Here is a 57,671-nt window from a genome sequence, read left to right as displayed (position 1 = left end):
TTTCTGCTTCGCGCAACACAGATGGATGTTTAGTGCTTTATGCCCCACCCACGAATATAACCAGTGGCGCCCTATTTCAGGGCATAAAACAGGCACCTTTAGATGCGAAAGACTGTCGCCTCCAAAGATGCCTGATAAACCCTCTCCCCCGCTTCTGCGGCCACGAGGCTATTGGTTGTACTCAATAAACTTACGGGTATAAGTACGCAGGGCACGTTCCGCATCCAGCCCATTCTGCCGCGCGCGGCACACAAGCGAAAAAAGCAGCTCACCGAATTCTTCCTCACTATAGGTAAAAGGAAGATCATCGTCTAAGGAGGTAGGCTCCGGCGGCAGCACAATGTCGGCCTTGCGAGCCTTAGCAATTGTCTTCTCCGCTAGAGCCAGCGCAGGAAGATGAGGGGGAATGCCGTCAAGTGGACCTCGATCGGATTTTTCCGTCTTCTTAAGCTCATCCCAGAAAACCTGCTGTTCAGCGGCGGTCATCCGAGACTCGTCCGAAGAATCACTGAAAACATTCGGGTGCCGATCGTGAAGTTTCGCGTCCAGACCCTCGATCACCTGCTCGATCGTAAAGCCGCCCGATTCTGCCGCCGCAATATCGGCATGGAAGAGAACCTGAAGCAGAACATCGCCCAACTCTTCGCGTAGAAGCTGCAGGTTTGTACCCTCAGGTGCCTCGACAGCCTCCACGACCTCATAGGATTCCTCAATGAGGTATCGAATGAGGGACTGATGAGTCTGTTCGGCATCCCAGGGGCACCCGCCGGGGGCGCGCAGGGTTGCCATCGTCTGCACCAGACGCTCGAAGGCTTTCCCTGCGCGTGCGGCAACCTCAGCTACCGTTTTCTCAGAAGCTCTATCTTCATTCACGGGCGGGCTTCTCCTACATGCTCCAGTGAGTCAGAGCATTCGCCATATGCGCCGGAATCTTAGCCCCCAGACGCGGGAACATGCGCAATTCCTCTACGTAGCGATCGGCCTCAAGCTGGCGGGGGTACCGTACGAAAGCCTGCTCATTCGAGTAATCGAATGCAGACTGCACGGGCACGCCCGGGGTGAAGGTCAGGCTCATGGCGAGTGGCGACCCTTCACCTTCGCTGTAGGAATCGGCCTTGAGCGTGGGAATACCCAAATCTTCTTCCGAAACTAACTCGAAGGTTCGTACTTGCTCCCAGAATCCGTTGCGGCGCACGTGGGTGAGCACATCGTAGTAAGAGCCCACCGAGCGCACCCGGATCAACACGGTCGTTGCATCCTTGGCGCTGCCATTCTCGCCGAAAAGAGCTTCGGTCACCGGTGCCAGATGCTCGATCACCTTAGCATCGGTAAGTACTAGGTTACCCTCGGCAAGCGCATCGCCAGCGAGCACGGAGGAATGTGCCTGATGCGCGGGGGTATCCGGCTCGGCTTCTGCAGGAGGCAGATCTGCGGATTCATGCTGCGCGGTCTTACCGTTTACAGTTGATTCTCCGGACTGAGCAGCAACAGCGTATGCGGTCTGCGCGGCAGGCACATCCTGCTTATTCGACGCCGATTCCTGAGGCTTCGTATCGGTCGAGCCTGTCAGCGAGTCCTTCTCGACTTCGGGGACGAGAGCGAGGTCATCCACATGCTTGGGCAGTGCAGAGGAGCTGTCGGTACTGGTGGTGCCAGCCTGGGATTCCTTCACCGCAGCCTGAGTTACATTCGCGCTCTGATTCTCCGAGGTGTAACCCGCAGCAGTCTTGGCATCACTCTCAGCCTTGACGGTGCTTTCGGAATCAGCCGCCTTCTGTGAGTCCTCGCTCGTCTTATCAGCAGCGGACTTCAAGTCGGTGCCCGAGGTCTTCACCGCAGCGGAAGTATCCGCAGCGTCTTCCTTCGCGTTCGATGCAGTCTTCTTTGCTTCGGAGGATGCCACGATAGTCGCCAAAGCCGCCTGCATGCTGTTGAGTTCTTCCTCGTCTTCAGAAGATTTCTCAACCTTGGTTTTCTCTACCTCAGCTTCGGGGGTGGAGAAGTCGGAAGAGTCCTTGGCTGCAGATGCGCCAGAAACCGCCGATTTCTCGGATTTCTCGGAGACAGCACCAGCTTTAGCGCTGTCAATCTCGGTCTTGCTCTGCTCAGCAGCTTGAGCATCGTGACGACCGGTGACATTCTGCGGATCCGCATCATAATCGTATTCGTAGCGCGAATCCTCGCGGTCGCTCTTCGACGATGCCGCGATCCCGGCGGCTGTCACGCCTGCGGCGCCAAGGGTACCTGCAGCGAGCGCACTTGAACTGCTCTTGGTCGATTCTGCTGTAGCAGAATCAGACTTTGCAGTATCTGCCTGAGCCTTCGCCGAAACTTCCTGCTCCTTTTCGTGAGCGCCAGAGAGCTTCTTCTCGGAATCTACGGTATGTTCGGATTTCTCAGACTTCTGTGAATCTTGAGTATTGGCTTTGTCGGCATCAGCAGACTTGACGTTCTGGGTGTGGTTGTCAAGATCTTTCGCCTTCTGAGACTCAGCGGTCTTAGCTTGTTCATCGCTCTTATCCTGAGCGAGCTTTGCCTCAGATTCCTTCTGCGAAGAGGTATCATCGGCGGAATCAGCCAACGCTGAGGTCTTCGCGGTCGACGTTTTCTGAGCTGCAGCATCGGTGGATGCGGTGCTCTGGTCGGCGGAGGATTTTGCCGATTCGGCGCTTTTCGCTGATGAGTCTTTCTGTGAAGCCGAGTCTTTCTCGCTCGTTTCGAGAACGTAATCCGTGGTGTAGCTCGATGCATCGGCGGTGTTCGTGTACGAAGCCTGTACCGCTACTAGTCCGTTCTCGCTGGGGTTTGCTACCACGAGGGCACGGTTCCACACCCTGCCTGCGTCCTGGGCTCGCACGTAGAGCGAGGCAATCGACGAGAACCACGCATCGGTCGGAACCACAACACCCTGTTCGACTTCGCTGCCGCGATGGAAAATCCGGTAGTGCATATCGTCGCCCAGCTGGCGCAGTTCGTAGGACACCTTCCCGGAGCCGTATCCGCGCATCGCAGTTACGAGGTCGTGCAGCGGATTCTCGGGGGTGAGAACCTCCGCCTTTTCGTTCCCTTCAACGGATGCTGCCGCCGCATGCGATGATGCGGCTGCGGCGCCGTTCTGAGAGGCTTTTTCATCGCGCGTAGTTTTTTCGACGTCCTGCTTCTTGGAGTCTTTATCTGTGGAAGAGTGGGCTGAGACCTCATCGGCCACGGTCTTCTCGTGCTGTACAGCCACCTTTTCGGCAGAGGTCTTCTCAGCCGAAGTTTCGACGCTGCGATTCTTCTTGGGAGCCAAGGTTTCAGGGTCGTTACGGTCATCAAGATGTTTGGCGGAGCCCGTTGCCCCCGAGCCGACAAATTCGATCTTGTCGGACTTCTTCGAGGCTGACGGGGTGCCCGAAGACTCCAACCTGCTCGTCGCCTGAGCCTCAGGGCTAGGTGACTTTTTCTCGTGTGCAGAGGATTTTACATCCGAAGCAGATTCGGATTCTTGGGGTGTGGACTCAAGTGTAGACTTCGAGTCGGCATTCGCGGTCTTCTTATCGTTTGAATTCTTAGACTCAACACCGGGCGCGGGAACGAAAGCAGGCTTCTCTTCGGTGTCGGTTGGCACGACTCCTGCGGCAAGCTTCTCTCGCTCACGATCCTCAACGTTCGGAGTCTTGATATCCGCAGATTCTTTCTCTGCAGAAGAAGACGGGGTGGCAGCCGCATCGGCGTGTGAGGATATTGAGGAGGTATTCCCCTCGTGCTCGGTGCCGTATTTCGTCTCGTTAAATTCTTTAAGTGCGTCCTGCACGTTTTGTTTCTGGGAACCTGCTTCGGTCTGTACCGACGCAGTACCCGAAACCGATGCTGCGTTCGATGAGGGAACCGCAGTGGCGGAAGAGTTAGTCTCAAATGCATCCGCAGGCATACTCGTTGCACGGTACTCAGAAATCTGAGGTGCACGTTTCGGGGCGGAAGTATCGGGTGTCTGAGCTGATTCTTGTGTGAAAGAACCCTTCTGGGCGGCATCTGCGTTCGCAGCCTGTGAGGAAGCGCCCACGGTTTTCTTGCCTTCTGCTGAACCGGAAGTCCTAGCTTCGCCTGCTGTGGATGCCGAAGGCTCAGCAGAAGAGCCGCTGTGCTGCGCGGACTGTTTTAAAGCATCGACGTTAAGGTCAGAAGTATCTTTGCTCTTCTGCTCTTCCTGTTGCATGCGAGTGCTCTCAGCCTGCACAAACCGACGCAGAGAATTCTCCCAACGCTGCTGTTCATTCACACGTTCCGCGAGGGTACGATCCGATGCCTCTGCATCGGAGTTAGGGAGGGCGGATTTTACGTCGTCAGCCTGCGCTTCTGCCTCAGCCTGGGCGGCTTTCGCCTGCTCTTCCCACTTCTTCTTACCGATTCCAAAGAATCCCACAGAGTTCTCCCACTCGTCAGCTGTTCGGCGCCCCGCAATGATGCGGCGCGGTTCGGTCATCCCCTATAGTTTATCCTGCAAATGTTGTTCATGAGTGGGTATGACGCAGGTTTTGACGTTCATGCGCGGTTTAACACCGTTTTTTCTAGGGTAGACATCACTATTTTGGTTTTTCAGGCGCAATCCCACTCCCCCGGCAGATGCCCGCTATTTCGGCGATGCACCCGCACTTGACGTATTCCTCCTGCGACGAACCCCGTTCTTTCATAAAGTTTTCGTAAAGATTTGGCGGAGAGCCCCATAAATATTTCTCGGTGCTGCGTGCTTCGGCGCCAGTGCCCGGCATATCCTCTATTACAGGTTGTCCGTAATATTAACGCGCCTCATCCCGCACCGGGTTCGCGGCCTTCGCAGCCTTCGCGAGCTCAAAACGCACGGCACGCAACGCGGTCGCCGCCATCACGCGCACACCCACGCCAATCGCCTGCTCATTAGGAGCGTAGTCCCCCTGATGTAAGTCGTAGACAGGATCTTCCGGGGCGCGAGTTCCTAGGCGGAACATCGAGCCTGGAACCTCCTGCAGAATCCACGCGAAGTCTTCTCCGCCCATTGATTGCTCAACCAGCACGATGGACTCTTCCCCTAATTCGGCGCGCGCCGCGTTTTCCAACATGGTGGTTTCCGCGTCGGTATTGACGACCGGGGGCACGCCACGAATATGCTCAACCCTTGCCTGTACGCCGAAGGGAACCGCGACCTGCTCAATTACCTCGTCCAGCAGATTACCCGCCTGACGCCACACCTCAACATCCAGACATCTCATGGTGCCCGCCAAATAGCCTTCAGCGGGAATAGCGTTCGGGGCAACCCCGGCGCTCACCTGCCCCCACGCAACCAGCACGCCGGAACGCACATCGGTACGGCGCGTGAGCACGGAAGGAACCTGCACAGCAATCTGACTCATCGCGTAGATAAGATCCTCGGTCAGATGCGGCCGAGAGGTATGACCACCATGACCACTCAGGTGAATCTTAATCGTGTCTGAAGCACTCGTAATCGCCCCGATGCGCGTGCCAATTTTCCCCAGTTCGACCTTCGGATCGCAATGCAGAGCAAAAGCACGCGGGATATTGCGTAAAAGACCTTGCTCAATCATCTGCACAGCCCCGCCCGGCAACTGTTCCTCGGCGGGCTGGAACAGGATACGCACGCTGCGCCCCAGCGGAGTCTTTTCGTTCAGCTCGTGAAGCGCCAGAGCAACCCCGAGCATGACGGTCTGGTGAATATCGTGCCCGCAGGCGTGCATCACCCCGGGTATGGTCGATGAATAAGGCAGATCCGTCTGTTCGACGATGGGAAGCGCATCAATATCGGCGCGAAGAGCTAAAGCAAACGGTCCGTTTCCGATATCAACGTAGCAGCCGGTGCCTTCGCAGGCGATAGGGTTCAGCCCTGCCTCACGCAGCGTCGTCATAATGCGTTCAGTCGTTTTCACCTCGCGGAATGAGAGCTCCGGGGTGCGGTGCACCTCGCGGCGGAATTCCACAAGGGTAGGCATCATGCGAGCCACCCAGTCGTCGAAGACAGGGGTCGAAAGATCGTAACGTGAGTTTGCAAAAACCATAGTTCGAGAATAGCGCGAATCCGCAGCCAGTACACACCTTCCGGCTGCCCTCTTACGTTCGTTGAAGTTTTTGTACGCGACGTGACGAATCATCGCGTTGTGTGGCGGGTTTATGACATTGTGACGGATTGTGACGAGACTAAAACCGCCGCCTGCAGACGCGGAAATTATCTAGCGAGCATCAGTTCGTCCTAATATCGCAAACAAAAATGCGGTGTGGGCACACCAACCTTGCGCCCACACCGCATATCTTGTGTTTCTACGAGTTCTCCAACCGCTAGGCTTAGAGGGCTCGCGCCAAAATAGCCTGCTTGACCTCGGCAATAGCCTTAGTGATCTGAATGCCACGCGGGCAAGCCTCGGTGCAGTTGAAGGTTGTGCGACAGCGCCACACACCTTCTTTATCGTTGAGGATCTCCAAGCGCAGATCCCCAGCGTCATCACGTGAATCGAAGATAAAACGATGCGCATTCACAATGGCAGAAGGACCGAAGTACTGACCGTCCGTCCAGAAAACAGGGCAAGAGGAGGTACAAGCCGCGCACAGAATGCACTTTGTGGTGTCGTCGAATCGGGCACGTTCTTCCGCAGACTGCAGACGCTCACGTTCCGGTTCATTCGAGTCATTGATGAAGAAGGGCATGATCTCGCGGTACGCCTGGAAGAAAGGCTCCATATCGACAATCAGGTCCTTCTCACAAGGAAGACCCTTAATCGGCTCAACGATAATGGGCTTGGTAATGTCCAAATCCTTGAGCAGGGTCTTGCACGCTAGGCGGTTACGTCCGTTGATGCGCATCGCATCCGACCCGCAGATACCGTGCGCGCAGGAACGACGGAACGAGACCGACCCGTCGAGCTCCCACTTGATCTTATGCAAGGCATCCAGCACACGGTCGGTGCGGTACATAGTCAGATTGAAGTCATCCCAGTATGCTTTATCCGATACTTCGGGGTTGTAACGGCGCACGCGAATCGTCACGTCATAGGTGGGGATGTTCCCGGAGTCTGAACCGGACATACCTTCAAAGAGCTTGACCGATTCCGGTTCGGGAGTTTCGTGTTCAGCCATTTTAGTACTTACGCTCCTTGGGTTCGTAACGAGTGTAGACAACGGGCTTAGTATCAAAACGCAGACCCTGCACACCCTCAAACTCAGACTCGGGATCTAGATAAACCATCGAGTGCTTCATGAAGTTCACGTCGTCGCGCTTCGGGAAGTCCTCACGGTAGTGACCGCCTCGGGATTCCTGGCGGTGCAGCGCGCCCACCGACATCACCTTGGCAAGCTGTAGCAGGAAGCCAAGCTCAACGGCCTCCAACAGGTCAAGATTAAAGCGCTTGCCTTTATCCTGAATCGAGATATTTGCGTAGCGCTTTTCGAGCTCGTCAATGGCGGCGAGAGCCTTGCGAATGGTTTCTTCGGTACGGAACACCTGCATATCGGCTTCCATCACACGCTGCAGCTCGGTGCGGATAGCGCCAACCTTTTCGGTGCCCTGCCCGTCACGAATACCGTTGAGCATCGCGAGAGTGCGATCGGCAGCATCGTCCGGAACGGGCACAAACTCTGCGGAGGCTGCGTACTCTGCCGCGCGGCGGCCAGCACGCTTACCGAACACGTTAATATCCAGCAGCGAGTTGGTTCCCAAACGGTTTGCACCGTGCACCGACACGCAGGCAACCTCACCGGCTGCATATAGTCCTGGAATAGTCTCTTCGCTGTTGCGGTACACCTCAGTATCGTTGTTCGTGGGAATACCGCCCATCGCATAGTGCGCAGTGGGGAACACCGGAATAGGCTGGTGGTGCGGCTCAACTGCCAGATAGGTACGCGCGAATTCAGTAATATCCGGCAGTTTCTCGTCGATATGCGCGGGTTCAAGGTGAGTGAGATCTAGAAGCACATAGTCTTTATGCGGTCCACAGCCGCGACCTTCACGCACCTCGTTCGCCATTGCACGAGCCACGATATCGCGGGGAGCTAGATCCTTAATGGTCGGTGCGTAACGTTCCATGAAACGCTCACCCTCGGAGTTACGCAGAATACCGCCTTCACCACGGGCACCCTCGGTCACGAGAATACCCAGGCCCGCAAGGCCAGTCGGGTGGAACTGTACGAATTCCATATCCTCTAGGGGAAGACCTGCGCGCAGGGCGATTGCCATGCCGTCGCCGGTGAGGGTGTGCGCGTTTGAGGTGGTCTTGAAGATCTTGCCGCATCCGCCAGATGCGAAAATCACGGATTTCGATTGGAAAACGTGTACTTCGCCGGTTGCCAGGTCGTAGGAGACAACACCTGCAGGTCGGGGGTTTCCATTTTCGTCTTCTGACATAATGAGGTCGAGCACGTAGAACTCGTTGTAGAACTCGACATTGTGACGCACGCAGTTCTGGTAGAGGGTCTGCAGAATCATATGACCCGTGCGGTCGGCAGCGTAGCATGCGCGACGCACGGCGGCTTTACCGTGATCGCGGGTATGCCCGCCAAAACGACGCTGGTCGATGCGCCCCTCGGGGGTACGGTTGAAGGGAAGACCCATTTTTTCAAGGTCGAGCACGGCGTCAATGGCTTCTTTCGCCATAATCTCTGCCGCATCCTGATCGACAAGGTAGTCGCCGCCCTTGACGGTGTCAAAGGTATGCCATTCCCAGTTGTCTTCCTCAACGTTGGCTAAAGCGGCGCACATACCGCCCTGTGCCGCACCGGTGTGCGAGCGGGTGGGGTATAGCTTCGTCAGCACCGCGGTTCGTACGCGCTGCCCCGCCTCAATAGCGGCACGCATACCTGCGCCGCCAGCGCCAACAATCACTACATCGTACTTATGTACCTGCATGATGCTCTCTCTCGTATGTCAAAAATCTTTAGTGTTTTACCCTTAGTGGGCCGGGCAGAAGCTAGGCAGCAGATTAGCCGCCGCGCCCGAGGGGCAGGGATCAAAAGCAAAGATCGTGAGGGTTCCAACCAGCAGCACAAAAGTGGATGCTGCGAAGAGAATAATCTTCAGCCACACACGCACACGATCCTTTTCGGCGTAATCGTCAATGACCACGCGGATGCCGTTGGTGCCGTGGAGCATAGCCAGCCACAGCAGCAGCAGATCCCAGATTTGCCAGAAGGGGTTTGCCCATTTACCGCCCACGAAACCGAAGTCGATCGCGTGAATGCCGTCCCCCACCATGAGGTTCACGAAGAGGTGCCCGAAAATCAGGACAACCAACACGACGCCGGAGAGGCGCATCCCCAGCCAGGCGAACATTTCAAAGTTGTTGCGTTTGCTGGAAGAGCGGTTGTATTTCACACCATCAATCTTGTTATCGCGCAGGCGAGGAACCGAAACGCGTGATTTGAGTGGAGTAGACATAGCTTAGTGACCTCCAAGGTGTGAGAAGACGATCGGCAGGTGGCGAGCCGCGAATCCTGCAACGGTAATTGCCCACAGGAACAGAACAACCCACAGAATCTTAATGTGCGGGTAGGTAGCCTTTTGATTGATCTCGGGGGAACCGTCTTTGCCTTTGCTCATCACATGCTCGACTTTGGCGTTAGTAGCTGTTCCCCAAAAGTCGATAAGAATAATGCGAATACCGTTGAAGGCATGGTACACGATGGCTGCCACAAGCGCAGTCTCTCCCAGACCCATCACGGGGTTTTTGTAGAGACCGAGAACGCTATTGTATGCCTCGGGAGAGATACGGACAACGGCGGTATCAAGTACGTGAACCAGTAGGAAGAAGAATATAGCGATACCTGTCACACGATGAGCGACCCAAGACCACATGCCCCATCGGCCGCGGTACAGGGTCCCCTTTGAACTATTCAGCACTGAATAACCTCCTGTCGCCGCTGAGACGACGTCGGGGTCTGTGTGTTTAACCTCGGCGGGAAGCGCGCTCAGCAACTCCTGTGATTTCATATTGTTAGTTTCAAGATACCAGGTAATTCACAGGCTTATTGACACCTCGTCTCCTTATTTCACAAGAAACTACAAGGTTAATTACGAAATAGTTATTTTGCGATACCCCTCCGTGAGCTGAGTTCATGCGGAACTAATCTTTACCTAATGTGATGCATCTCTTGATATTTTTTATCTGAGACTTTCCTGGAAATCACTCTAAGAATTCGGCATATTACAAAAGCCCCCGGTATTCTGGAACTGATGAATACTGCATTAACCCGTTTCCGCCCGCTTATTCCAGCTGGCGGTGTTGGTTCGCGTTTGTGGCCGCTTTCACGTGCTCAGGCGCCGAAGTTCCTTCTCGACCTCACGGATTCAGGTAAATCACTCTTGCGTGATACTTACGACCGTCTCATTGATTTGAGCAACGGCTCCGTCATGGTCGTCACTGGCACTTCTCATGCCAACGCTGTAACCCAGCAGATTCCCGAATTACGAGCCTCCGACCTCGTCTTGGAGCCCTCCCCGAAGGATTCTGCAGCCGCTATTGGTTTAGCGTGCGCTATTATTCACGAGCGTGAACCGGATGCGATTATTGGTTCCTTCGCCGCTGATCACGTCATCAACCCCGTTGATGAATTTCAACGCGTGGTGACCGAGGCGGTTATCACGGCAGCTTCAGGAAAGATTGTCACTATCGGCATTACCCCCACCGAGCCGTCGAGCGCGTTCGGATATATCAGAGCGTGCACCCCACTGGGGCTTGCTCACGCACCGAACGCCCTTGCGGTCGAGTCTTTTGTTGAAAAACCCGATAGCGAAACCGCTCAAAAATACCTAGACTCCGGGGACTACACCTGGAACGCCGGCATGTTTGTGGCACCCGTATCCCTGATGCTGCAGCATCTCGAAAAGAACGAGCCCGAGCTTTACGCCGGGGTTATGAAGATCGCCAAGGCTTGGGATACTCCCGAGCGTGAGAGCATTATGGAACAGACTTGGGGCACTCTCCCCAAGACCGCAATCGACTACGCCGTTGCTGAGCCTGCCGCTGCTGCTGGCGATGTTGCGATGGTCCCCGGCTCCTTCAGCTGGGACGACGTGGGAGACTTTGATGCCGTTGCCCGTCTTAACCAAGAGAAGCATGGTGAAGGTCTCACAATTCTCGGTGACGAAGACAATGTGATCAATCAAGGCTGCAGCGGCATTGTTGTCGCGAACAGCAACCGCAAAATCTCGGTGATTGGTCTTGAAGATATCGTGGTGGTTGATACCCCCGATGCGCTCCTCGTCGCACCGCGTGAGCAGGCTCAGGCCGTGAAAGACACAGTTGCCGAGCTCAAAGATCGCGGCTTGGCTGATCTTCTCTAAAAGCGGCCATCGCTTAAATAACCACGCCGTATGGCGTTTATAACATTCTCAACACTCACTCATCGGGTGGATCGGCATGATATTCGCGCTGATCCACCCATTATTTATATCCCGGCTCTTACTTATTCAATAATGATTCTCATGTGTGATAGTCTCTGTGTATGTCCAACACACGAAAATCATTTTTGACGTCACTAAGTTCACTCGGTCTCGTATCCTCCCTGCTCCTTGCAGGATGCGCGGGCGGCACATCCTCTGCAGGCTCCTCAGAGCCTTCCGCAGGAGCGTCCTCAGGGGATTCAAACGCAAGCGCCTCGCAGTCTCCCATCGTTGAAGGCAAAGGCGCGTCAACCCGCCTAGCCATCACTTATGACGGCGGCGTGATGGTGTACGACGGTAAAGATATGAAGCTTCTGCAGGATATTCACAAAGATGGTTTCCTGCGCCTGAACGATGCGGGTGATAACCGCCATCTGATCGTAGCCGATGGATCCAGCTACACCTTCCTCGACACCGGCGTATGGTCGGTAGCACATGGTGACCACTCACACTACTACACCACCGCTCCCAGCCTCTCGACACTGTCGCTTCAGGCCGACCACACCGGGCATGTTATTGCCGATAACGGTAAGGTTGCGGCATTCGCAGACGGTACCGGTACCTTCGACGTATACGACCCCGCAAACCTGGTATCCAATAAACGCACAGCAACTAACCTTGAAACCAAGCAGGTTAAGCTCCCCAATCCTCACCACGGATTCGCTATTCCCCTACCTAATGAGCAGTACCTCGTAGCAGTCGGAGATTCCAAAACCCGCACGGGCGCAGCCGTGGTAGACGCTAACGGTAAGACCATAACGGAGAACAAGGAATGCCCCGGTGTACACGGCGAAGCTATCGCGCGGGATAATACCTTCACGATCGGATGCACCGACGGCGTACTCATCTACCGGGACGGCACTTTCACGAAGGTGACAAACCCTCAAGATCCCTATTCACGCTCAGGCAACCAGGCAGGAACGGCAGACTCCCCTTACGTTCTAGCGGATTATAAGACGGATAAGGACGCCAAACTTGAGCGCCCTGAGAAGTTTGCCATCATTGATACGGTCGCCCACACGCGAGAGGTATACTCACTCCCCAAAGGAGTCAGCTACACCTTCCGTTCCATGGGCCGCGGACCTAACGGCGAGGCTCTGCTGCTCACCACGGACGGTAAGCTGCGTATCTACGACCCAGCAAACGGCACCGAGCTTGGGTCTGTACAGATAATGAATACGTGGAGTGAGTCAGAAACTTGGCAGGATCCTCGCCCGGCATTGTGGGTAGACGGTAAAACCGCCTACGTGACCGACCCTGAGACGAAGAAGCTTCACGCGGTATCACTCTCGGATGCTTCTCATCCAAAGACCCTCATGAGCATTGATCTGCCGCAGGTTCCTAATGAACTCAGCGGTGTCTCTTCAGCGAATGCGGCACCCGTACCTGCGGACTCCCACTAGGAAGAAGTTAGAGAGCCCAAGCCCCGATACCTGAACCGGTATCGGGGCTTGCGCTGTAGGTACATATATCAAGATTGTGGGGCGCAGTTATGGCTTAAGAGATAGTGCTCCCAGAGGCTCCCAATCCGCGCCATCATAGGCATATACGTGCAGAGTATCTACCGTGAACGAGCGTTCTTGTTCTGGTAAATCGTCGAAAATCCGATGCGCTTGCCGCACCTGATCCGGCGTCAAAGAACGCCCCAAGGTAATATGCGGAACGTAAGGAAAAGGCGATGCCCACTGCCCTAACTCCTGCACGCACGCGCCATGAAGTTCGGCAAAAGTATCGGCGCCTAAGATAATGTCCAGATACTCCACCTCAGAGTTTGGGCGGAAGGTGCACACTCCCCCAGCGCACGCCTGCACCGCGCCAATTATGGCGAGTGAATGCGCCAGCGCATCCGAACGCCAGTCGTTCTCATTCTGCTCGGTCAGCTCACTAACATACACGGTCACATGATTACTCAAATCAGTGGGAAGAGTCATGCCGGTTCTCTTCTTCCAGTCAACAAGACGCTGCCCCAACGGTCCGTTCACGTGGGCGATCAGACTCAAATAACGCTGCCCGGGGTGAAGAGTGGGCGATTCCTCAGTGTGTGATAGATTCTCGCAGGTGTTCTTAACAGTCACAGCGTACCTCCTTCGGTCTAGCCGCGCTGTGCGGGCAAAAAACCCACTTTATCGTAGACATTCTCGATAGTAACAGTCGCTATTTCACGAGCTTTCCGAGCGCCCAATGCCAGCAAGCGGTCAAGCTCGGCGGGGTCCGCCATAAGCTCTAGGGTACGCTCACGCAGGGGCGAAAGTTTCTCGACCACAACATCCGCCAAATCAACCTTGAGATGACCGTACATCTTACCCTCATAACGTTTGACGAGAGAGTCGATACTCTCGCCGGTCATCGCGGAATAGATCGAGAGCAGATTAGAGACGCCAGGTTTCGCCTCACGATCATAAGCAATAACGGAGCCGTCGTCGGTCACGGCAGACTTAATCTTCTTCACAGTCGCCTTCGGCTCATCCAAAAGTTTGATAAGACCCTTATCGGAGGCGGCAGATTTCGACATCTTCGAGGTCGGCTCCTGCAAATCATAAATCTTGGCGGTTTCCTTCAAAATAATGGGTTCGGGCACCACGAAGGTTTCGCCAAAGCGCGAGTTAAACCGCTGCGCCAGGTTGCGGGTAAGTTCTAGGTGCTGGCGTTGATCCTCGCCCACTGGTACGCCATCGACCTGGTACAGCAGAATATCAGCCGCCATCAGCACCGGGTAGGTGAATAACCCCACCGAGGCGTTATCAGCACCCTGCTTCTGCGATTTGTCCTTGAACTGGGTCATGCGTGATGCCTCACCAAAACCCGTGAAGCAATTCAGTACCCAAGCAAGCTGCGCGTGCTCGGGCACCTGCGACTGCACGAAGAACGGGGAACGCGCAGGGTCAATACCGGCAGCAATATACTGGGCGGCGGTCAGGCGGGTGCGTTCGCGCAGGGACTGTGGGTCTTGGGGCACGGTAATAGCGTGCATATCGGGGATAAAGAACAGGCACTCGTTGGCGGGGTCCTCCTGCAGGGCAACCCAGTTGTTCACCGCGCCAATATAGTTGCCCAAATGCATCGAATCTGCGGAAGGCTGCGCACCGGAGTAGACACGCACACGATCCAAAGACGCATTGGGAATGAGTGATTTATCCTGTTTCTTTTCGTCAGACATGATAGATACTTTCTTCAAGGGGCGCACGATGCGGACGGCCGGTTAGCCAGCGCATCCGGCATCTTATCGGCGGGTGAATTCTAGAACTGATAATCGACGACGAGCGGCGCGTGATCGCTGAACCGTTCATCATAGGAGGCGGCACGATCGACCGTTGCTTCCACGGCTTTCGCGGCGAGCGCTGGGGTAGCCATATGGTAGTCGATGCGCCACCCGGCGTCGTTATCGAAGGCTTTGCCGCGGTAGGACCACCAGGTATAGGGCCCGGGCACCTCACCTGCGAGTTTGCGCGCCACGTCTTCATAGCCAATTTCGCCAAAGAATTTATCGAAGTATGCGCGTTCTTCGGGCAGGAAACCGGCGCGTTTCTGGTTTGCCTTCCAGTTTTTAATGTCGAGTTCGGTGTGTCCCACGTTGAGGTCTCCCACAATGAGCACGTGATCCGAGTGCTGAGCGAGTTCGGGCAGGCGCACGAGCATACGGTCGAGAAAGCGGTATTTGTCATCCTGGCGGGGCGTTCCAACCTCGCCGGAGTGCACGTAAGCGCTTACGACGGTCAGGGTTTCGCCGGTGGGCAGGGTGTAGTCCGCCTCAACCCAGCGGCCAGCGTCCGCGAAATAGTCTTCGCCGATCGTGGAGCGGGTAGCGACAGGCTGGTTTTTCAGAAGCTCACCGTTCGCATTGGGGTGCTTGCGGGTTGCCACCAGTACCCCGGCGCGTCCTTTGGCGGCGGCTTCGGCGTGCAGAATATTCCAGTCGTCTTCGTTGAGAAGTTCGCGCACGATCTTATCGGGGGCACGAACCTCCTGCAGGCAGAGAATATCAACGTCGCGGCCAGCGAGCCACGTGGCCATATCTTTCCTGTAGGCGGCACGAATACCGTTGACGTTCACGCTGGCGACGCGCAGAGTTTTAGCGGCGCGGCTCATTCTTCACCCCTCATTTCATCGTTGACCATTCCCATCCCATTGGACGCTGTGGTGTTAATAGTATCTAAAGCCCGCTCGATCATGGCGCGAGATTCTTCGCTGTCGTCCGTGAGGTAGTTGGCGATTTCGCGGGACTGCACAAGCACGATCTGAAAGCTGTGGGCAAGTTTATCGGCAAGCATCGCATCCGATTCTTCACGGTGGATGCGGCTAAATTCGGCACGATCCTGTTTGATGGATACCAGCACGATACGCACTAAGTAGACGGCGAGCGCCAGCCATCCAAGAATAAGCCCGGCCAGGATCCAACCGAGCACGCTGTTGGCGTTGAAAATTGCCAGAACGAGAAGAAGTACTAGGAGCCCAACGCCGATGCAGGACCCAATAATGGCTTTACGCACGGAGGCGTTATCGGAGTCGGCGGTGGTCACAGAATTTTGCTCGCGTGTGTGCATAACATCAATTATGCCAGGATAAATGCCTCGACATACACGTAGTGCAACGCTTTTAGGGCCGGATAGGCGTAAACTATCTGTGATGACTCATTCACTCAACTTTTCAGGTTCTGTCTCTAACTCGGGTTCCCACGAGGCACCCGAGGCTTCTGCACGTGGTTCTATGATGGAGAACGCTGAGGAACTTCACGACGATCCCACCATGCTACCGCCGGTTCCTGGCCCTAAATATGAGCAGGTTATTCGCTACCTAGAACAAAAATATGTAATCCCGGGTTCTCCCGGAGATAAACTCCCGACTGAACGCGCTATTCAGGAGAAGTTCAAGGTAAGCCGCCAGACGGTGCGCAATGCTATCAAGGCTCTACTGGAGCGCGGTCTTATCTATAACGTTCAGGGTTCTGGAACATACGTTGCCGATCGTTCTCAGGGAAGCTACATTCCGCGAGTATGCTCGTTCGCCGAAGATATGGAGCGGCGCGGGCTGCAGGCTTCAACCAGAATGCTTTCAACCCAGTGGGTTGAGGTGACAGAAGAAATTTCACGTTATTTGAGTGTCACCATAGATTCTTCGGTGCTTTTGGTTAAGCGTTTGCGCTTGGCTGAGGGTGAGCCTATCGGTTTTGAGCTCGCCTATTTGACACCTGAGGTTGCAACATGCCTGCTTGAAACGATGGCCTCTGGCGGTTCACGCAAAGATCCTCACGACCATTGCGAGTACACAATCGAACACGGCATGATGCGCATGGAAGCAACCCTGATGACCGAGGCGGATGCGGAAGCCTTCAATCATCTGCCAACCGTGGGTGCCGCTGCTTTCAAGGTGACCACCACCAGCTATACCTCGCAGGGTTCACCCGTTGAGCACAGCGTGACGCTCTATAAAGGGGATGCCTATTTTTACGAGATGCTGCTGTAAAAAACTCCACAGCAGGCATAAGACGTGCGATAACAGTGCCCGAGTGCGACAACAATATGCACCCGGGCATTGTCGTACCTAGCGTGTTTCACAATGGCGCGCGGTTATCCTCAGAGCCCTCTCGCGTGCTGCGGCATGGAACGTTGAGCTGACGGCCAGGCTAGTTCTTCGCTGCCTGACGTTCTGCGGTCTCTACGACATTCACCAGTAGCTCTGCGCGGGTCATGGGACCCACACCGCCGGGGTTCGGGGACACCCAAGATGCCTTCGCGGCCGCCTCGGGGGAAACGTCGCCGAAGAGTTTCTTCTTACCGGTTTCGGGGTCTTCGGCACGGGAGACTCCCACATCCAGCAGAATTGCGCCGTCCTTCACCTGATCCGCTTTGAGCACATGCGGCACACCCACGGCGGCGACAATCACATCCGCCTGGCGCAGAACCTCGTCAAGGTTCTGGGTACCGGTATGCGCCAAGGTCGCGGTTGCATTGATCTCACGGCGGGTCAGCAGCAGCCCTAGAGGACGACCCACGGTAATACCGCGACCGAGCACAACCACATTCTTACCGTTCCAGTCGATACCGTGGCGTTTCACCAGCTCAATCACACCGTTCGGGGTGCACGGCAGGGGTGAATCCAACGGCTCCGAAACGTTCAGCACCAGCTTGCCAAGGTTAGTGGGGTGCAAACCGTCCGCGTCCTTCTCAGGCGCGATCTTCTCCAAAATACGGTTAGTATCCAGGTGCTTGGGCAAGGGAAGCTGCACAATATAGCTCGTGCAGGCAGGGTCGTGATTGAGCTTATCAATCTCGGCTTCAAGCTCTTCCTGAGTAATATCGGCAGGCAGATCCACACGGATCGAGTTAATGCCGATCTCCGCGCAGTCGCGGTGTTTAGCGCCCACATAGGAGTGTGAGGCGGGATCATCCCCCACGAGTACCGTTCCCAAACCGGGGGTAATGCCCCGTGCTTTGAGCGCCTCAACGCGCTCAGTCAGCTCGGATTTAATGGCGGCTGCGGTTGCCTTACCATCAAGAATCTGCGGCATAGCAGTTTTCCTTTCTCTTCACGTCACGGATTCATCCGTGAAAGATGTACATAGGCAAAAGACCCCGCAGACGCTTTACGAAGCGTACAACGGGGTCTTCATAAGTTTTACCAGCTCTCACTTCCCACATAGAGCGGGTACTTATCGCAGAGCTTATTCACGCGCTCGCGCAGGGCGGCGATATCGTGCTGCGGCAACAGCACCGAAGCGATAATATCGGCGACCTCGGTAAAGCCTTCGGCGTCGAAACCGCGGGTTGCCAGGGCCGAGGTACCGATGCGCAGCCCGGAGGTCACCATCGGTGGGCGGGGGTCATTCGGCACCGCGTTGCGGTTAACAGTAATACCCGCATCGTGCAGCAGGTCTTCAGCCTCTTTACCGGTGAGCTCGTGGTGGCGCAGATCGACCAGTACCAGGTGAACGTCGGTGCCGTCGGTGGCGATGGAAACTCCCGCATCGCGCATATCCTGGTGGGTCAGGCGCTCTGCCAGGATGCGCGCCCCCTCGATTGTGCGCTTCTGACGGTCTTTGAACTCTTCGGTTGCGGCAACTTTGAACGCGGTCGCTTTTGCAGCAATCACGTGCATGAGCGGTCCGCCCTGCTGCCCGGGGAATACAGCCGAATCGATCTTTTTCTTGAGCTCTTCGGTGCACAGGATAAACCCGGAGCGGGGTCCGCCTAAGGTCTTGTGCACGGTCGAGGAAACCACGTGGGCGTGCGGTACCGGGTTAGGATGCAGACCCGCCGCTACCAGACCGGCAAAATGGGCCATATCAACCCACAGGTAGGCACCAACTTCATCGGCAATCTCACGGAATTTCGCGAAATCCAGCTGACGGGGGTATGCCGACCACCCGGCAATAATAACCTTGGGACGTTCCGCGAGTGCGAGCTGCCGAACCTGTTCCATATCGATCCGACCGTCTTCGCCTACCTCGTAGGCAACAACCTCGTAGAGCTTACCCGAGACGTTCAGCTTCATACCGTGCGAGAGGTGCCCACCGTGAGCCAACGAAAGACCCATGATCTTCTCACCGGGGGTCAGCAGGGCATGCATGACGGCGTTATTCGCCTGGGCACCGGAGTGAGGCTGTACGTTGGCGTGTTCGGCGCCAAAGAGTTCCTTAACCCGTTTAATAGCCAGGTCTTCGACGATATCGACGAATTCGCAGCCACCATAATAGCGACGGCCCGGGTAGCCTTCCGCATATTTATTGGTCAGCACTGACCCCTGCCCCTGGAGTACGGCACGCGGCACGAAGTTTTCGGAAGCGATCATTTCCAGGGTGTTTTGCTGGCGCTTACGTTCCAGATCGAGTGCTTCGGCGACCTCGGGATCAAGCTCCGCGAGGGGAGCCTCAAGCACGGTTCGAGTCTGCTCGGTCATACCACTCCTCAAAGTGTGAATCTGCATAAAATGTGATGAGAGCTTATGATGTGACTCTCATCTTACCGTATAGGTTAGCGCCTGCACAGATATGACGCCCACCGTATGAGATGGCCATACCAAGGGCTCTTTGACATGTTCGCGGCGATCCTTGCAGCGAGTTTTCCATGCCGAACCGTGAGTATTGTCCCGAAAGATGCAGACACGCGCAGGCGGCGCATCTACACCGGGTTATTCCTGGGTCAAAATAGCGGTTGCATATGCGAAATAGGCTTCACGGTTTTCTTTTCCGAGAAGCTGGGTCTGCACCACATACCCGCTAAGCACCGAAAGCACCGCCGCACCCATGACATTAAGCCACTGCTCAAGCTCTTCAGCGGTTACGTCGAGTTCACGTTCGCCCCAGGCACGGTAACGTTCCATTGCCATGGCGCGCAGTTGATGCATTTGCTCCCCCACTACGGCGTTGATAGCGGGCATTGAGACAGCCTCGCCCCAGGTAGCGAGCAGAAAACGACGGGTTTTCGCCGTATCAAGAATCTTCAAGAACCCCAGAACATAATCCCATGGAGAATCCGCACGCACTTTCTCGAAGGGAGCCATGTCAAGGCGTGCGGCCTCTACCATGATCTCTTCTTTCGAGGAAAAGTGGTTGTAGATAGCTCCTGCGGAGAGCCCGGTGGCGGCAATAATCTCGTTCATCGAGGTCTTTTGATACCCGCCTTTAATAAAGCATTCACGGGCGACATCGATAATCTGTATACGCCTGTTCTTTTTGTATTCTTCACTGACTTTAGGCACGTCTTAATCCTATCGAATATTTACCCCGTATGCGTGCCAACCCAACCCGTGCACACCATAAGTTTTGCAGTCGGATTGGGTTGGCAATATTCACCGTTCACCAGCCTACCTAGCTGGCGCATTCGGTTGTTGAGACAATGCCGGATTTTAGTGGAAGAAGTGGCGGGTTCCGGTCAGGTACATGGTGACGCCCGCATCCTTCGCGGCCTGAATAACTTCGTCATCACGGATCGAGCCGCCGGGGTGCACGACCGCGCGGATACCGGCGTCGAGAAGAACCTGCAGGCCGTCCGCGAAGGGGAAGAAAGCATCGGATGCAGCAACCGCACCGCAGGCACGCTCATGACCTTCTCCGCCGAGTGTATTGGCACGCTCAACCGAGAGTTTGCACGAATCTACACGGTTAACCTGCCCCATACCGATACCCACGGCGGCACCGTTATCGGCGAGCATAATCGCATTCGATTTGGGGGCACGCAGGGCACGCCACGCGAATTCAAGGTCACGCAGAGTGGCTTCGTCGGCAGGTTCACCGGCGACCAGCTGCCAATTCTGCGGGTTATCACCCTCGGCGTTAAGGCGGTCGGCTTCCTGGAAGAGCGCACCGCCGGAAATCGAGCGGTACTCGATAGTCTCACGCCCAAATCCCTCGGGAAGCACCAGCAGGCGGAGGTTTTTCTTGGTTTCCAGGATTTCGAGGGCTTCCGGCTCGTATCCGGGCGCCACCATAACCTCGGTGAAAATATCTTTAACGGCCTGCGCCATATCCTTGGTGACCGGGCGGTTCGCGGCAATCACGCCACCATAGGCGGACAGCGGATCGCAAGCATGAGCCTTAACGTACGCATCGGCAATCGGGTCTGCGGCGTTAGGGCTTGCAATTGCAATACCGCAGGGGTTGTTGTGCTTGATGACGGCGACCGCAGGATCATCAAAATCGTAGGCTGCGCGCAGGGCGGCATCGGCGTCCACATAGTTGTTGTAGCTCATTGCCTTGCCGTGAATCTGCTCAGCCTGGGCGATACCGGGGACTGCTGCGGGGTCTACATACAGAGCCGCGCGCTGATGCGGGTTCTCGCCGTAGCGCAGGGTCTCGCTGCGTTCAAAGCCCAAACCAGCGTATGGAGGCCAGAAGTTAGCGTCTTCATCCTGCTGGAACTGCGCGGCGGTCCAGGTAGCGACGGCGGTATCGTAAGCGGCGGTATGGGCGAAGGCACCGGCGGCCAGACGGCGGCGTTCCTCCAGAGAGAACCCACCATCCCGAGCGGCGGTCACGGTACGTTCATAGTCTTTGGGGTCTACCACGACGGCAACCGCATCGTGATTCTTCGCGGCGGCACGCACCATTGAGGGACCGCCGATATCGATTTTTTCGATAATAGCGTCTTGGTCGGCGCCGGATGCCACGGTCTCTGCGAAGGGGTACAGGTTCACGACAACCAGGTCGAAGGGCTCAACGTCGAGTTCGTTAAGGGTGTCGATATGCTCCTGCTTGCGGCGGTCGGCCAAAATACCGGCGTGGATGCGCGGGTGCAGGGTCTTCACGCGGCCCTCCAGGCACTCGGGGAACTCGGTAACCTCGGTAACTTCGGTGACGGGCACACCGGCGGCGGCGATCGTGGATGCGGTCGAACCGGTAGACACCAACTTCACGCCTGCCTCGTGCAGACCGCGGGCGAACTCCACCAGATTAGTCTTGTCGTACACGGAAATGAGGGCGCGGCGCAGGGGCAGACGATCGAGCTTCTTCATAGACACTAATTACTCCGTTGCTTCTTGCTCGGTGAATGGGTGGTACCCCGTGGCGGGGTATTGATACTGCCCGCATGCACCGGGATGCGGCGCCGTGCGGGCAGGAAGTTCTAGGGATTTTGAGTTTTGGGGAGGGCAGCGAATTCTGCAAGGGTCCGTACCAAGAGCTGACGTTCTTGCACCTTGATGCGCTCATGCAGGCTTTCTTCGGTGTCACCGTCCTCGACGGGTACCGCGGCCTGGGCGATAATCGTGCCGGTATCGACCCCGGAATCCACGAAATGAACCGTCAGCCCGGTGATTTTAACGCCGTGGGCGAGCGCATCCCGCACACCGTGTGCCCCGGGGAATGAGGGCAGCAACGCGGGGTGAGTGTTGATAATCCGGTTCTCGAAGCGGGCGACCAGCTGCGCATCCACAATGCGCATGAACCCGGCGAATACAACGTAATCGGGAGTGTAGGAGGCGATTTTCTCTTCGAGAGCACGGTTCCATTGCTTACGATCCGCATAGTCTGCCGGTTCGATCAGGAAGGTTTCAACCCCGGCTGCGGCAGCTCGGTCAAGGCCGGTGCAGGGCTTATCAGCGCCTACGGCGACGATCTCTGCTTTCAGCTCGTCAGCCTTTACGGAGTCGAGAATAGCTTGCAGGTTAGTACCGGACCCGGAGACCATTATCACAATTCGCACAGCAATAGTTTAGCGCATCACATAGCGGCTGGGTAGCACCTATGCCACGGGCACCGCACCATAAATTCTGTAGTTAAGCCAATTCCGAAACGATAAGCTGGCGGCCCTCCCCCAGTCCAGATTTTCAGGGTTTCACGGTGATTCTCGTGACCGCAGACCGCCGCAGGGAGGTACCCTTAACCTATGTCAAATATGCCCCCGTCGTACCCCCAAGTGCCGCCGCAGCAACCGATGCCGCCTGCGCCGAAGCGTCCGCAGCTCACTCCCGAAGAGCGCCGCCGCAAGCTGATGCGCAGTTTATGGCTATTGCTTGCGGGTTCTATGCTGACCCTATCGGGAACCCCCTTCTTGTTGAGCCCCTTCCCCCTGTTTCTTCTGCTTTTTGTCTTGGTATTTCTGGGGATTGGGCTGACCATTATGGCGATAGTGCGTAATGCCCAAGGGCGGGGGCCGTGGATTCTCTACGTTGCCGCGGGGCTAAGCCTTCTTTTTGCGGGGTGGACGCTTCTTTCGGGGCTTGTCATGGCGTTGAACCCGGATGCGCAAAACTATCGGCAGTGTTACTCCCACGCGCTGACGGATACCGATATGAAGCAATGTCAAGAATCCTTCGACCATGCAGTGCGCGCCAATACTTCTGTTTCGATCGGTCAGCCTGCTCCATAAGCCCTTCTTGGGGGAGATTTTCAAATAATTGTGCCGAGTGAATCTTAAGGATTCACTCGGCACAATTGCTATATTCCGCTATACTTCTAGCCCTCTAGGTGTTCCCTATATATCGCCATATCGGGCGCGAAAGTTATTTTTTCCTCTTCTTCTGCGAGGATTTCTGACCCGTGGCGGGTTCTTCCTCCGAAGATTCATCCTCGGTCGACTCAGGGGTTCCGAAGATAACAGCCATCGCCTGAGTAGGCGTGAGCTGACGCTTCTCCTGAACGGTAGTCTCGTGCGACTGCTCCGAACCTTCCGTGCTCTCCTGATCGGATGCGGGTGATGCGGCAACCGGGCGCGGCACGGCAAAACGCTTATACCCGGGCTCGTGGAACTCCGCTGACGAGGAGGCCTTCTGCGGCCCAGACTCCCCTGTACGAACGCTCTGCTCCCGTGTCTCCCGATCGCCCTTAGTATCACCGCCATTACCGGAGGTTTCGGGGCGCGGAACACGGTTAAAGACCGGCTTCCCAGGGGCTTTCTCACGCTTGCCGGGCTTGACCGTGCGCGGCGCGTCCTCGGTACCCCCACCGGATTTCTCAGAGGTATCAAGTTCCACGGTGGGTTCATCCGCTCCCGACAGCTCGATGGTTTGCTCGTCAGATGCCGCATCCTTCGAGTCTGCAGCTTCAGCGGAACCGTCTTCACGCAAGGATTCTTGCTCCGTTTTGATACCTAAACCATGCGCTCGCTGCGCCTCTTCCTGTTCGGCAAATTTATTGAGTTCTGCACGGCGGGCGTGCACCTGTTTGACGCGTTCGCGCCGCTGCTGAGCCCGCTCACGCGCCTGCTCTTCACGTTCTTGTGCCTCGCGTTCCTGTTCATCGTTCCTGAGCTGTTCACGCTCCGCCCGCGCCGCGCGACGCTGCTGCAGCATCTCGCTCATGCGACTGCCCAGATTGGGACGTTCATCGGCAAAACGCGGCAACTCGCGACTGCTGTCGGGCAAAAGCACATGGCACAGCAGGTTACCCAACGCGGTACCCGCACCCAGGGTTATTGCGGTCGCCACGGCGAAAGCTGCGGGCGATGCGCCTACCTCGGTAAAACGCCCCACACCCAACGATCCGCTGGAAATCCAACCCAAAATATAAGCCCATACACCGCAGAGCACACCCACCAGCGAACCCAACACGAGCGAAGAAAGCGGCAGCGCAATCACCCGGTAACGTACCTTCATGGTGATCCACTCGTCCACGTGGTCTTCACCTTCACGCAAGAACCACCAACCGGCAACGGCCCCGGCGCCCAGCGAAACCGCCAGACCCGCATACCCGATCCAGCCCAGGCTCTCAGGGATAGCACCCAGCACCGGAAAGAGCGGAAGATCGCCCATCGTCGTCTGCGACCAGCCCACATGCGTATCCACGCCGAACGCAAACCCGGCGCCGGTAGTCCACGACATCGCGTAGATCACCAAGTTCGGGAGGTAACCCAGCTGCAGCAGGGTCACCGCGAGCGCCCCCACCGGCCCGGCGTGAAGTTCCTGGTAGATTGTTGCGATCTGCGACCAGCGCATCATCATGGCAACCACCAGCACCAGAGCACCACCCATAATGAGCGAGAAAATCGCCACCATGGAGGCACGCACAATCGACCACACATAAGAACTCGCCCACCGCGAGTACTGGCTCATCTGCGAAATCTGTTCAGCGGTGTTCACGCCCACCATACGGGCGAGCGAACGCGATTCATAGTAGCCGCCCCAGATCAACCCGACCAGCACCACGATCTGCGGAATCAACGCCGCACCAACAATACCCAACAGATGCCGTTCGGTGCTCGCCCAAGCAAAAGCGACGGCGGCAAAAATACCGTAGGCAGCGCACCCTAATAATACGGGCTTGAAGAATTCCCCCTCATAGGATGCGCGCGCCAGTTTCCGCCCAGACCTAAAGCATAAGAGCACAGGAATAATGCTCAACCCCATGGGCACCAGTGTGAGCATGCCGTGCGGCAGAATAATGCCGAAAGCATTCGGAATATTCAGCGGCACACCGTGCATGAGCAGCCACAGGTGGGAAGCAAGAGTTGCGAGGGCGGGAAAATCCATGCGGTTAAAACCGTTGGTAAACCACACCGCCATGAGCAGAACGAGCACAAGCCCGAAAGAAAGCGCGGCGGTAAAAACTAATTCAACGATGCCCTGCAGCCAGAGTGGCATAGGGGCAGAATACCGGGATGTAGAAGAGCTACTTTTCATCGTTCTTCCATCATGCCATGAAACCCGCCAGCTCGTGTGAGCCTGCTGAGCTTTCGGGGAAATAGTTCCGGTTAATTGGCGGCTAACCTTCGTTAACTGCTCACCGTGAACATAGGGGTTACATGAACGTTACCGATGCGTTATCACCGCTGCAGCGGCGTGTACAGATAACTGCGCCGAGCATTTCTCACGGTCTTCTCGAACACGCAGGTACTCCCCCGGCGCTTACAGCGAAATACGGGACGGACAATTAGTCTTCGATCCACGGATTCACTGCGGGTACGCCCCAGGACCGGTACACCTCAGCTTTTGAAGAAACAATTTCGAGGTCGTGAGCTTGGGCGCTCGCCGCCATCAGACCTTCGAGGGCGGCGGTGGGCAGGGGCTCGGCATCTTTACGTCCGTGACTGTGGGTGCCGCGCGGGGCGCTGCGTCCCGCCCATTCGAGGCTTACGCGCGCATCCACGTTAATGATGTGGTCGGCGAATCTGTCGAGAAGTTCGGCAATCCAGCGGTCGGTCTCTGGGTAGGGGTAGAGTCCTTTGAGCTCGCCTACGCTCAGCACCGAAATGTAGAGGTGTTTATAGGCGCGGCGGCGCAGAAAGGCAACAACTTTGGGATCTGGTGTGGCTTTGCGAATCTCGGCGAGAACATCCGAGTCGAGAAGCAGTCCTGAGGCGCTCATACCCCTATGCTACGCGCAGACCGGCATATTCGACGGCGGGAATACCCTCAGGGTTGGGAAGAAGCAGAAAATTGAGGAATTCGTCGCGCTTAGAAGAAATACGTGCGTAATCCTGAATGCTTACTGCCTGGTAACCGCCGCGTGCGGGCACAGATGCGGCACGCAAATTTTCCTGATAAGAGCGTGCAGGAGTAAGGGGGGATGCTGGAGATGAAGAGCTGTTGTACATTGACAACCATGCGCCGAATGCGCGTTCCTTTCGCGTTGCTCTTGCCTGTACCAAGTGCCACCTAAGGCGGCGAATACAAACCGCTTCGTCATCCGAGCCACCCGTGAACATGGGGTTGGCGTTCGACCATAGTCGGAGCTTATCAGTCGAAACTCTTGAAGCTGAATCCAGGTTACAACAGCTTTCAGGAATCTGTAAACGTGCGAACCCGTCAAAATCTTGTGATTTACATAACGCGATTATGAATGCATATCTGTATATAGCCGCCTCATGGCGGCGTAGTGTGAAGTTTTGGACATTCAGGACAGGTCTACACATTCGAGAAGAATCACGGCACACTGGGTAATGTACAGAAATTTATCTTGCCTCTGATATATCACCATGTCACGTCTGCTTTACGCTTCCGGAAAGAAAGAGTGATAACTGTGAAAAAGACTGTACAGATCATGGGGATAGTGGCCGCAATTTTTCTGATCATTGGGTTTGGCTTGTTCATCCTGGCAGGCTGGGGCTCACTCGTGGAGTATCATGCCCTCGAGTGGAGGGGCGTGCAGCATAAAGGAGCAAGTCCCCTAACGCGAGCAACCGGCAACCTCAGCTACTGGTTCTTAGGCACCGGCTTTCTTACTGGCTTTATCGCCTTGATTCCGTTCTTCACCACGGCGATCAGGAACTCCCGCAAGACGCACAAAAAGTATCCTAAACAGGCTCAAGACCTCCTGAAAGATGGTCAGAACCAGATTGATTCATAGAGTCAGTATCTAAGGAGCGCTCATGAAAAAAGCTATCTACATAGTTGGAGCAACAACTGCAGTGGTCTTCTTTTGTGGCATAGTCCTGTTTATTTTAGGAGAATGGGGCGCTCTCGTGGAGTATCACGCCTCTGAATGGAGGGGTATTCAATTCGAGGGAGCTAGTCCGCTCACACGTGCAACTTTGAATATAAGTTTCCGATTCTTAGGTATCGGCTTCCTCACCGGCATTATCACCTTTATTCTGCTCTTTACAACGACGACCAAGAAGGCACGCAAGGCACAAAATAAGCACAGTGAGCAGAATAAAAACCCCTTGGTAGAAGGCGACCATAACCAGGTTGATTCATAGAGTCAGCATCTAAGGAGTGCTCATGAAAAAAGCTATATACACCGTTGGGGCAGTAGCCGCAGTACTTCTGGTTATCGGGTTTGGATTGCTCATCCTAGCCGGCTGGGGTTCACTCGTGGAATACCACGCCTTCGAGTGGAGGGGCATCGATCCCGCAGGAGCAAGTCCCCTCGTCATGGCGACTAATAATCTGAGCCTATGGTTCTTAGGTATCGGCTTCCTCACCGGCATTATCACCTTAATTCTGCTCTTCACAACGGCGACCAGGAATACACGCAAGGCACAAAATAAGCATGCTGAGCAGAATAAAACACCCTCGGCAGAAGCAGAAGGCCGGGAACAGATGAATCCATAAAGTCAGTTACTCAAGGGGAAAGCATGAAAACTGCACGTATGGTCGGGGCAATAGCTGCACTATTCCTCATTCTCGGTATTGGATTGTTCATCCTAGCGGGCTGGGGAGCAGTCGTTGAGTACCATGCCTTCGAGTGGAGGGGCGTCCAGCCCAAGGGGTCGAGTCCTCTCACACAAGCAGCCACTACCCTCGCCGTGAGCGTCTTATGCGTTGGCTTCCTCACCACCATCATCACTTTTATTATGTTCTTCATAATAGTCATCAAAAATGCACGTAAAAAACGCTCAGCGCATCTTGGACAGACCTCATAACGAATTACCGCGCGCTTCTTTGACACCCTTGAGATAATGGAACGGTGAGCACACCAAACCCTTTCCCCGATATCCCCGTTACTGTTGCGCAGATTATTCGGCAGGCGGGGCATAAGGCATACCAGCGCGGGCTTGCTTATGCCCGTCAGCGTGAAGTGGTGCGCTACACCTACGACGAAGACGAAAACACGCTGGAAGGCCTGGTGAATGGGAGCACCCCTATTCCCTATGAGGTAGATATTCGCTTCTTCCCGGGTTCGGACGCCGATTCCAATCTTTTCAACGCACGATGCACATGCCCAGTCGCTGCCGACTGCAAGCACGCCGTCGCCCTCATGCTCACCGCGCTCGACCGTGCCAAAACCGCGCGGAAAGCCCTCGACAATGCGCCCGGAGGCCGCATCCGCCAGCCTATGAATCAGGAGAGCCCAGAAGATACCGCGCGACAGGTTGCGGAGGCAGCCGACGATCCCCTGGCGGCGTTGCGCGCATCCGGGGCGATTCGTTCGGCAAGCTCGCTCACCACCGACCCCGAACCTCTCCCTCTGAACGACCACGAGAATACGCATTCTGCGCCCTCGAAAATTTCGGTGTGGCGGCGCGATATGGCACAGGTTCTCGCTGCCCGGGGCAAAGCATCCGGTATTGATTCGGCACGGGTTCCGGGGGCGCTCGACCTTTCCTTCAGCATTTCGGGTTCGTATGCGCGCGGGCGCAATATTCCCGGTGCAACCCCGCCTATCAATTTGCTGGCGCGGCCGCTCATGCAGTCCAAAACCGGGCGCTGGATCAAGGGCGGGCTCAGCTGGGAAACCTTCGCATCCAGCGTGGGTGGGCCGGTCGGTCGTCATGAGGTATACTCCGAGCACGAACGGTTCTTCGCCGAAATATACGCTATCGCGCGCCCGTGGCAGAATATGTACTCTTCGCATCGGGACTGGATTTCGCTCACCGCCACGAACTCCACGCTGCTGTGGGATGTTCTGGCGCGTGCAGAGCAGATTGGCCTGCCGATTCTTCTCGAAGGGTTTGAGGTGACTACGGCGGTTCTGCCACCCGCCCAGGTGAGGGTACACGCCGGAGCTGTTGAGGCCGAGTCCCGACAGAACGCAGAGGCTGCCATGAGCGAAGATTCCACCCCCGACTTGGCTCTTCATGCCGCCTTGGGGTGGGAAACCCGCGAAGATAACCGGGTGCGGCAGCTCTGGTTTGACGCCGCACACTGTCACCCCATCGGCTCGCCGCGCTCGGGGTTTTTCGCGCTCGGCGGTCTTGTGCAGCGTATTTACGAGGAGCAGGCGCATCGGGTGCATTGGAAGAGCACGCGCAAGGGCGCCTTAGATACGCCGCATCGCGATGTTTTTCAGGCTCAATCTTCGCAAGAGCAGGCGGACGAGAGCTCGGGCGAAAACGAAAATTCTGAAACGCAGACGGTCGGGCTCATTCCCGAACTTTCATCCGAAAACACAGCGACACCGACTATTCCGGACTTGCCGGAGGGTCTTAACCTGGCGTTTATTCCGCTTGCCGAGCCTTTGGACGCAGCCGCAGAATCCTTGGTATCTCGCGGCGAAATGCGTATTCCGGCAGACGAACGCGAAGCTTTTCACCGCGAGTTCTTGCCTACCCTCACGCGGGCCGTCCCATTCCTTACCCCAGACCCGGCTTTGGCACTGCCGAAGGTTCGTTCACCCTATTTGGTGTTTGAGGCGCATTTTGATGATGAGATTTCGCATGATGCGCTCCTGAATTGGTATTGGGAGTACCCGAAGAACCCACTCGATGAAGAAGGCACAGACTCGGAAGTTCGCCGCCTGCCGGCACTGGGCTCGGGCGCAGAACGCGACGAACGTTTTGAGGCACGGGTGCTGCGCGCGGTACGGTCGGCGACCGCATCTAACCCGGTGTTGGCAGGCGGGTTCGGGGAACGCCGCTCTCAAGGGTGGGAAACCCGCGATATTCTCGCCCATGTGCTGCCCGCCTTGCGGCGTATTCCCGGAGTTCGCGTGCGGCTGCTCGGTTCCGTACCAGAGTTTACCGAGGCAACCGACGCCATGATTGAGGTCAAGGTGACCGAGGGTAATTCGCGTGACTGGTTCGGGCTGGGTATCGCTATTAAGGTTAATAACTGGACTGTGCCTTTCGCCCAAGTTTTTGAGGCGCTCGATCGGAATCAGGATCGTATTTTGCTGGGTAACGGCACCTATTTTTCGCTCAATCGCCCGGAGTTTTCGGCGCTGCGAACCCTCATTGAGGAGGCCCGCACGCTCAACGAAACCGGTGGTGAGCTGCGTATTAACCGGCATCAGGCGGGACTGTTCTCTGAGCTGGAATCGCTCGCTCCGAGTGTGGAAACCGTGGCTTCTTGGGATGCGCAGGTTAAGAGTCTTCTCGCCCTTGTGGAGGCCGCCGACCGTGCGGGTGAGGCTACCGGTTCCGAAGAAGTTTTAGAGAACGAACATTCCGATTCTTTATCTGTTTCTTCCGGCGTATTTTCGGCGAATCACTTGCCCTCTCCCCCGGGTCTTACCGCAGTTCTGCGACCTTATCAGCTTGAGGGTTTCCGCTGGCTCGCGTTCTTGAGGCAGCACCGGCTGGGCGGGATTCTTGCCGACGATATGGGCTTGGGCAAAACCGTGCAGGTGCTCGCTCTGCTTGCCCAGGCGATCGCCGAGCATGAGCAACGCGCAGATCACACCGGGTTTGCACCTTTCCTTGTAGTTGCACCAACATCCGTAGTGGGTAACTGGGCGCAGGAGGCCGCGCGATTCGTGCCGGGTGCGAAGGTGGTGACTATCACCGAGTCTACGGGCAAAAGCGGCAAGAGCATCGCCGAGCTGGTACAGGGTGCGCATCTGGTGCTCACAAGCTATGCGCTGTTCCGCCTCGACGAGGACGGATACACCAAATTCGGTAACCATGTTCCCGAAAACACAGAGAACGGTGCGTCCCCGCGCGCAGGGTGGGGTGCGTTGATTTTAGATGAGGCGCAGTTCGTGAAGAACACGAAAACTCGCGCGTGGAAGGTGGCACGTGCCCTAAACGCGCAGGTGAAACTCGCCATCACGGGCACCCCAATGGAGAACAACCTCATGGAGCTTTGGGCGCTCTTGGCGATTGTGGCGGATGGGCTGTTCCCCTCGGCGCGCATATTCCGTGACCTATATGCGCGCCCCGCCGAGTCCGGTGAAGACCCGCAGGTTATCGAGAGGTTACGCCGCCGGGTTCGCCCCCTGATGCTGCGCCGCACGAAGGATGTGGTCGCCGCCGATCTTCCCGAAAAGAACGATGTGCGGGTAAACGTGCCGCTCACGACGGCGCATCGGCATATTTACGATATGCATCTGCAGCGTGAGCGGCAGAAGGTGCTCGGGCTTTTAGAAGATATGGATAAGAACCGGTTCACGATTTTTCAGTCGCTCACGCTTCTGCGGCGGCTGGCTCTTGATGCCACGCTTATCGATCCGGACGAATACGCCGGGGTGGCTTCCGCCAAGCTCGAATATTTGGTGGAGCATCTGCCCTCGCTCTTAGGCGACGGGCACCGGGTGCTGGTGTTCAGCCAGTTCACGGGGTATTTGCGCACAATTGCTGAACGGCTGCAGACTGAAGGCATCGACTATCTGTACTTGGACGGTACGACCCGCAACCGCCCGCAGGTTCTGAAGGATTTTGCTGAGGGTGCGGCGCCAGTGTTCCTTATTTCGCTCAAGGCGGGCGGGTTCGGGCTGAACCTGACGGAGGCAGATCACTGTTTCATTATGGACCCGTGGTGGAACCCGGCGGCTGAACAGCAGGCGGTGGACCGCATCCATAGGCTGGGGCAGGAACGCGATGTGCACGTGTACCGGCTGGTGGCTGAGGGCACCATTGAAGAGAAGGTCATGGATTTGAAGGCATCGAAAGCGGCGCTGTTTGATGCGGTCGTCAACGACGGTTCCTTCGCCTCGTCCCGGGTGGATGCGGAACAGATTCGTGAGCTTTTCACCCCGACCGATTCCTAACTTTCCCTGCTGAAAAGGCTCTTTATAAGCCCATCGCCGCCTTATACATAAGGTCAGGTCAAATCCAGCCGTTAGTACGCGCCGTATGAGCAGCCTCTACACGTGAAGTACAGTGAAGAAGTTGAATGGCTTCAGATAGGTAATTCTTCACAGTACCATGAGAAAGGTATAGTTCCCGTGCAATTTGATTGACGGTTTTTCCTTCCATAGTCAGTTTTAGAACATCCTGATGTCTGGGTTTGAGTGGATTAGCTGGCAGCGTAGCACCACTAAGAAGCAGCGCAGAATCAACCACTACCTTCCCAGAATGTATATCTCGAATAATATTTGATACTTCTTCAGCATCTTGATCTTTTGTAATAAAAGCACAAGCACCGCTTTCAAGAGCACGACGAACGTAACCAGGAGATTGAAAAGTCGTCAGAATAGCTATTTTCGTGTCTATGCCTTGCTTCTGAACCTCATCAAGAACATCTAGACCGTTAAGTTTTGGCATTTCAATATCAAGAAGCGCTATATTTGGAACATATATGCCAATACTATCCAGAGCTTCCTGTCCATCTCGACAAACACACACAATTTCCAAATCTTCTTCTTCATCAATGAGACTGGCGAGCGCGCTACCAAACATCGTCTGATCATCAGCTATAAGAACAGTAATCATAGTTTTATGCCCCTCCAGTAATGATGTTAGAAGCTGGGATCCTAGCTTTGACTTGGGTTCCGCCCTCAGGTGCGGCACCAAGAGTTGTCTCTCCGCCTATATGTTGAATGCGGGTATTCATATCTGCTAAACCGGCACCGGTATTCCGCGTAGAACTTTCTTTCAGCCCTATGCCATCATCCGCGATAATAAGCATATAGTCGCCCGAAGAATGTTGTTTTAGACTTACCCAGCAATTTTTTGCGCCGCTATGTTTAAGAACATTGGTGATAGCTTCAAGAAGTACCCAATACAGTGCTGTGAGGGTACTTGGGTTAAGGACCTTGAGAACATTCTGCTGAATATCCATGTGGGCTTGAATACCACGATATGACAGTAATGACGGTATAGCATTGAGTTGATGCGAGAAATCAACTGTATTAAAGCCTTCTACAACGTCGCGTAAATGAGCTATAGAAGAACGTGTCATTTTCTGTATCGCACGCGCTTCATATGCCACATCTGAATCAAGAGGTTTTAAGGTACGTACCAATTGTTGCAGGCGAATATTAATAACTGTTAAATCATGCCCTATAAGATCATGAAGGTTCGCCGCAATCTGGGTCCTAAACTCTGCCTGTAGGTTCTGTTCACGTAACTCTTGGTTCTGTTTAGCAATATAAAGTTCTTCTTGAAGCCGCCGGTGTGATACTCGGCTAATCCGAAGATTCATGAAGAGAAACCCCATGATGGCAACAATAGCTGGATCATGGGAACTGGTATTGATCTCCCAGCTAGGTTCTAAAGTCTGCAAATAGTTAAGAGCCACAACAACTGCCAGGGTTGTAATAGCCGCTATTTTTGTATTCCTTACTCCGGTAACTGCTATAGCACAACATAAAATCCCCACTGGGAGCATAGATTGCTTAATGCCTAGAATACCTACTAAGGAAAAGATAATAATAATGATAGAAACAATACTATAGATCTTCCCTACGGTAGGACGCTGGATTCTGAGGTACCCAATCCAGACCACAGCAAGCACAAGAGCACACCAAGCCAGAGCGGTCCATATACCGTAAGTATCAAACATGGGTGTAAAACCTTACCGTAGAAGCTAGGAACTCACGAGAATCTCGCCCACAGGAACCAGTCTATCGGATGAAATGCCTGTAAGTGTTTCAAACGCGCGGGCATCGCCACCGCCTAAAGGGCATACGTTGAGCGGTATTTCTTCCGCAAGCAGGCAGGCCGTTTGCATCCATGCTCCTACGTGTTTGAGGGTAAGAGAATATGCGACTCCTTCATACGTTGAAGTCACAAGGTCAAAATCAGCAGCTAATAAAACAAGCCCCTGTACATCTTCAGTCTTTAGCCTTGCCGAACTTGCATAGGTACGCAATAGACGCATGTACGCGCTCTGAGTTTTCTCCTCAACAACCGCAACCTGTTCATACTGACGAGTATGTAAGTTTGCATACCATAGCCCTTGTTCCAGCCCTTCGATATTCTGAGCAATGATGAAGGGGTAAAGCTCGTGAAGAGCGCCACCGCTGGGAAAAGGCAGCCGTGTTATATTTTCACTCTTATGGGAAGTTTCACGCAGGCTTTCTTCCAACAGTGTTGTCAGAGATTCAAGACTTAACGAAGGTTTTTGCGGTATGCGCCGGGATGTTCGTTGTAGAAGCGCCTGATCTAGAAGAAGTTGGTGGCAGCGAGAATCAACTTTGGGGAAGGAAACTTGTTGAAGAGAAGCCAAGCCTTTGAGCAAGGTTGTGTTGTGCTCACGTGTTCGAGTAGCGCCATACCCTCCGGTTGCCGTATCAAACCTGGAACGTCGGTACATAAAATAGTCATGAGGTTCCCAACAGTCCCAAGGACCATATTTATGATGCTGTTCTTCAGGCGCAAAAATCCCTATAAACTCCAGAATTTGGTGGGTTACGCCACCCGTCATAGCATCTAACCAGGCTTGGGCATTGAGAGTTACTCGTAAAGGCCGATGCGCTATTTCAAAGCGAGTATTTCCATTCATCCCGTAAATAACAACGCCCGGCGTAAGAGTGCAGTCAGTATGACCAAGCGGATAATTTGCCTCGTCAAGAACAGGTTCCAGCGCGTCTTCAGTCAGCAGGAGCTCAAAGCCAGAAATCTCTATGCTTGCTCCGGTTTCAGGGTTGATAAGACGTTGTATAAGGTTTCTTGACAAACTCTGCCGAGTCAATATCAGCGCGACCTGCTGTGCAGATACGTCTAAATTCTGAGCCCACTCTTCTAAAGTTCCGAACTTTTCATTACTTTGAGAATGCGTCTGTTTCAGCTGATATTCACAACGAATCAAAGGTGTTTTGTGTGGATTCAAGCGGGTACTTGTCACGGGGTAACTCCCTCTAGAAGAACATGGAGATCGGATTGAGGTCAGTTTCTTGGGTGGGCTGGGCAAGCCATCCGCATTGAACCGGAACATCGTAGAGTCGTCCCGCCGCTAAGCGCCTCCACCACGGACGCAGTCCCGGGACTAGAGCACGTACTACAGGAAGCCCAATATACGGACGTGTAAGCTCTTGAAGGTACACAGGTAAACCGACATCTTCCAGACGCGCAATAATACGTTGGGGGTCGGCTTGCTTCCACGGTACATGTTCTACGTTAAGTGCCTGTGGATCAGGTACAAGATGAGGATTATCGGCTAGTTTAGCGTTTTGAAGCCAATGACTAGCAGCATCATCTACCGAAATTTTAAGGAGGTCTAGATCCATACCTTCTGCGGTCCTAAATTGCGCTGGCAGGGCACACATAAACTGCAGAGCTTCTGTTACTGCACGGGTTGCGGCAATTTCAGGGTTAGGATGCGCGCCGAACCCCAGAATGATCTGATCGGACGCATCCCCAGGTTTAGGGGCTACAGCGGCAGCTACAGGAATGCCTATGTCTGTTGTGATATCTAGAATCTCTAGGTTGCGGCCGATACTTTGCAGCCATTCTCGGGTACGCTGAATAAAAGGGGTATCCGTAAACTCTGGTGCCATTATCTGGCGGGGAATTTTGTTGTACCACCAAATGGCAACGGCATCGCGCTCAATAAGTTCAAGCAGAGCCTGCGCGGCGGCATCGCCTGGGGTAGAACCGCTTGCGAGACCGTTTGAATCTGAGCGCATCATTTTCTGTCCAAGCGGGCATTTTGCACCTGGCAGCATCGCTCCGTGATCAAACATGAATAACGAGTACGCTGCAGGAATCCAGGCAGTTTCATCACATGCGGGTCGCCAAACAGGCATCCAATCAATCTCTGCTGTGGGATCGAATTTTTCTGGAACCCAGTGATATGGATCCTTCACTTGGTTGAGAACATCCCGTTGCTCGTATTGATCCTGAGAGAACTGTGTCAGGGTTCGAGGGTCTAGAGCGCGCTCCCTCAAGTCTTTATAGCTGGTGTGTAAACGGGCTTCAGTGCCGTCAGAGATCGCACTATGACGTTCAATAGCTTCTGCCAAACCGGATACTCGGGCACCTAAATCGGTGGTTCCTTTACCCGAAGAACGACCGCGTAAGCTACGTGTGAATTCTTCAGAGCTTCCATGATTGAGTGCCCAGTTATGTCCCGCCCCATAAACGTGTACCAAGAGTTCTTCGTCCTCAGGTACCAAACGTTTAAGGCTTGAGACGACTCCTGTTACATCAGATACAAGATGTCGATAGGTTTCCCAGGTCTCTCGGGTAGATTTTGCGCGTCCAGCGTCGTTGACGGGATTGAAGCTCAGGTCAATTTTTTTAGCCTGCGCGTCAAGGTTCAACGGTTGAGCTTTAGTAGTCTTGGCACCCGTCATGACGTAGTGCGCCCCTTCAAAGAGACCGTTTTTAAAACGTAAGACTGTATGCTCTGCGGGCTCTGATGTCTTCATTCGCTGAATTGCCAACCAGATAAGCGAGCGCACCACGGAACGCGGAGTCACTGAGGCCGCCCCCATAACATTGTCCAGAAGTTTACCGCCCGAAAGAGCATACTGTGCGTTAACTTGAAGACTATGCTTGAGCTGATCATAAGGTACGCTCGATGAAATCCCCAGCACTGGGCTTATGAGAGCATCCGCTCCCTGTAATTGCACTAGGCAGTACAGATGCCCCGCCGCCTCATACTTCCTAGACAGCTTTTCGGCAGCGGGAGAAATCATATCTTCGCAGACAATCACCGTTGGTAAACCCGAATTCACGCTAGGAACCGTGTGCCCATCAATAACCCGTATGCCGTCTTGAGGCGAGGCAGAGAAAGACTTAAGAACTCGGGCACGAGTAACGTCAATAATCTCAATATTTCCCTGCGTAGTATGGTCTGAAAGTTGAGTCTCAGTCATAATAAGCCCGCGATACTGCAGCTGAGCCGCAAGAGCAAACATGAGTGGAAGATCCGCTGCCCAGCGGGGTAAACGCATCATATCTTCCAAGGTTTTCCCGTCAACTTCAACGATAAATTCAGCCTCAGGCCCTTCAAGCAGCACTGTTGTTTCGGGCGAAGAAGCAACAACTGTCGTGCGATTTTCCCGGGTCTGCTGAGTAAAGTGGAATTGTGGGTTCCTTACATATCGTTCAGTTCCTTGGGGATATAGCTCAGCGGTCTCAGATTGGTTATCTAACGATGCGGTTATCATAGTTCTCTCCTAGTGTTGTCGGGGATCCCACCGGAATTTAGTAATCGCAAAAATAAGTGAAACTGCACACCATAAACCGATAACAAGCATCCCTTGAGTACTGATGAACTGGGTTCCTGAAGGGATGGTTAATCCAGTATCACTTACCTGCGCGTGTGCTACATCGAGTCCGAACCACGCGGAACGTAATGCATCCGTTAAGTGCACAAGGGGGAACCACCCTGCGAAGTCTCGTAGCCCAGCTGGGATAGTCCATACAGGTTGGAAGATACCTGAGAGGAACATCAAAACTAGAGCGGGCGGCAGCAGCATAATCTGAGTTGCTTCTGCACTGGGAATAAACGATGCGTACGCAGCACCGATGAGCGAGAGCACCACCGTAGTCAGCAGAATAACCAATATCGTCAGTGGAATATTTTTAGGCATAGGCAGGTGATACACCGCCATACCAAAGACAATAAGGATTAAAGTACACGCTAGGGCAATGATGGATGCAGTCACAATGTAACCAGCGATTACTGCGGCATCCGATGTGCTCCGAAGTCGCAGGCGTTTCAGGAGAGAGGTCGAGCGCTGCGCCGCCATATCACCTGCTACACGCACAAATGTACCCATCAGAAGCGTATAACAGCATAAGCCCACAATAGTCCAGCTTGCCATTGTCACATCAACTCCCTGCTGAGCGGGAATATCAGCCTGTCCTGAAGATCCACTGGCGAAGAGCACGATCATCATAATGGGGAAGGCTAAGGTGAAAAAAACACTCCGCATATTGCGGATAAAGACGGTCAGCTGCATGGCTATTTGCGCATACAGACTCCGTGTGAAGTTTGAGATTGTGGCACTCACGTAAGTGGCCTTCCTAATTCGTGCGGGTACTACCTATACCCTGTGGGGCATCCGTAGATCGCACAATGCTGCCGTACGCGTTTTCAAGTGAATAGTCGCTGAGCGCGAAATCAAGGACAGCATCACGATATGCGGATGTTGCAAATAAGTTTTGTAACCCTGTTGGGGACTCTACATCGAATGAAACCGTGGCATCATGAACACGTATATTCTTGTACCCGCTCTGCGAAGAAAGGTCTCCGCCAAGAGCTTGGGCGTTCTGGCAGTCCGAGAGTTCTACCCAGCCTTGCCGTGTGTGACTGTATTCTTTAGCAATCTGCGCTGGGGTTCCGCTCGCAACAATCTGCCCGTTAAGGAGAATAGAAAGTTGCTGGCAAAGAGCCGAAACTTCATCAAGATAGTGAGAAGTAAGCAATATAGTAGTACCTGTTTCGGCAAGGTTCTGTATAACCTCCCACACATCTCTACGTGCTAACGGATCAAGTCCAGTTGTGGGTTCGTCAAGAATAAGCAGAGAAGGATTGCCCATCATAGCCAGATACAGGTCAAGTTTGCGCCTTTCGCCACCAGAAAGCTCATGGATTCTGCGATCCGCAAGCTTCTCAAGATCGAAAAACTCAGGCACTGTGTATTCTGTTGCAGACATATAACGCTGCCAGCAGGTGACAGCATCTTTGACTTTGAGCCCAGTCGGGAATGCCGCTTCCTGCATCACAATACCCATATGTGAACGCACAAGGGCAGAGTTACGATGCGGATCAACGCCGAGGACCTGCATCGTACCGCTTGTAGGTTTAGAAGATCCGGTGCACAAATCTACAAAGGTGCTTTTCCCCGCGCCGTTAGGCCCGAGAATACCGTGAACTGCTCCCCTTTCGACCGCGAGGTTGACGCCTTTAAGCACCTTCACATCACTATAATTTTGGTGAATGTCCTCAGCGATAACACTGTATTGCTCATATCCCTGCATAAAGATTCTCCCCAGAGATTGAAGGTATAAGGTGTACCGGCATTTGGATCCACGTAGAGTTAATCATCTCCGGTAGTGGTTCGGGATTTTCACCAAGCCGTAAAGTACACGCAGATTCTGCGATTTTATGGGTAACTGCCCCCATGAGAGGACGAGCGATGGGGAATCCGAGGCATGCGTGAGGTCCCATCCCAAAGGTTACTTCTGACGCATGCGGCCTGCCGGGCGTAAACTCATCGTGGTTTGGGAACATTCTGGAATCGTGTTGTGCGGCATGAAGTAAACACACGATTAATTCCCCCGCATGAATGGACGTTCCACCTATTTTGGTATCGACAGTAGCGAGGCGTCCTAACGCTGCGGTAGGCGTGTATAGGCGCAGTGCCTCATCAACCATAGCGATAGAGTTCTCGTAATTTACTGTTTCCCAAAGGTTACGCTGTGTCAGTACGGTCAAAACGTTAGTCATAGCCCATTGCAGGCTCTCATGGGTGATTGAGGCGAGCATACTGACAATTTCGACTGCTGCATCGTGGGGCATACCATCGTGACGATACTGATGGTAGAACCCTCCTGCACCCATAACGTCTTCGGCGAAGAGCTGATGCGCGTCTGGAGCAGAGAGTTTCCCCTCTCGTTTGCTCGGGACAGTACCCCGTTTTCGGCACCATCGAGAAAGCTCGATAATATCTCCTTCATACCCGATAAGAACACTAATCAGGGATACCGCGAGATCATCACACCACCCTGCAAGATCTAGCTTTTTCGACTGCGTGAGCATCGTGACGGACTGCTCGATAGCATCTCGACAACGTTCGACCGCTTTCTTAGAATTCGCAGCGGTAAAAGGAGTACGTAGCCTTTTGCGCATCTGGCGAAGAGGGGATCCATCCATATGCGCTAAGAACCTTTGCTGAGTTTGAGGAATCTGAAAATCTGCAGGCTCAGGTTTCGTGTAGTGTGCCTGGGACTGCATTTGACTCAAATATTTTTGTCCCACAGCAGAGAACCTTTGGTCATCATGCAAAACCGTTTTGACACTCTCAAACCGAGTGGCCAACAAAACGCCAGAAATATCTGATGCCCCAATACCCTCAGGAGCGTGGCTCTGCCAGGCTAGAGCACTCGAAATAGGAGATTCGTACCAAGCGGATGTAAAAAGATGCGGGGGTTCAGGCATCTGAACTAATCCGTTGTCATATGTAAAAGTCATAGGAACGGCCACCAATGATTGGCTGAAGCGTTAATAAGCAAAAATCCGACGAGTAACGCTCCACGAAAAACCCAACGACCTGTTGAACGCTTTTTCATGATTTTCCTTCACTGTGTATCCAGAGTGGGAACCAGGCTAGTACTCAAGCTTTAATAGCCTGGTTCCCATCGTTGTTTATAGCCCTTCAGAACTTAGCAAGGGCAGCAGCAGCACCAGCAAATACCGTCTTCAGGGGATTCGGTGGTATCAAGCTCTTCTTCGACTGCGGGAGCGATTGCGATGACGAGTTCTTCCCCGTCATCAACAACCTTGTGGTGCCCCAGAGTTAGGGTTTCATCTTCTACCAGGCGGACCTGAGTTCCTGAGGGAACAACGCCTGCTTCAGCCAAAACCTCGCTGGGATTTGCCACAAGTGCACGGCGGTGAGCGGGGCTACCCGCTGCCGTCCCGAAAGTACGTGCGGCTGCAAGAGCATTGACTTTAGTGGTGACTAGTGCAGTCATCATATTCTCCTTAGAACACCGATTGGATAGAAGCCTTTTCTATCCCGGCTATTCCAGTCTCTCGAAGAAGACTCTCTACAGGCAGTGCCGTAACGTCAGTAAGAATGTATGACTATAGTCATGTGACTGTCTGATCGGCAGAATTCAAATCCCGTTTATCTCTACAGCTCATACTTTTTGTACTTTCTGAATCTAAAAAGGCTCTTGATAGCGAATAAAGCGGGATTCTTCACGCTTTATATAAATAAAGGCTCTTTTCCGCGCCTGGGAGGGGCTTACCGGTTTCGCGCTGGGCTGGATGCGCCCGTCACCCTAGCGTGCGAGCGCATCCAGGGGTACCGTTGAAAGCGTCAGTCCCCATCAAATTTCAGGAGAAGTAATGGTCAAAAACATCACGTTCAACGACGGCAACAGCATCCCTCAGCTCGGGTATGGCGTGTGGCAGATTGAGGATAATGGTGCCGCCGATGCTGTCGGTACGGCTCTCGAAACGGGGTACCGCCACATCGATACCGCATCCATCTATGGGAACGAGGTTGGGGTAGGTCGCGGTATTGCCGCCAGCTCCGTGCCGCGCGAGGATATTTTTCTCACAACCAAGCTGTGGAACTCGGATCAGGGTTTTGAGAAGGCTATTGCCGCGCTTGATGCATCGCTAGAGCGGCTCGGCACCGATTACGTGGATTTGTATCTGATTCACTGGGCTATGCCGCAGCAGGGCACCTATCTCGACTCGTGGCGGGCACTCATCGAACTGAAAAAGCAGGGTAAGGTGCGTTCGATTGGTGTCTCTAACTTTCCGCAGGCTCAGCTGCGCGAGATTATTACCGATACCGGGGTGACCCCAGCAATTCACCAGATTGAGCTGCACCCGTATTTCTCGCAGGAAGATATGCGCGCGGTGCACAGCGAGTTTGGTATTGCGACTGAGGCTTGGTCGCCGCTCGGTCAGGGTGGCGAGATTCTGAAGGACCCGGTGATCGTTGAGATTTCGGGTAAGCACGGTATCTCTCCGGCGCAGGTTGTGCTCGCTTGGCATCTGGCGAAGGGGATTGTGGCGATTCCGAAGTCGGTTACTCCTGCGCGCATTGCCGAGAACTTTGCGGCCGCTAATGTCACCCTGGATGCGGCAGACATTGCGGCGATTGATGGGCTTACGCGGAAAGATGGTCGCATAGGCCCCGACCCTGAGAATCCTAAATTCTAGGCGCAATGTACCGCGAAGCTCTGTCGTAAGTTTTTGCGGCTCGATGCCGGAAAATTTTTAACCATATTTCGTGCGGAGGCGGATATACGATAGCGGCGCAGTTCTGACAGCATGACTGGCAAGACCGCCCACGGTCGCAGACATAATGCTGTCAGTTGTTTGAGCACGCATCGTTGTATCCGCCTCCGCCCGGTGAAGCATGCTGCCACCCCTATCAAGAACGTTTATTCGTTTTCTTATGCACCGTCTCCGAGCGACCCGAGTCGCCCTCATCTACCAGCAGCGAGAGCGAAATACGACGGCGAGACGCATCCACCTCAACAACTCTCACGGTCACGATATCGCCGCTTCGCACAATGTCGTGCGGGTTCGCAACATACTCGCGGCTCATCTGCGAGATATGAATCAGCCCGTCTTGATGAACCCCGATATCGACGAAGGCACCGAAGGCCGCCACATTCGAGACGGTTCCCTCAAGCACCATCCCAACGGTTACGTCCTCAAAGCGAGATATGTCCTCAGAGAAGCGTGCGGTACGGAATTCGGGGCGCGGGTCACGCCCGGGGCGGCGCAACTCCTCAAAAATATCGCGCACGGTGTATTCGCCGATGCTCTCGTTCACATAGTCGGCGGGGTCGAGCGCGGTGAGCGGGTCTTCCCTGTCACTGCCGATAAGCCGCCCGGATTGCCAGAGCGCCCCATGTTTCCGCTGCGCATCGGCGATAATACGCCGCGCCACAGGGTACGATTCGGGGTGCACGGCAGAGGCATCCAGCGGTTCGGTACCGTGCAGAATCCGCACGAACCCCGCTGCCTGTTCATAGGCTTTAGCCCCTAACCGCGGCACATTCAGAAGCTCTTCCCGGGTGGTGAAAGCCCCGTGTTCGCCCCGGTATGCCACGATATTTTCGGCAATCGTGCGGTTAAAACCGGCAACACGCGCAAGCAGTGCGGCGGATGCGCTGTTCAGGTGGACCCCCACCGCGTTTACGCAGTCCTCAACCGTGTTATCGAGGGCGCGTCTTAAAGCGGTTACGCTGACGTCATGTTGGTACTGCCCCACCCCCAATGACTGGGGATCAATTTTGACGAGTTCGGCAAGCGGGTCTTGCAACCGCCGGGCGATCGAGACCGCCCCGCGTACCGTTACGTCAAGATCGGGCAGCTCTTCGCTGGCGAGTTCAGAGGCTGAATATACGGATGCCCCCGCCTCTGAGACGGTAACCTTCTGTGCCGTCTTATACCCTTGAGAACGCAGCTTCGCCAGTAGTTCGGCGGCGAGTTTATCGGTCTCACGTGAGGCGGTGCCGTTGCCGATGGCGATAAGTTCCACGTCGTGGGTGAGCACCGCATCTTCAAGGGCAGCGAGCGCACCGGCATGATCGTATCGAGGCGCGTGCGGGTACACCGTGAAGGTTTTCAGCACGTGGCCAGTGCCGTCAATAACCGCGCATTTCACGCCATTACGCAGCCCCGGGTCAAGCCCGAGGGTGACTTTTTGCCCGGCGGGTGCGGCAAGCAGAAGGTCGCGCAGGTTCGAGGCGAAAACGGTGATGGCTTCACGTTCTGCCATCTCGAAGAGGGCATTGCGTATGCGGTCTGCCAGACGGGGGTGCAGCCGTTGACGCCATGCGGTGCGCACGGTTGCGGCGAGCCAGCCGAGCACACGGTCTTCACTGTCGACGGTGTTGAGAACCTGCACGGGTATGCGCAGCGCGGCGGCGACTTCACGCTCGTATCCCGAACGAACGTTCTCGTAATTTTCGGCAAGGGCGAGTGCAGCAGCACGTGCCTCACCGCGAAGTTTGCTCAGGGGCGGGGCTGGTGTGGCACCGTCAATACTGATCCGCACGATTCCTGCTTCTTTGGCGCGAAGCAGGGCGAGAACCCGGTGCGGGCGAATACGCCTGATGCTATCGGAGAAGTCGAAATAGTCGGCGAATTTTGCCCCTTCGGCTTCCCGCCCGGCGATAACTCGGCTAGAGATCGTTCCGGTGGCAACCATTCTTTCGTGAAGGCGTTCGGCGAGCGTTGGGTCAGTGAGTGCCCGGTCGATCAGGATAGCGCGGGCGCCGTCAAGGGCTTCTTCCACCGTTGTAATTCCGGTGCCTTCGGATTTTCCGGCATCGGCCGCCTGTTTATCGTCGGTTTCATCCGGTTCGTCCACATAGGCTGCGGCAATATCGTAGACCTCGGCAAGGGGAACTTCGAGCAGATCTTCAACGAGCGCCTCCAGACCTGCCGCGCGAGCACGCTGCGCCTTGGTGATGCGCTCGCTCCGGTAGGGTGCGTAGAGCGCTTCGAGGTCTTGTTTACTGGATGCCGCCCCCACCCCTGTGATGAGTTGTTCGTAGGTGAGCGGGTCGATCAGCCCGTCTTCGCGGCGTTGGGCGAGCGAGCTGAGAATATTCTCGCGGCGAGTTTCGAGCGCACGCAGGGCATCGAGCCGGGTACTAATAGCACGCAGGTGGGTGTCGGTGAGCGCACCCGTAGCTTCTTTGCGGTATCGAGCGATAAATGGAACCGAAGCCCCAGAGTCGAGCAGGTTCACAGCGGCACGAACACGCGTGGGTTTGAGGTCTAATTCCTTAGCGAGCATCGTTAGGATGCGGGTGTTCGTAGCTTCGGTGCGCTCGTGTTTTTCGCTCATTCTCTCAGTTTCGCATTCTCGGGTGTGCTGTGCCAGTCTTGCGGGGCGTGCGGCGCGGGGTATGTTGCGCATCGGAGCGTAATAAATTTTACAGCTATGGTCCCGCATCTAGAATAGGTAATAACATCACATCGCTATTTTTCAGATAGTCCGGCGATTGTGCAGAAGTTATGCGCCGGGGCATAGAAGATGACATGACGGTAGCCGGTTCACGGTGGACTGGCTGAAAGAAGGTTTCGCATGTATGGTCGTGCTGACGATCGCGCACAGGCGCCTTCACGTTCGTCTTTGCCACCGGGGTACGCCGAATTTCATCAGCAGTTTGGCACGCTGATTACCGCCTTGGCTGCGCAGGGCTGGACTCCGAGCGAAACGCACCGGCGTATTCGTGTTCTTTTTCCGCAGGTTAACCGGGAACATCTTGATTTTGCTTTAGATTCTGGCATGTGGGAGTTTGGTTCGCACGGCGAGCAGACTCCCACCCATGTTTTGCTGGCGACCGCCGTCTGGTATGCGGTGGCAGAGGCTTACGGTCTGGCGCCGGATGGTTCCTACGCCGCAACAACTCTGGATGCAACGGTCATGGCGGATATGCTGCGCTTATTGGAGAGCGCACGGGTTTCACCGCAGAATATCGCCCTGATTCTAGGGAAGGTGGGCGCTGGACTCAAGTACCTGGCGCTGCATCCATATACGCAACTTGATGAGCTTACCTACCGCGATGTGTGCCAGCATCTTCCGGTTGAGTCCCAAGACGTGGCACACGGTTCGTTTGTATGGCCGCCCTCCTGCGAGAGCATTCGTGATCAGCTGGGTGATGGCGGATGGTCAACCGCCATGCTGCGCACCGGTGTGTGTCCGCCCGATTATGCGGAGTACAACTGGCAGCTGAGCGGCACTTCGCTCACGGATATGGAATTCCGTAACCAACTGGGCAGTTTCATGAGTTACTGCATTCGGTATGATCGGCAGCCGACGGTGCTTGCCTACGGAACCTGGTCTACCATGCGCAGTAATCTGGGGCGGGTGCCGTTTCTGGCGGCGGTGCGCGCGAAGTACGGGTCGTGGCATACCGCCTTGCAAGTGGGCCGCACAATGGTGACCGATGCCCTGCAGATGACGAAGAGTGAGGTCGCGCCGGTGCGGGTGCCGCCGCATCCACCCAGTATTTCGCCCGAGCAGCTTGCGGTGCAGGGTATTGGGGTTGTGAAATCTGAGCAGACGGTTTCTGCCCGCGACCGTTGGGACGAGGTGACGAACTCACTCGGTCAGCGTTTGGCGAGCCTGCCCTGGAGCAGGCATCTGCGCACCTACTATGTGCTCACGGGTGCCGCGCATGCTAACGCGATGCCGCTTGTGTGTATCTACCGCTCCCCCGCCGGGTTTCTGTGCGAAATTGCGATGGAGGCTGAGGTTCTGCCCAAGTTCAGCACCGATTACCTGCGTTCGCACGGGTGGGCGGCGCCGACCCCCATGCAGCCTATGTGGAACCGGAATGTTTTTGACCCTCATGAGGCCGCGCAGGATGTGGTGCAGGCGATGCGCTGGGGTATGGGCTGTTCCCGTTGGGACTACTACCGCACAGATGACCTGGTGTTGGATGCCGAAGATACCTCGGGCACCGAGGCCGGTTAAGCCGGGGCGCGGATTCTTCCGTTTCTCCTCCCCTATCACGCTAAAAGGCTCTTGATGTGAAAAAGCGCTAGTAACGCCGCCCCATTCACATCAAGAGCCTTTTTATACCGGAAGTAATGCGGAACAGATATCCGCCGAAGTGTCCTTACTTGTTATTCTTCGGTGCCTTCATATCCACCACCGGATGCGACTGCGTAATGCTGGTCTCCGGGATTTCGGGGTTGATGCTGTTCTTCACGAACCACCCGATAGTCAGCAGGATGAACCAAATGGGCATGAGCATCAGACCGGTGAGAGTGTCTTTATCGGTAGCAAGAATCCCGATAATGAAAGCAAAGAACGCCAACACGATCCAGCATGCTACCACGCCGCCGGGCATGGGATAGGTGGTTTCCCGGTGCAGGTTGGGGCGCTTCGCGCGGTAGCACAGGTAGCTGACGAGGATCATCGACCATACGAAGATCACAAGTACTGCCGCCATCGTGGTGACCAGCGTGAACGCCTCAATAATCGAGTCGCCGGCATAGAGCAGGGCGATGCTGGAGAGTAGCAGAATCGAGGTAAGGAACAGTGCGTTGCGGGGCACACCGCTCCCGGAAAGGTTACCGAGGAACTTCGGGGCGTAACCTTCCTGCGAAAGACCGTACACCATGCGCGAAGTCGAGAAGATACCCGAGTTCGCCGATGATGTTGCCGAGGTCAGCACCACAATGTTCACGATATGCGCCGCAATGGCAATACCGGCGAGGGTAAACATGGTCACGAAGGGGCTCTTGGCCGGATCAATTTCACGCCAGGGGTTTACCATCAGAATAACGATCAGGGCGCCCACATAGAAGATGAGAATACGAACCGGCACGGAGTTGATAGCCTTCGGCAGGGTCACCGTAGGGTTCTGGGTTTCGGCGGCGGTAGTACCTACCAGCTCGGACCCCATAAAGGCGAAGACCGCGATCTGGAAGGCGCCTAAGAATCCGGTGGCACCGTTGGGGAAGAATCCGCCATCGTTCCACAGGTTGGCTACCTGAGCATGAGCACCGCTGGGTGTCGTGAAGCTCGTAGCAACCATAATGGCACCCACGATAATGAGGGCACAGATGGCAACAATCTTAATCATGGCGAACCAGAACTCGATCTCACCGAAGTTCTTCACCGAGGGCAGGTTCAGCGCCAGCAGCGCAATAATCACGACGAGTGCTGGAACCGCTTTCGGTAAATCGGGCCACCACAGCTCGGTATAGCCCACGATCGCGATAATATCTGCGACCGCGGTGACTACCCACATGAACCAGTACGACCATCCGAGGAAAAACCCTGCGGGGCGCCCGATCAGATCGGTGGCAAAGTCTGAGAATGACTTATATTTCAGGTTTGATAGAAGGATCTCACCCATCGCACGCAGCACCAAGAAGATAGCGGCGCCGATAACCATGTAGACCAAGAGGATAGATGGACCAGCTTTAGAAATTGCTTTACCGGAACCCATGAAGAGCCCGGTACCAATAGCACCGCCGATAGCAATGAGCTGGATATGTCGGTTGCTCAGCCCGCGGTGCAGTTCTTCAGCATTATCTGTCGTGTCTGCCGCCGATGCGGCATTATCGTGAGGTTGCTGCATGACAGTTCCTCTTTCGTGGTTGGGTCCCGCAGCCGAGCGGGACAGCCCCGGCTTTCGGGGCGGCAAGTGCAGCACTCAGCCCGTAAGATACGGTGAGCTATCACAACTTTTGAATATATATTCTACATAACAGGGACGGTATTGTGTAATTATCTCCAGGAAGTGTGTCGCGTATCTATAGCATGCATCACGAACAATAAAATCTTTATATCGAAATTCAAAAAATTTCGGAAGGAATCTGTGAAAAACCCTTGACAATAAGCCTTACTTTCGGAAAACACAGCGCACGTGAGGTACGTCCCTTTATTGCCTAGCTCGCCACATTCTCAAAAGAAAAATTCTCATCATATATGATTTCTATACAAATTTAAGAATATCTATACATACTGGGGTCTGTTCTGGTACATGCCGTATGCCATCGCCTCATAAGATACAGCGGGCGGGATGCCACACGTTTTCTCTACGCACCGCATCCCGCCCGCTAATGAGGAAGAAATAAGACTCGCTACTCAGATTCCGCCCGCGCCGACTCCGCAAGAAGGCGCTTACGTGCATGACGGCGCACCATAATCTCATACCCAAGCTCGACCCCGATAAACCAGATAGGGCTAAGCGCCAGAGCCAACCCAGTTTCTGGCTGCAAGCTCAGGGCATAGATCATCAGAGCGAAGAACACCAAGCCAACCCAGCTCATCGTGCGACCGAACGGCATCTTATACTGCGAGGCTTCATGCCGTTGAGGGAACTTCTTGCGGTATACCAGGTACGACACCAGAATCATCGACCATGTGAAAATACCCATAATTGAGGCTACCGAAGTCACGACAGTAAACGCTTCCAGAAGCTCACGCCCAAACGCCAGCATCACCAGGCTAAAGAGCAGAAGAACCGTCGTCAGGTACAGAGCATTCGTGGGTACGCCGTTCTTCGAGAGCTTCTTCAGGAAGGAAGGCGCATTCCCCTCCTCTGCTAGGCCATACACCATGCGCGAGGTCGAAAAAATACCTGAGTTCGCCGAAGACGTTGCCGACGTCAGCACCACAAAGTTAATGAGCGAGGCGGCAATTGACACACCCGCCAGTGAGAACATCCCCACGAAAGGACTCATATTAAGGTCGAGTTTATCCCAGGGAGTCACCGCAAGAATCGCCGACAGCGGCAGCACATAGAACAGCACCATGCGCAGCGGCACGGCGTTAATTGCGCGCGGCAGGGTACGTTCGGGGTTCTTTGTCTCTGCCACGGCGGTACCCACCAGCTCAGCGCCCACGAACGCGAACAACGCAATCTGGAACGAACCTAAGAACCCCGTCAGACCGTGAATAAACACCCCGTTGCCCGATGGTCCCGGACGATCCCACAGGTGCGTGATGGAGGCGACCGTTCCATCCGGGCTCGTAAACCCGAACACGACCATCACGGCACCCACGGCAATAAGCGCCAGAATCGACACGATCTTAACCATGGAGAACCAGAACTCGATCTCACCGAAGTTTTTCACCGACGGCAGGTTCAGTGCCAACAGCGCCCCGATTACGATAAGCGCGGGAATAAATGAGGGCAGCTCGGGGAACCAGTAATGCGTGTAATCCGTAATCGCCAGCACATCCGCAATACCCGTGGTCACCCAGAAGAACCAGTACGACCAGCCGACGAAAAAGCCCGCGCGAGTACCCAAAATATCAGATACGAAATCGGTAAATGACTTGTACTTAGGGTTCGACAGCAGAATCTCGCCCATCGCACGCAGCACAAAATAGATAATGATGCCAATAATCGCATAGACAAATACGATGGAAGGGCCCGTCAGCGAAATAGTCTTCGCCGATCCTAAAAATAACCCCGTACCAATTGCACCGCCGATAGCGATGAGCTGGATATGCCTGTAACTTAATCCACGCTGCAGGCTCTCTTCACCCGTGGAACTCTCATTCTCGGTAACTGTATGCTTGGAAGGCCGCTGTGTCACTATTCCTCTTTTCTGTGTGTGCTCTGCCCTGCGGGCTACAACCTCAACAGGAAGCCCCGACCTTCGGGGCATCACGATGCAGTTCAGATTTTCGCACGAGCACGGCTCACGGAAAATCGCATCGTTACGCCATGACTACACAGAATTCTACCCGCAAAAGATGCATACCTCGCATAAACCTTGGCTAAGCCTATGCTATCTGGGGGTGGCGACACGCCGACGATGCTTCTCTCAGCCAGCACTCTCCCCCGCTAAAACGCTGAAAAATAATGCTTACCGCAAAAATTATGTTAAAACTTTACGATTAAATAAACTTTCCTGAGGTTTGCCGCTACAATTGCAATGCCCGGTGCGGAAACACCGCATCACTCATCTCATCACAAAACATCAGGAGGACACTCACTCATGGGTAAACTATCAAATGCTGCACTGCGTCTCACCGCTGGCGCGCTTGTGCTCGATGCGGGAGTCAAGAAACTCGGCGCCGACGAAGGTACCTACGCATATCTGCAGCAGATGGCAGCAACCGGCGTTCCCGCCGTCGCCAAGCTCGACCCCAAAACCTTCGGCAAACTTATTTCATACTCAGAAACCGCACTCGGCGCCACCCTGCTGACCCCCTTTATTCCTGCCCGCCTCGCGGGCGCGGGGCTGACAGCCTTCGGCGCGAACCTCATGACCATGTACTTCCGCAACCCCGATATGCATGACGGCGCATTCCGGCCCACTCAGGATGGGCAGCAGCTCGCCAACAACATCGTGATTCTCGGCGCGGGTCTGGCGTTGCTGTTCTCCGGCAAGAAGAAGTAGCCTGCACGGCGAATTTGCGGTCGCAAAGGCCAAACGGGGGCAGTTTCTTCAGTACAATGAAAAACTGCTCCCGAAATTTTTAACTCCCCAGAATTTTTAACAGTGCCTCTCTCCGCGCGCCGCTACGTTATCCTGATAGGTATGTCATCTCAAGAGCAGAACGCGCAGACCACCGCACCGGTCAACACCGATGCACCCCAGACGCCCGAGAAGAAAACGGTACCGCCCGAGTTCTTCCGCCAGCCCTACTCCTTCGTGCGCCGCGGCGACCGCCTGACCTCGCGCCGCCAAAAAGCGTGGGACACGTACTCCCAAACCCATGTGCTCGACATACCCCGGCTGCGGGCAGATACCTCTGTAGCCCCAGAAGCCACCTTCGACCCGGTCACAATCTACGGGCGCGAAGCCTACCAGGTTGTCGAGATCGGTTCCGGGCTGGGCGAAGCAATCGTGCACCGCGCCTCCGAAATGCCCGAGGCAAACTTCCTTGCCGTTGAGGTCTACACCCCCGGCATTGCGGATCTGCTGCTCAAGATGGGGCAAGCCGGGGTTGAGAATGTGCGCGTCGCTCAGGCTAACGCCCCCGAACTGCTCGATAACATGCTGGAAGAAAATTCGGTTGATGAGCTCTGGGTTTTCTTCCCCGACCCTTGGCACAAGTCACGCCACCACAAACGCCGCCTGGTCTCCCCCGCTTTTGCCGACAAGGTTGCGCGCGTGCTCAAACCCGGCGGAATCTGGCGCCTTGCTACCGACTGGGAAGAATACGCCCATGTGATGCGCGATGTCATGGAGGCACACCCCGAATTCGAGAATCTGCATGCCGGTGAAGGCGCTACCGAGGACGACCCCGTGGGCGGGTGGGCGCCGCGCTGGGAGGGGCGCATCCTGACCAGCTTTGAGAGGAAGGCTCGCGAGGCGGGCCGCCGTGCCCACGACCTGACCTATAGGCGTAAATAAATTATCTGCTAGGGAAGGGGGTAACGATACCTTCCGGCGACGCCATCGAATAAAGCTAGGAAGATAAAGCAAGAACCGCTTGCCTAGCAAACGGTTCCAGATGCTCTTTCAGCATCTTGGCTGATGAGCTATATCAACCGTACCACACTGGCTGTCCGCCCCTATTTCTGCCGGTACAGCACCACCGCCGAGGAGCGTTTGCGCGGCGCCGGGCGCTGCCCCCGCTGGATGTTCACCACATCCCCGCGGGTGCTGGCTGCGAACACTCGTTCCGCCAGCCCCAACTTGGCGTGCGCATCCTCAAGCTGAGCCTGCAGGCGGGCAATATGATCCCGGTGTTCCTCAACCATCTCTTCAAGCTCAATAATCCGGCGGATTCCCTCAAGCGAAACGCCCTCCTGCGAGAGCTGCTGAATACGCTGAAGTAAATCCACATCGCGCTGCGAATAGCGCCTGACCTTACCCGGCGCACGCGAAGGCTGCACCAACCCCAGGCGATCGTATTGGCGGAGTGTCTGCGGGTGCATACCCGCCAGCTCCGCCGCTACCGAAATCACAAAAACCGGCCGGTCGGCGCTGTAGGCAGATGCCGACGACTGCTTATTATGGGCACTCATAAGCTACCTAACTTTCTTCAAAAGGTCCTCACGGGGGTTCTCCTGCGGTGCCAGAGCAATGAACTTCTCGAAGGCTTCCTTCGCCTCATCGCTTAGGTTCTGCGGCAGGTGCACCTCGGGGATCACCAGCAGGTCGCCGGTGCCCGACTTGGTTGTGAACCCGCGTCCTTTCGCACGCAGTTTACGACCCACGCTGCCGGGAGTCAGCCGCAGTTTGACGGTTTTACCGCCGGGTACGGGTACTTCCAGCACACCGCCGTTGACGGCTTCCTCTAGGGTGACGGGGGCGCGCAGCACCAGGTTGTTTCCCTCGCGGCTGTAGTGCGGGTCATCCGAAACGCGCACGGTCACCATCAGATCGCCACCGGTGCCGGGGCGTCCCTTACCACGCACACGCACTTTCTGCCCGTCCTTCACACCCGCCGGGATGCGCGCCTCAGTACTCGTGCCGTCCGGCAGGAACACGGTCGCCTTGGTGCCCGTGTACGACTGCGGCAGGGTAATGCGCGTGCTGGTGGAAAGGTTGTTATCCTGCGGGGCATGTTGGCGCCCGCCGCCAAAGCCTTGAGCGCCCCCGAACCCGGTGGCATCCCCAAAGTCGGCACTCGTGAACCCGGCGGTACGGCGTGAACCGCCCGCGCCGCCAGCGCCACCACCGAATAGCCCGCCGAGCAGGTCTTCAATGTTGATACCTTCGGCACCGCCGCTGGTTGTGAAGTGCACGTTTTGGCCGTTAAATCCGCCGAAACCACCGGCGCCGCCAAATCCGCCAGCGCCCGCACCGAAGCCGCCGTTGGCGAACCCTGCGGCACCGTATTTACGAATCTGGTCGTATTCTTCGCGCTGCTTCTTATCCGAAAGCACATCGTAGGCTTCGGAGACTTCCTTGAATTTCTTCTCGGCTGTCTCGTTCCCGGGGTTTAGGTCCGGGTGGTATTTGCGCGAGAGTTTGCGGTAGGCCTTTTTAATATCGGAGTCGGAGGCGTCTTCTTTCACGCCGAGCGTTTTGTAAAAGTCTTCTGACAACCAGTTTTCGCTTGCCATGTGTTCTCCTTTCCCGTCGTCCGGGGTTCTTGTAACGCCCCGTCCAAAGGGGCACAACCTTAGTTTTTAATCCTATATAAAGTTTAGTCTACTAGACTCAATTTTGGAAGAGAAATCCCAGAAAATCCGCGGAAATATGCGGCAAACGGGCGGGTTCTCAATTTCTCAAGAACCCGCCCGCTGTATGCTCTACGGAGTGTTTATTCGGCGGCAGCCACCGCAACCTGTGCGGTGCGTACCACGCGCTCTTTCACGCGGTACCCGTATCGCAGAACCATCGAAATGTGGTCCGGTTCTACCTCGCTGGTCGGCTGCTGCATGACCGCTTCGTGAATATTCGGGTCGAAGGGCTCGCCCACCTCACCGAAGCGTTCCACGCCTTCCTTCTTGAGAGACTCCTCAAGTTTGGCAGCGATCGCAGCGAAGGGACCTTCCTGCAGGTCGCCGTGCTTGCGTGCGGCGTCAATATCGTCGAGCACCGGCAGAAGCAGGCTCACAATATCGCTCGCCACGAACTCCCGAAGCTGCTCCTTCTCGCGGGCGGCGCGGTTCTTGAAGTTTGTGAACTCCGCCTGCAGGCGAAGCAGGCTGTCCAGGCGTTCTGCCGCGAGTTTCGCATCCTCTGAGGGTGCTTCCTCACTCGGCTCGGGGGTTTCCCCCGCCGCAGCCTGATCGGTTGCGGCAGGGGCTTCCTCGGCCTCGGGGTGTCCCTCGGCGGCGGGGGCGTTGAATGCCTCCTCCAGTGGGTCTCCCGCAGTGTTCTCGTGTTCAGCCATGATTACTTCTTCTCGTCTTCGTCCTCGTCGATAACTTCGGCATCTACCACATCTTCGTCATCTTCCTTGGAAGAAGAAGCGGAGTCTGCGTTAGCCTCTGCCTGTGCGGAAGCGTACAGAGCCTCGCCCAGCTTGGTCTGGGATGCCTGCAGCTTCTCAAGAGCGGACTTCACGGCATCGTCGTCATCGCCTTCAAGGGCTTTCTTGAGCTCGTCGACATCGCCCTGAACCTCAGTCTTGACGTCTTCGGGCAGCTTCTCGCCGTTCTCCTTCAGCAGCTTATCGACGGAGTATGCCACAGACTCTGCCGCGTTGCGGGTGTCGGCTGCCTCACGGCGTGCCTTATCCTGCTCTGCGTGAGCCTCAGCATCCTTGACCATGCGGTCAATGTCTTCCTTCGAGAGGGAGGTACCGCCGGTGATGGTCATGGACTGCTCAGCACCGGTGCCTTTGTCCTTTGCGGAGACGTGCACAATGCCGTTGGCGTCAATATCGAAAGTAACCTCAATCTGGGGTACGCCGCGCGGTGCGGGGGCGATACCGGTCAGCTCGAAGGTACCCAGGTTCTTGTTGTCGCGAGTGAATTCGCGCTCACCCTGGAACACCTGAATCGACACGGAAGGCTGGTTGTCTTCAGCGGTCGTGAAGGTCTCAGAACGCTTGGTCGGAATAGCGGTGTTGCGCTCGATCAGCTTGGTCATCACGCCACCCTTAGTTTCGATACCGAGGGACAGCGGGGTCACGTCGATCAGCAGAACGTCCTTGCGGTCGCCCTTGAGCACGCCTGCCTGCAGGGCTGCACCCATTGCCACAACCTCATCGGGGTTAACACCCTTGTTGGGCTCACGACCGGTGAGTTCCTTCACCAGGTTAGCCACGGCGGGCATACGGGTGGAACCACCCACGAGCACAACCTCGGAAATATCCGAAACCTTGATGCCTGCTTCCTTGATAACGTCCTGGAAGGGCTTCTTGGTGCGTTCGAGCAGGTCGCTCGTGAGGTCCTCAAACTTTGCGCGAGAGAGCTTCTCGTCCAGGTGAATGGGGCCTTCGGGGGTTACCGAGAGGTACTGCAGCGAAATGTTGGTGCTGGATGCGCTGGAGAGCTCCTTCTTAGCCTGCTCAGCTGCCTCCTGCAGACGCTGCAGAGCGATCTTGTCTTTGGAGAGGTCTGCACCGGTCTTGGACTTGACCTGCTCAAGCAGCCAATTCACAATGCGCTGATCCCAGTCGTCGCCACCCAGACGGTTGTCGCCGCTGGTTGCGCGCACCTGAATGGTGGAGAAGCCGTCTTCGTCCTTGCCAACTTCAAGCAGGGAGACGTCGAAGGTACCGCCACCAAGGTCGAAGACCAGAATCAGTTCGTCTTCTTTACCCTTGTCCAAGCCGTAAGCCAGTGCAGCTGCGGTCGGCTCGTTCACAATGCGCAGAACGTTCAGACCTGCGATTTCGCCGGCTTCCTTAGTAGCCTGGCGCTCAGCGTCGTTGAAGTATGCGGGAACGGTGATAACCGCATCGGTCACCTTGTCGTTTAGGTATGCTTCAGCATCATTCTTGAGCTTCTGCAGAATACGTGCAGAAATTTCCTGCGGGGTGTATTTCTTGCCGTCAATTTCCGTCGTCCAGTCGGTGCCCATGTGGCGCTTGACAGACGAGATGGTGCGATCAACGTTAGTGACCGCCTGGCGCTTTGCTACGCTGCCCACCAGAACGTCGCCATCCTTGGAGAATGCGACCACGGAGGGGGTGGTGCGGGCGCCTTCAGCGTTAGGGATAACTTCAGGTTCGCCACCTTCAAGGGTGGATACGACCGAGTTAGTGGTGCCGAGGTCAATACCAACTGCACGTGCCATGTTTTGTACTCCTTAGTGTTATGCCCCGCTTCTTGGCGAGGCGGGTTCCTTGGTTAAATCTTCGGGGCGTAAGGGGTTTTAGACCGAGCGCATGCACGGTGAAGATGTGCTGAGATGCTGCCCGGTGAGTGACCCCTTGAGCCTCATGTACTCAAGTTTTACATATGTTTGGGTGGATGTCAACAGACTTGAGTGAAAAAGACTCAACTTTTTGAAGTGAATGTGAGTTATGGTGCGGTGGCAAGGGGTGTTGTGCTGGTGATTTTGGGGCGGAAAGACGCGGAAATTAGGGGTTCTTTGGGCGGTAATCTGCGCGAACACTAGGGACTACCCCACCCCTACCTCACGCAATATGTGAGGTTAGCAACGGTAATTCCGACATATGCGGTTACCCTCGCCCTATGATAGAAGGTGAGTATTTGATCTAGGTTGCAGGAATACTAAAGATACTAATGATTACCCTGAAGATAAGCCCAAAAAAGATATGGGATGCACTCTCTAAGTTTTTTAAGAGAATTTTGAGATGGTTAAGCAAGAACTGGTTCTACACGACCCTTATCGCTGTTGCTGTGATAGGTGGAGTGTGCGCATTTTTGGTGGTCCCCTTTGCGGTACCCCAACCGTTCAGCAAAGACGATAGTATCTCAACTCTACGTCAAGCTGTTCTTGTAGCCACTGGTGGCGTTCTCGCAATCCTTACTCTGTGGGAAAATCGCCGTAAAAACGATCAAGAACACATGCGACAGGTACATGCCGAGCGACGCACCCGCTATGCTACAGCGATTGAACAACTCGCCGATGAAAAAGCACCTATTCGCCTTGGCGGTGTCTACACTCTGATCAAGCTGGTTGACGAGTGGTTAGGTGACGAGAAAACTCTTCCCAGCAAAGAAGAACGCCGGGAAGAAGGTCAAGCAATCATTAATAGCCTCTGCGCCTACATCCGCTCACCATTTGACCTTACCTCCAAGTCCAAAGTGCTGTCTGAGAATGAAGTACCAGAGAGTTATGAAAGTGGAATACAACAGTTTGCCAAAGATCAGGCAAGGTTCCGTGAAGAAAAAGAATTGCGGCTAACAATTCTGGACGCAATCAAGACTCGGCTCAATGACGGTATTATTACTGAAAAAGACGGAACTAAGAAACTTTTAAAAGGTCCTTGGTCAGATTTCGATTATGACTTTTCAAACACAATTTTCTTCTACTCTATTGATTTCAGAAATAGTCATTTCAACGCTTCGTCAAATTTTATTCAGGCGACCTTCACCCAGAACGCTGACTTCTCCGGGGCGAAATTCACCCAGAACGCTGACTTCTCCGGGGCGAAATTCACCCAGAACGCTAACTTCTTTAGGGCGGAATTCACCGAGTACGCTGACTTCTCCGGGGCGAAATTCACCGAGTACGCTAAATTCTCCGAGGCGAAATTCACCCAGAATGCTAACTTCTTTAGGGCGGAATTCACCGAGGCTAGCTTCTCTAGGGCGAACTTCACCGAGTACGCTGAATTCTCCGGGGCTACCTTCACCGAGTACGCTGAATTCTCCGGGGCGGAATTCACCGAGGCTAGCTT

The 57,671-nt window shown here is 55.1% G+C and carries 48 protein-coding genes and 1 riboswitch; of the genes, 14 read left to right on the top strand and 34 right to left on the bottom strand.

Going from position 1 to position 57,671, the window contains the following annotated elements; genetic code table 11:
* Positions 1–168 precede the first annotated feature (168 nt).
* From HMPREF2625_RS05680 to sdhC, 7 genes are all read right to left on the bottom strand, one after another.
* Positions 169–873 (bottom strand): nucleoside triphosphate pyrophosphohydrolase, encoded by a 705-nt coding sequence (locus HMPREF2625_RS05680; RefSeq protein WP_070522796.1) that lies wholly within the window; start codon positions 871–873, stop codon positions 169–171.
* Between the two features lie 13 nt (positions 874–886).
* Entirely contained in the window at positions 887–4,465 is a 3,579-nt protein-coding gene (locus HMPREF2625_RS05675) for a hypothetical protein (RefSeq protein ID WP_070522793.1), read from the bottom strand.
* Positions 4,466–4,778: 313 nt separating this feature from the next.
* Positions 4,779–6,029: an amidohydrolase gene (locus tag HMPREF2625_RS05670; protein WP_041321697.1), complete on the bottom strand. Its 1,251-nt coding sequence runs from the start codon at positions 6,027–6,029 to the stop codon at positions 4,779–4,781.
* 283 nt (positions 6,030–6,312) lie between these two features.
* The gene (locus HMPREF2625_RS05665) at positions 6,313–7,101 is read right to left on the bottom strand and encodes a succinate dehydrogenase iron-sulfur subunit (protein ID WP_013398564.1); all 789 of its coding nucleotides are present in this window, start codon (positions 7,099–7,101) and stop codon (positions 6,313–6,315) included.
* Position 7,102: 1 nt separating this feature from the next.
* A complete protein-coding gene (gene sdhA / locus HMPREF2625_RS05660; RefSeq protein WP_013398563.1) occupies positions 7,103–8,866 on the bottom strand; it encodes a succinate dehydrogenase flavoprotein subunit in 1,764 nt (587 codons plus the stop codon).
* Between the two features lie 42 nt (positions 8,867–8,908).
* Positions 8,909–9,394, bottom strand: coding sequence for a succinate dehydrogenase hydrophobic membrane anchor subunit (locus HMPREF2625_RS05655; RefSeq protein WP_070522790.1), 486 nt, complete (start codon positions 9,392–9,394; stop codon positions 8,909–8,911).
* Between the two features lie 3 nt (positions 9,395–9,397).
* Positions 9,398–9,856 (bottom strand): succinate dehydrogenase, cytochrome b556 subunit, encoded by a 459-nt coding sequence (sdhC, locus tag HMPREF2625_RS05650; protein WP_037231971.1) that lies wholly within the window; start codon positions 9,854–9,856, stop codon positions 9,398–9,400.
* 333 nt (positions 9,857–10,189) lie between these two features.
* On the opposite strand from sdhC, the gene HMPREF2625_RS05645 reads away from it, so the two are divergent.
* Complete coding sequence (locus HMPREF2625_RS05645; protein ID WP_013398560.1) at positions 10,190–11,299, top strand: mannose-1-phosphate guanylyltransferase; 1,110 nt, start codon at positions 10,190–10,192, stop codon at positions 11,297–11,299.
* Positions 11,300–11,484: 185 nt separating this feature from the next.
* On the top strand, positions 11,485–12,801 hold the full coding sequence (locus HMPREF2625_RS05640) for a hypothetical protein (protein ID WP_070522786.1): 1,317 nt from the start codon (positions 11,485–11,487) through the stop codon (positions 12,799–12,801).
* Positions 12,802–12,888: 87 nt separating this feature from the next.
* Here the strand turns inward: HMPREF2625_RS05640 and HMPREF2625_RS05635 are convergent, their stop codons facing one another.
* The 4 genes from HMPREF2625_RS05635 to HMPREF2625_RS05620 form a co-directional block, all read right to left on the bottom strand.
* Positions 12,889–13,473 carry a 2'-5' RNA ligase family protein gene (locus HMPREF2625_RS05635; protein ID WP_070522785.1) on the bottom strand — a complete coding sequence of 195 codons (585 nt, stop codon included), beginning with the start codon at positions 13,471–13,473 and terminating at the stop codon, positions 12,889–12,891.
* Between the two features lie 17 nt (positions 13,474–13,490).
* Positions 13,491–14,555, bottom strand: coding sequence for a tryptophan--tRNA ligase (gene trpS, locus HMPREF2625_RS05630; protein WP_070522782.1), 1,065 nt, complete (start codon positions 14,553–14,555; stop codon positions 13,491–13,493).
* 80 nt (positions 14,556–14,635) lie between these two features.
* Positions 14,636–15,484, bottom strand: coding sequence for an exodeoxyribonuclease III (locus tag HMPREF2625_RS05625; protein ID WP_013398556.1), 849 nt, complete (start codon positions 15,482–15,484; stop codon positions 14,636–14,638).
* Entirely contained in the window at positions 15,481–15,915 is a 435-nt protein-coding gene (locus tag HMPREF2625_RS05620) for a hypothetical protein (protein ID WP_246826702.1), read from the bottom strand. Before HMPREF2625_RS05620 ends, HMPREF2625_RS05625 begins: the two co-directional genes overlap by 4 nt.
* Before the next feature lie 106 nt (positions 15,916–16,021).
* Here HMPREF2625_RS05620 and HMPREF2625_RS05615 point away from each other — a divergent pair, with 106 nt between their 5' ends.
* Complete coding sequence (locus HMPREF2625_RS05615; protein ID WP_246822676.1) at positions 16,022–16,858, top strand: GntR family transcriptional regulator; 837 nt, start codon at positions 16,022–16,024, stop codon at positions 16,856–16,858.
* A 160-nt stretch (positions 16,859–17,018) separates the two neighbouring features.
* Here the strand turns inward: HMPREF2625_RS05615 and HMPREF2625_RS05610 are convergent, their stop codons facing one another.
* From HMPREF2625_RS05610 to purN, 5 genes are all read right to left on the bottom strand, one after another.
* A complete protein-coding gene (locus tag HMPREF2625_RS05610) occupies positions 17,019–17,903 on the bottom strand; it encodes a bifunctional methylenetetrahydrofolate dehydrogenase/methenyltetrahydrofolate cyclohydrolase (protein ID WP_013398553.1) in 885 nt (294 codons plus the stop codon).
* 107 nt (positions 17,904–18,010) lie between these two features.
* Positions 18,011–19,291: a serine hydroxymethyltransferase gene (gene glyA / locus HMPREF2625_RS05605; RefSeq protein ID WP_048754446.1), complete on the bottom strand. Its 1,281-nt coding sequence runs from the start codon at positions 19,289–19,291 to the stop codon at positions 18,011–18,013.
* A gap of 231 nt (positions 19,292–19,522) precedes the next feature.
* Positions 19,523–20,092 carry a TetR/AcrR family transcriptional regulator gene (locus HMPREF2625_RS05600; RefSeq protein ID WP_048753255.1) on the bottom strand — a complete coding sequence of 190 codons (570 nt, stop codon included), beginning with the start codon at positions 20,090–20,092 and terminating at the stop codon, positions 19,523–19,525.
* A gap of 147 nt (positions 20,093–20,239) precedes the next feature.
* The gene (purH, locus tag HMPREF2625_RS05595; protein ID WP_070523275.1) at positions 20,240–21,844 is read right to left on the bottom strand and encodes a bifunctional phosphoribosylaminoimidazolecarboxamide formyltransferase/IMP cyclohydrolase; all 1,605 of its coding nucleotides are present in this window, start codon (positions 21,842–21,844) and stop codon (positions 20,240–20,242) included.
* 110 nt (positions 21,845–21,954) lie between these two features.
* Positions 21,955–22,518, bottom strand: a complete 564-nt coding sequence (gene purN / locus HMPREF2625_RS05590; protein WP_070522776.1) for a phosphoribosylglycinamide formyltransferase — start codon at positions 22,516–22,518, stop codon at positions 21,955–21,957.
* A gap of 198 nt (positions 22,519–22,716) precedes the next feature.
* Between purN and HMPREF2625_RS05585 the strand changes: the two genes are divergently transcribed.
* Entirely contained in the window at positions 22,717–23,199 is a 483-nt protein-coding gene (locus HMPREF2625_RS05585) for a hypothetical protein (protein ID WP_244864661.1), read from the top strand.
* A 133-nt stretch (positions 23,200–23,332) separates the two neighbouring features.
* Here the strand turns inward: HMPREF2625_RS05585 and HMPREF2625_RS05580 are convergent, their stop codons facing one another.
* From HMPREF2625_RS05580 to HMPREF2625_RS05570, 3 genes are all read right to left on the bottom strand, one after another.
* Positions 23,333–25,447 carry a cell division protein PerM gene (locus HMPREF2625_RS05580; RefSeq protein ID WP_070522773.1) on the bottom strand — a complete coding sequence of 705 codons (2,115 nt, stop codon included), beginning with the start codon at positions 25,445–25,447 and terminating at the stop codon, positions 23,333–23,335.
* 250 nt (positions 25,448–25,697) lie between these two features.
* Positions 25,698–26,132 (bottom strand): PIN domain-containing protein, encoded by a 435-nt coding sequence (locus tag HMPREF2625_RS05575; RefSeq protein ID WP_013398546.1) that lies wholly within the window; start codon positions 26,130–26,132, stop codon positions 25,698–25,700.
* Between the two features lie 4 nt (positions 26,133–26,136).
* The gene (locus HMPREF2625_RS05570) at positions 26,137–26,415 is read right to left on the bottom strand and encodes a nuclease PIN (RefSeq protein WP_238382392.1); all 279 of its coding nucleotides are present in this window, start codon (positions 26,413–26,415) and stop codon (positions 26,137–26,139) included.
* Positions 26,394–26,522, bottom strand: a riboswitch (SAM riboswitch). It overlaps the preceding gene by 22 nt.
* Before the next feature lie 264 nt (positions 26,523–26,786).
* Here HMPREF2625_RS05570 and HMPREF2625_RS05565 point away from each other — a divergent pair.
* Genes HMPREF2625_RS05565 through HMPREF2625_RS05545 form a run of 5 tightly spaced genes read left to right on the top strand, consistent with a single transcriptional unit; the run spans position 26,787 to position 32,135 of the window.
* A complete protein-coding gene (locus HMPREF2625_RS05565; RefSeq protein WP_048754512.1) occupies positions 26,787–27,113 on the top strand; it encodes a hypothetical protein in 327 nt (108 codons plus the stop codon).
* A 22-nt stretch (positions 27,114–27,135) separates the two neighbouring features.
* Positions 27,136–27,465, top strand: coding sequence for a hypothetical protein (locus tag HMPREF2625_RS05560; protein WP_070522771.1), 330 nt, complete (start codon positions 27,136–27,138; stop codon positions 27,463–27,465).
* A gap of 22 nt (positions 27,466–27,487) precedes the next feature.
* A complete protein-coding gene (locus tag HMPREF2625_RS05555; RefSeq protein WP_070522767.1) occupies positions 27,488–27,820 on the top strand; it encodes a hypothetical protein in 333 nt (110 codons plus the stop codon).
* 23 nt (positions 27,821–27,843) lie between these two features.
* A complete protein-coding gene (locus tag HMPREF2625_RS05550) occupies positions 27,844–28,131 on the top strand; it encodes a hypothetical protein (protein WP_070522764.1) in 288 nt (95 codons plus the stop codon).
* Positions 28,132–28,175: 44 nt separating this feature from the next.
* Positions 28,176–32,135, top strand: a complete 3,960-nt coding sequence (locus HMPREF2625_RS05545; RefSeq protein ID WP_070522761.1) for a DEAD/DEAH box helicase — start codon at positions 28,176–28,178, stop codon at positions 32,133–32,135.
* A gap of 58 nt (positions 32,136–32,193) precedes the next feature.
* On the opposite strand, the gene HMPREF2625_RS05540 is transcribed toward HMPREF2625_RS05545, so the two are convergent.
* The 8 genes from HMPREF2625_RS05540 to HMPREF2625_RS05505 form a co-directional block, all read right to left on the bottom strand.
* On the bottom strand, positions 32,194–32,799 hold the full coding sequence (locus HMPREF2625_RS05540) for a response regulator transcription factor (RefSeq protein ID WP_070522757.1): 606 nt from the start codon (positions 32,797–32,799) through the stop codon (positions 32,194–32,196).
* 4 nt (positions 32,800–32,803) lie between these two features.
* A complete protein-coding gene (locus tag HMPREF2625_RS05535; RefSeq protein WP_070522754.1) occupies positions 32,804–33,871 on the bottom strand; it encodes a sensor histidine kinase in 1,068 nt (355 codons plus the stop codon).
* Between the two features lie 24 nt (positions 33,872–33,895).
* The gene (locus HMPREF2625_RS05530; RefSeq protein ID WP_070522751.1) at positions 33,896–35,155 is read right to left on the bottom strand and encodes a SagB family peptide dehydrogenase; all 1,260 of its coding nucleotides are present in this window, start codon (positions 35,153–35,155) and stop codon (positions 33,896–33,898) included.
* A gap of 13 nt (positions 35,156–35,168) precedes the next feature.
* Positions 35,169–37,424 (bottom strand): YcaO-like family protein, encoded by a 2,256-nt coding sequence (locus HMPREF2625_RS05525; protein ID WP_070522748.1) that lies wholly within the window; start codon positions 37,422–37,424, stop codon positions 35,169–35,171.
* Between the two features lie 9 nt (positions 37,425–37,433).
* Positions 37,434–38,273: an ABC transporter permease gene (locus HMPREF2625_RS05520; RefSeq protein WP_141745424.1), complete on the bottom strand. Its 840-nt coding sequence runs from the start codon at positions 38,271–38,273 to the stop codon at positions 37,434–37,436.
* A gap of 13 nt (positions 38,274–38,286) precedes the next feature.
* Entirely contained in the window at positions 38,287–39,243 is a 957-nt protein-coding gene (locus HMPREF2625_RS05515; protein WP_070522742.1) for an ABC transporter ATP-binding protein, read from the bottom strand.
* Positions 39,230–40,423, bottom strand: coding sequence for a cytochrome P450 (locus HMPREF2625_RS05510; RefSeq protein ID WP_070522738.1), 1,194 nt, complete (start codon positions 40,421–40,423; stop codon positions 39,230–39,232). Before HMPREF2625_RS05510 ends, HMPREF2625_RS05515 begins: the two co-directional genes overlap by 14 nt.
* A 224-nt stretch (positions 40,424–40,647) precedes the next feature.
* On the bottom strand, positions 40,648–40,962 hold the full coding sequence (locus HMPREF2625_RS05505) for a hypothetical protein (protein WP_141745423.1): 315 nt from the start codon (positions 40,960–40,962) through the stop codon (positions 40,648–40,650).
* Between the two features lie 376 nt (positions 40,963–41,338).
* On the opposite strand from HMPREF2625_RS05505, the gene HMPREF2625_RS05500 reads away from it, so the two are divergent.
* Positions 41,339–42,166, top strand: coding sequence for an aldo/keto reductase (locus HMPREF2625_RS05500; protein ID WP_070522733.1), 828 nt, complete (start codon positions 41,339–41,341; stop codon positions 42,164–42,166).
* Between the two features lie 214 nt (positions 42,167–42,380).
* On the opposite strand, the gene HMPREF2625_RS05495 is transcribed toward HMPREF2625_RS05500, so the two are convergent.
* A complete protein-coding gene (locus HMPREF2625_RS05495; protein WP_070522730.1) occupies positions 42,381–44,816 on the bottom strand; it encodes a Tex family protein in 2,436 nt (811 codons plus the stop codon).
* A gap of 240 nt (positions 44,817–45,056) precedes the next feature.
* On the opposite strand from HMPREF2625_RS05495, the gene HMPREF2625_RS05490 reads away from it, so the two are divergent.
* Complete coding sequence (locus tag HMPREF2625_RS05490) at positions 45,057–46,451, top strand: TY-Chap domain-containing protein (protein WP_246826700.1); 1,395 nt, start codon at positions 45,057–45,059, stop codon at positions 46,449–46,451.
* A gap of 145 nt (positions 46,452–46,596) precedes the next feature.
* On the opposite strand, the gene HMPREF2625_RS05485 is transcribed toward HMPREF2625_RS05490, so the two are convergent.
* Together HMPREF2625_RS05485 and HMPREF2625_RS05480 are read right to left on the bottom strand one after the other, a co-directional pair.
* Entirely contained in the window at positions 46,597–48,069 is a 1,473-nt protein-coding gene (locus HMPREF2625_RS05485) for an amino acid permease (protein ID WP_048753228.1), read from the bottom strand.
* Positions 48,070–48,574: 505 nt separating this feature from the next.
* Positions 48,575–50,038 (bottom strand): amino acid permease, encoded by a 1,464-nt coding sequence (locus HMPREF2625_RS05480; protein ID WP_070522727.1) that lies wholly within the window; start codon positions 50,036–50,038, stop codon positions 48,575–48,577.
* Positions 50,039–50,443: 405 nt separating this feature from the next.
* Here HMPREF2625_RS05480 and HMPREF2625_RS05475 point away from each other — a divergent pair, with 405 nt between their 5' ends.
* Together HMPREF2625_RS05475 and trmB are read left to right on the top strand one after the other, a co-directional pair.
* Positions 50,444–50,848 carry a hypothetical protein gene (locus tag HMPREF2625_RS05475; RefSeq protein ID WP_070522724.1) on the top strand — a complete coding sequence of 135 codons (405 nt, stop codon included), beginning with the start codon at positions 50,444–50,446 and terminating at the stop codon, positions 50,846–50,848.
* A gap of 141 nt (positions 50,849–50,989) precedes the next feature.
* Entirely contained in the window at positions 50,990–51,808 is an 819-nt protein-coding gene (trmB, locus tag HMPREF2625_RS05470; RefSeq protein WP_070523269.1) for a tRNA (guanosine(46)-N7)-methyltransferase TrmB, read from the top strand.
* Positions 51,809–51,969: 161 nt separating this feature from the next.
* Here trmB and HMPREF2625_RS05465 read toward each other — a convergent pair whose 3' ends face one another.
* The 4 genes from HMPREF2625_RS05465 to dnaK all read right to left on the bottom strand — a co-directional run bounded on the left by HMPREF2625_RS05465 (position 51,970) and on the right by dnaK (position 56,098).
* Positions 51,970–52,425 carry a heat shock protein transcriptional repressor HspR gene (locus tag HMPREF2625_RS05465; protein ID WP_070522721.1) on the bottom strand — a complete coding sequence of 152 codons (456 nt, stop codon included), beginning with the start codon at positions 52,423–52,425 and terminating at the stop codon, positions 51,970–51,972.
* Between the two features lie 3 nt (positions 52,426–52,428).
* Positions 52,429–53,469: a DnaJ domain-containing protein gene (locus tag HMPREF2625_RS05460; RefSeq protein WP_070522718.1), complete on the bottom strand. Its 1,041-nt coding sequence runs from the start codon at positions 53,467–53,469 to the stop codon at positions 52,429–52,431.
* A gap of 200 nt (positions 53,470–53,669) precedes the next feature.
* Positions 53,670–54,245: a nucleotide exchange factor GrpE gene (locus HMPREF2625_RS05455; protein WP_070522715.1), complete on the bottom strand. Its 576-nt coding sequence runs from the start codon at positions 54,243–54,245 to the stop codon at positions 53,670–53,672.
* 2 nt (positions 54,246–54,247) lie between these two features.
* Positions 54,248–56,098 carry a molecular chaperone DnaK gene (dnaK, locus tag HMPREF2625_RS05450; RefSeq protein WP_004006017.1) on the bottom strand — a complete coding sequence of 617 codons (1,851 nt, stop codon included), beginning with the start codon at positions 56,096–56,098 and terminating at the stop codon, positions 54,248–54,250.
* 452 nt (positions 56,099–56,550) lie between these two features.
* Between dnaK and HMPREF2625_RS05445 the strand changes: the two genes are divergently transcribed.
* Positions 56,551–57,671 (top strand): pentapeptide repeat-containing protein (locus HMPREF2625_RS05445; RefSeq protein ID WP_070522712.1); only part of this gene is annotated, 1,121 nt, incomplete at its 3' end.

The sequence above is a fragment of the Rothia sp. HMSC064D08 genome, from assembly GCF_001809525.1.
Taxonomy (GTDB): Bacteria; Actinomycetota; Actinomycetes; order Actinomycetales; family Micrococcaceae; genus Rothia; species Rothia dentocariosa.
The sequence above is the reverse complement of the archived record's forward strand: the minus strand, read 5'-3'. Positions and strand labels throughout refer to the sequence as shown.

Coding starts and splice junctions, on each gene's coding strand:
- HMPREF2625_RS05645 (WP_013398560.1), top strand. CDS start 10,190: ATGAATACTGCATTAACCCGTTTCCGCCCGCTTATTCCAGCTGGCGGT.
- HMPREF2625_RS05535 (WP_070522754.1), bottom strand. CDS start 33,871: ATGTTTGATACTTACGGTATATGGACCGCTCTGGCTTGGTGTGCTCTT.
- HMPREF2625_RS05550 (WP_070522764.1), top strand. CDS start 27,844: ATGAAAACTGCACGTATGGTCGGGGCAATAGCTGCACTATTCCTCATT.
- HMPREF2625_RS05460 (WP_070522718.1), bottom strand. CDS start 53,469: ATGGCAAGCGAAAACTGGTTGTCAGAAGACTTTTACAAAACGCTCGGC.
- trmB (WP_070523269.1), top strand. CDS start 50,990: ATGTCATCTCAAGAGCAGAACGCGCAGACCACCGCACCGGTCAACACC.
- HMPREF2625_RS05475 (WP_070522724.1), top strand. CDS start 50,444: ATGGGTAAACTATCAAATGCTGCACTGCGTCTCACCGCTGGCGCGCTT.
- HMPREF2625_RS05510 (WP_070522738.1), bottom strand. CDS start 40,423: ATGCCTGAACCCCCGCATCTTTTTACATCCGCTTGGTACGAATCTCCT.
- HMPREF2625_RS05525 (WP_070522748.1), bottom strand. CDS start 37,424: ATGATAACCGCATCGTTAGATAACCAATCTGAGACCGCTGAGCTATAT.
- trpS (WP_070522782.1), bottom strand. CDS start 14,555: ATGTCTGACGAAAAGAAACAGGATAAATCACTCATTCCCAATGCGTCT.
- HMPREF2625_RS05515 (WP_070522742.1), bottom strand. CDS start 39,243: ATGCAGGGATATGAGCAATACAGTGTTATCGCTGAGGACATTCACCAA.
- HMPREF2625_RS05670 (WP_041321697.1), bottom strand. CDS start 6,029: ATGGTTTTTGCAAACTCACGTTACGATCTTTCGACCCCTGTCTTCGAC.
- HMPREF2625_RS05540 (WP_070522757.1), bottom strand. CDS start 32,799: ATGATTACTGTTCTTATAGCTGATGATCAGACGATGTTTGGTAGCGCG.
- HMPREF2625_RS05615 (WP_246822676.1), top strand. CDS start 16,022: ATGACTCATTCACTCAACTTTTCAGGTTCTGTCTCTAACTCGGGTTCC.
- HMPREF2625_RS05485 (WP_048753228.1), bottom strand. CDS start 48,069: ATGCAGCAACCTCACGATAATGCCGCATCGGCGGCAGACACGACAGAT.
- HMPREF2625_RS05585 (WP_244864661.1), top strand. CDS start 22,717: ATGTCAAATATGCCCCCGTCGTACCCCCAAGTGCCGCCGCAGCAACCG.
- HMPREF2625_RS05580 (WP_070522773.1), bottom strand. CDS start 25,447: ATGAAAAGTAGCTCTTCTACATCCCGGTATTCTGCCCCTATGCCACTC.
- purH (WP_070523275.1), bottom strand. CDS start 21,844: ATGAAGAAGCTCGATCGTCTGCCCCTGCGCCGCGCCCTCATTTCCGTG.
- HMPREF2625_RS05505 (WP_141745423.1), bottom strand. CDS start 40,962: ATGATGACTGCACTAGTCACCACTAAAGTCAATGCTCTTGCAGCCGCA.
- HMPREF2625_RS05500 (WP_070522733.1), top strand. CDS start 41,339: ATGGTCAAAAACATCACGTTCAACGACGGCAACAGCATCCCTCAGCTC.
- HMPREF2625_RS05555 (WP_070522767.1), top strand. CDS start 27,488: ATGAAAAAAGCTATATACACCGTTGGGGCAGTAGCCGCAGTACTTCTG.
- sdhA (WP_013398563.1), bottom strand. CDS start 8,866: ATGCAGGTACATAAGTACGATGTAGTGATTGTTGGCGCTGGCGGCGCA.
- HMPREF2625_RS05575 (WP_013398546.1), bottom strand. CDS start 26,132: ATGAGCGCCTCAGGACTGCTTCTCGACTCGGATGTTCTCGCCGAGATT.
- HMPREF2625_RS05495 (WP_070522730.1), bottom strand. CDS start 44,816: ATGAGCGAAAAACACGAGCGCACCGAAGCTACGAACACCCGCATCCTA.
- HMPREF2625_RS05665 (WP_013398564.1), bottom strand. CDS start 7,101: ATGGCTGAACACGAAACTCCCGAACCGGAATCGGTCAAGCTCTTTGAA.
- dnaK (WP_004006017.1), bottom strand. CDS start 56,098: ATGGCACGTGCAGTTGGTATTGACCTCGGCACCACTAACTCGGTCGTA.
- HMPREF2625_RS05465 (WP_070522721.1), bottom strand. CDS start 52,425: ATGAGTGCCCATAATAAGCAGTCGTCGGCATCTGCCTACAGCGCCGAC.
- HMPREF2625_RS05675 (WP_070522793.1), bottom strand. CDS start 4,465: ATGACCGAACCGCGCCGCATCATTGCGGGGCGCCGAACAGCTGACGAG.
- glyA (WP_048754446.1), bottom strand. CDS start 19,291: ATGACCGAGCAGACTCGAACCGTGCTTGAGGCTCCCCTCGCGGAGCTT.
- HMPREF2625_RS05655 (WP_070522790.1), bottom strand. CDS start 9,394: ATGTCTACTCCACTCAAATCACGCGTTTCGGTTCCTCGCCTGCGCGAT.
- HMPREF2625_RS05560 (WP_070522771.1), top strand. CDS start 27,136: ATGAAAAAAGCTATCTACATAGTTGGAGCAACAACTGCAGTGGTCTTC.
- purN (WP_070522776.1), bottom strand. CDS start 22,518: ATGGTCTCCGGGTCCGGTACTAACCTGCAAGCTATTCTCGACTCCGTA.
- HMPREF2625_RS05455 (WP_070522715.1), bottom strand. CDS start 54,245: ATGGCTGAACACGAGAACACTGCGGGAGACCCACTGGAGGAGGCATTC.
- HMPREF2625_RS05610 (WP_013398553.1), bottom strand. CDS start 17,903: ATGCCGCAGATTCTTGATGGTAAGGCAACCGCAGCCGCCATTAAATCC.
- HMPREF2625_RS05625 (WP_013398556.1), bottom strand. CDS start 15,484: ATGAGCCGCGCCGCTAAAACTCTGCGCGTCGCCAGCGTGAACGTCAAC.
- HMPREF2625_RS05490 (WP_246826700.1), top strand. CDS start 45,057: ATGTATGGTCGTGCTGACGATCGCGCACAGGCGCCTTCACGTTCGTCT.